This window comes from Streptomyces sp. NPDC041784 (assembly GCF_055591025.1).
The window spans coordinates 1-44,990 of the sequence record NZ_JBVJAB010000035.1 but is presented as its reverse complement, the minus strand read 5'-3'; the positions used below and the strand labels follow the sequence as shown (position 1 = coordinate 44,990).

At 71.1% G+C, this 44,990-nt stretch carries 35 protein-coding genes and 2 riboswitches; of the genes, 19 read left to right on the top strand and 16 right to left on the bottom strand.

Features of this window, described 5'->3' with window-relative positions:
• Window positions 1-164: 164 nt before the first annotated feature.
• The 5 genes from ACZ6D7_RS40835 to ACZ6D7_RS40815 all read right to left on the bottom strand — a co-directional run bounded on the left by ACZ6D7_RS40835 (window position 165) and on the right by ACZ6D7_RS40815 (window position 5,966).
• Entirely contained in the window at window positions 165-1,967 is a 1,803-nt protein-coding gene (locus ACZ6D7_RS40835; RefSeq protein WP_469502160.1) for an ABC transporter substrate-binding protein, read from the bottom strand.
• Window positions 1,968-2,047: 80 nt separating this feature from the next.
• Window positions 2,048-3,055, bottom strand: a complete 1,008-nt coding sequence (locus tag ACZ6D7_RS40830) for an ABC transporter permease (RefSeq protein ID WP_469502158.1) — start codon at window positions 3,053-3,055, stop codon at window positions 2,048-2,050.
• Window positions 3,056-3,410: 355 nt separating this feature from the next.
• Window positions 3,411-4,211: an enhanced serine sensitivity protein SseB C-terminal domain-containing protein gene (locus ACZ6D7_RS40825; protein ID WP_469502156.1), complete on the bottom strand. Its 801-nt coding sequence runs from the start codon at window positions 4,209-4,211 to the stop codon at window positions 3,411-3,413.
• Window positions 4,212-4,352: 141 nt separating this feature from the next.
• Window positions 4,353-5,141 (bottom strand): enhanced serine sensitivity protein SseB, encoded by a 789-nt coding sequence (locus tag ACZ6D7_RS40820; RefSeq protein WP_469502151.1) that lies wholly within the window; start codon window positions 5,139-5,141, stop codon window positions 4,353-4,355.
• Window positions 5,142-5,279: 138 nt separating this feature from the next.
• On the bottom strand, window positions 5,280-5,966 hold the full coding sequence (locus ACZ6D7_RS40815) for an AAA family ATPase (RefSeq protein ID WP_469502243.1): 687 nt from the start codon (window positions 5,964-5,966) through the stop codon (window positions 5,280-5,282).
• A 172-nt stretch (window positions 5,967-6,138) separates the two neighbouring features.
• Window positions 6,139-6,240, top strand: a riboswitch (glycine riboswitch).
• Window positions 6,241-6,363: riboswitch (glycine riboswitch) on the top strand.
• Between the two features lie 37 nt (window positions 6,364-6,400).
• Between ACZ6D7_RS40815 and gcvT the strand changes: the two genes are divergently transcribed.
• From gcvT to ACZ6D7_RS40795, 4 genes are all read left to right on the top strand, one after another.
• The gene (gene gcvT / locus ACZ6D7_RS40810) at window positions 6,401-7,522 is read left to right on the top strand and encodes a glycine cleavage system aminomethyltransferase GcvT (RefSeq protein WP_469502149.1); all 1,122 of its coding nucleotides are present in this window, start codon (window positions 6,401-6,403) and stop codon (window positions 7,520-7,522) included.
• 109 nt (window positions 7,523-7,631) lie between these two features.
• Complete coding sequence (gene gcvH / locus ACZ6D7_RS40805; protein WP_469502146.1) at window positions 7,632-8,009, top strand: glycine cleavage system protein GcvH; 378 nt, start codon at window positions 7,632-7,634, stop codon at window positions 8,007-8,009.
• 14 nt (window positions 8,010-8,023) lie between these two features.
• A complete protein-coding gene (gene glyA / locus ACZ6D7_RS40800) occupies window positions 8,024-9,304 on the top strand; it encodes a serine hydroxymethyltransferase (RefSeq protein WP_469502144.1) in 1,281 nt (426 codons plus the stop codon).
• A gap of 99 nt (window positions 9,305-9,403) precedes the next feature.
• Window positions 9,404-10,771 (top strand): L-serine ammonia-lyase, encoded by a 1,368-nt coding sequence (locus ACZ6D7_RS40795; protein WP_469502141.1) that lies wholly within the window; start codon window positions 9,404-9,406, stop codon window positions 10,769-10,771.
• 21 nt (window positions 10,772-10,792) lie between these two features.
• Here the strand turns inward: ACZ6D7_RS40795 and ACZ6D7_RS40790 are convergent, their stop codons facing one another.
• From ACZ6D7_RS40790 to ACZ6D7_RS40780, 3 genes are all read right to left on the bottom strand, one after another.
• Window positions 10,793-11,563, bottom strand: coding sequence for an SDR family oxidoreductase (locus tag ACZ6D7_RS40790; RefSeq protein ID WP_469502138.1), 771 nt, complete (start codon window positions 11,561-11,563; stop codon window positions 10,793-10,795).
• 85 nt (window positions 11,564-11,648) lie between these two features.
• The gene (locus ACZ6D7_RS40785; protein WP_469502240.1) at window positions 11,649-11,861 is read right to left on the bottom strand and encodes an EF-hand domain-containing protein; all 213 of its coding nucleotides are present in this window, start codon (window positions 11,859-11,861) and stop codon (window positions 11,649-11,651) included.
• A gap of 58 nt (window positions 11,862-11,919) precedes the next feature.
• Window positions 11,920-12,834: a helix-turn-helix domain-containing protein gene (locus ACZ6D7_RS40780; RefSeq protein WP_469502135.1), complete on the bottom strand. Its 915-nt coding sequence runs from the start codon at window positions 12,832-12,834 to the stop codon at window positions 11,920-11,922.
• A 58-nt stretch (window positions 12,835-12,892) separates the two neighbouring features.
• Between ACZ6D7_RS40780 and ACZ6D7_RS40775 the strand changes: the two genes are divergently transcribed.
• Entirely contained in the window at window positions 12,893-13,537 is a 645-nt protein-coding gene (locus tag ACZ6D7_RS40775) for a GNAT family N-acetyltransferase (RefSeq protein ID WP_469502132.1), read from the top strand.
• Here the strand turns inward: ACZ6D7_RS40775 and ACZ6D7_RS40770 are convergent.
• The 6 genes from ACZ6D7_RS40770 to ACZ6D7_RS40745 form a co-directional block, all read right to left on the bottom strand.
• Window positions 13,534-14,754 carry a YncE family protein gene (locus ACZ6D7_RS40770; RefSeq protein ID WP_469502129.1) on the bottom strand — a complete coding sequence of 407 codons (1,221 nt, stop codon included), beginning with the start codon at window positions 14,752-14,754 and terminating at the stop codon, window positions 13,534-13,536. The genes ACZ6D7_RS40775 and ACZ6D7_RS40770 overlap by 4 nt on opposite strands.
• Window positions 14,754-15,548 carry a polysaccharide deacetylase family protein gene (locus ACZ6D7_RS40765; RefSeq protein WP_469502127.1) on the bottom strand — a complete coding sequence of 265 codons (795 nt, stop codon included), beginning with the start codon at window positions 15,546-15,548 and terminating at the stop codon, window positions 14,754-14,756. The genes ACZ6D7_RS40770 and ACZ6D7_RS40765 overlap by 1 nt, the downstream gene beginning before the upstream one ends.
• Window positions 15,549-15,694: 146 nt before the next feature.
• A complete protein-coding gene (locus ACZ6D7_RS40760; protein WP_469502124.1) occupies window positions 15,695-16,198 on the bottom strand; it encodes an ATP-binding protein in 504 nt (167 codons plus the stop codon).
• A gap of 288 nt (window positions 16,199-16,486) precedes the next feature.
• Window positions 16,487-17,254 (bottom strand): enoyl-CoA hydratase/isomerase family protein, encoded by a 768-nt coding sequence (locus ACZ6D7_RS40755; protein WP_469502121.1) that lies wholly within the window; start codon window positions 17,252-17,254, stop codon window positions 16,487-16,489.
• 80 nt (window positions 17,255-17,334) lie between these two features.
• Entirely contained in the window at window positions 17,335-18,582 is a 1,248-nt protein-coding gene (locus ACZ6D7_RS40750; RefSeq protein ID WP_469502118.1) for a L,D-transpeptidase, read from the bottom strand.
• 167 nt (window positions 18,583-18,749) lie between these two features.
• Window positions 18,750-19,991: a L,D-transpeptidase gene (locus ACZ6D7_RS40745; protein ID WP_469502115.1), complete on the bottom strand. Its 1,242-nt coding sequence runs from the start codon at window positions 19,989-19,991 to the stop codon at window positions 18,750-18,752.
• A gap of 152 nt (window positions 19,992-20,143) precedes the next feature.
• Between ACZ6D7_RS40745 and glgX the strand changes: the two genes are divergently transcribed.
• From glgX to ACZ6D7_RS40700, 9 genes are all read left to right on the top strand, one after another.
• Window positions 20,144-22,378 (top strand): glycogen debranching protein GlgX, encoded by a 2,235-nt coding sequence (glgX, locus tag ACZ6D7_RS40740; protein ID WP_469502113.1) that lies wholly within the window; start codon window positions 20,144-20,146, stop codon window positions 22,376-22,378.
• Window positions 22,379-22,513: 135 nt separating this feature from the next.
• Complete coding sequence (locus tag ACZ6D7_RS40735; protein WP_469502111.1) at window positions 22,514-24,319, top strand: ABC transporter ATP-binding protein; 1,806 nt, start codon at window positions 22,514-22,516, stop codon at window positions 24,317-24,319.
• A complete protein-coding gene (locus ACZ6D7_RS40730; protein WP_469502108.1) occupies window positions 24,316-26,202 on the top strand; it encodes an ABC transporter ATP-binding protein in 1,887 nt (628 codons plus the stop codon). Before ACZ6D7_RS40735 ends, ACZ6D7_RS40730 begins: the two co-directional genes overlap by 4 nt.
• Window positions 26,203-26,379: 177 nt before the next feature.
• A complete protein-coding gene (locus ACZ6D7_RS40725; RefSeq protein ID WP_469502105.1) occupies window positions 26,380-27,237 on the top strand; it encodes an alpha/beta fold hydrolase in 858 nt (285 codons plus the stop codon).
• Window positions 27,238-27,419: 182 nt separating this feature from the next.
• The gene (locus ACZ6D7_RS40720; protein ID WP_469502103.1) at window positions 27,420-29,174 is read left to right on the top strand and encodes an ABC transporter transmembrane domain-containing protein; all 1,755 of its coding nucleotides are present in this window, start codon (window positions 27,420-27,422) and stop codon (window positions 29,172-29,174) included.
• Window positions 29,171-30,943 (top strand): ABC transporter ATP-binding protein, encoded by a 1,773-nt coding sequence (locus ACZ6D7_RS40715; protein ID WP_469502100.1) that lies wholly within the window; start codon window positions 29,171-29,173, stop codon window positions 30,941-30,943. Before ACZ6D7_RS40720 ends, ACZ6D7_RS40715 begins: the two co-directional genes overlap by 4 nt.
• Before the next feature lie 237 nt (window positions 30,944-31,180).
• The gene (locus tag ACZ6D7_RS40710) at window positions 31,181-33,229 is read left to right on the top strand and encodes a M4 family metallopeptidase (protein ID WP_469502097.1); all 2,049 of its coding nucleotides are present in this window, start codon (window positions 31,181-31,183) and stop codon (window positions 33,227-33,229) included.
• Window positions 33,230-33,513: 284 nt separating this feature from the next.
• Window positions 33,514-35,178, top strand: coding sequence for a M4 family metallopeptidase (locus ACZ6D7_RS40705; protein ID WP_469502094.1), 1,665 nt, complete (start codon window positions 33,514-33,516; stop codon window positions 35,176-35,178).
• Between the two features lie 71 nt (window positions 35,179-35,249).
• Window positions 35,250-35,756 carry a DUF1990 domain-containing protein gene (locus tag ACZ6D7_RS40700; RefSeq protein ID WP_469502091.1) on the top strand — a complete coding sequence of 169 codons (507 nt, stop codon included), beginning with the start codon at window positions 35,250-35,252 and terminating at the stop codon, window positions 35,754-35,756.
• Between the two features lie 10 nt (window positions 35,757-35,766).
• On the opposite strand, the gene ACZ6D7_RS40695 is transcribed toward ACZ6D7_RS40700, so the two are convergent.
• The gene (locus ACZ6D7_RS40695) at window positions 35,767-36,219 is read right to left on the bottom strand and encodes an ATP-binding protein (protein WP_469502088.1); all 453 of its coding nucleotides are present in this window, start codon (window positions 36,217-36,219) and stop codon (window positions 35,767-35,769) included.
• Between the two features lie 228 nt (window positions 36,220-36,447).
• Here ACZ6D7_RS40695 and ACZ6D7_RS40690 point away from each other — a divergent pair, with 228 nt between their 5' ends.
• Entirely contained in the window at window positions 36,448-37,299 is an 852-nt protein-coding gene (locus ACZ6D7_RS40690; RefSeq protein WP_469502086.1) for a helix-turn-helix domain-containing protein, read from the top strand.
• Between the two features lie 11 nt (window positions 37,300-37,310).
• The gene (locus ACZ6D7_RS40685) at window positions 37,311-37,502 is read left to right on the top strand and encodes a DUF397 domain-containing protein (protein ID WP_469502082.1); all 192 of its coding nucleotides are present in this window, start codon (window positions 37,311-37,313) and stop codon (window positions 37,500-37,502) included.
• 82 nt (window positions 37,503-37,584) lie between these two features.
• On the opposite strand, the gene ACZ6D7_RS40680 is transcribed toward ACZ6D7_RS40685, so the two are convergent.
• Complete coding sequence (locus tag ACZ6D7_RS40680) at window positions 37,585-40,209, bottom strand: glycosyltransferase family 1 protein (RefSeq protein ID WP_469502080.1); 2,625 nt, start codon at window positions 40,207-40,209, stop codon at window positions 37,585-37,587.
• 223 nt (window positions 40,210-40,432) lie between these two features.
• Between ACZ6D7_RS40680 and ACZ6D7_RS40675 the strand changes: the two genes are divergently transcribed.
• The 3 genes from ACZ6D7_RS40675 to ACZ6D7_RS40665 form a co-directional block, all read left to right on the top strand.
• A complete protein-coding gene (locus tag ACZ6D7_RS40675) occupies window positions 40,433-41,635 on the top strand; it encodes a S8 family peptidase (RefSeq protein WP_469502078.1) in 1,203 nt (400 codons plus the stop codon).
• A 187-nt stretch (window positions 41,636-41,822) separates the two neighbouring features.
• Entirely contained in the window at window positions 41,823-43,943 is a 2,121-nt protein-coding gene (locus ACZ6D7_RS40670; RefSeq protein WP_469502073.1) for an alpha-1,4-glucan--maltose-1-phosphate maltosyltransferase, read from the top strand.
• Window positions 43,940-44,990: alpha-amylase family glycosyl hydrolase (locus ACZ6D7_RS40665; protein ID WP_469502071.1), on the top strand; the 1,051-nt coding region annotated here is incomplete at its 3' end. The genes ACZ6D7_RS40670 and ACZ6D7_RS40665, both read left to right, overlap by 4 nt.

The following is a 44,990-nucleotide window of genomic DNA, read 5'->3' as shown; positions in this document are numbered from 1 at the left end:
AACCCTCACCGATGCAGCAGAGACAAAACCAGGAAGCGAACACCCCCCCCCCCCCCCCCCCCCCCCAACCCCCCTCCCCCCCCCCCCCCCCCCCCCCCCCCCCCCCCCCCACGCCGCGCCGGCCTTCACCTGCCTTTCGTGCCGTTCGGCGGGTGTGCCGGGGTTTACTTCTTCGGGTTCTTCAGACCGAGGTTGACGAAGTCGTACTGACCGCTGTAGCCGTCGGTCGTGTAGACGTTCGCCAGGTTGTCCGAGCGCCAGTTGATGAACCGCTCGAAGACGAAGGGCAGGTAGTACGCGCCCTCCATCACCTTGTGGTTGATCTCCGTGGAGATCTTGGTCTTGCCGGCGTCGTCCAGGGTGGTGACGTACTGGTCGAACAGACCGTCGATGGTCTTGTCCTTGATGAGCGCGTAGTTGTTGTTACCGCTCTCCGAGATGTACTTGCTGCTCCACAGCGGCAGACCGAAGCCCTGGACGGACGGGAAGTCCGGACCCCAGCCCATGATGATGATGCCGTAGCCCTTCTTCTTCACGTTCGAGGGGCTGCCGATGATGCCGGCGGTCTGCGAGCCGTCGTACTGGTCGATCTCGGCGGTGATGCCGACCTTCTTCAGCGACGCCTGGAGCGACTGGGCGGTGGCCACCTCGACCGGCTTGTTGTTGCGGACCGCGATGGTGGTCTTGAAGCCGTTCGGCTGACCGCAGGCCTTCAGGGCCTCCTTGGCCTTGGCCTCGTTGCCGCTCTTGTTGGCACCGGAGATCTCGTACGGGTCGTACTTCTGGCCCTCGGCGCCCGGGACGGACGGCGGCAGCATGTTGGTGCCGATGTCGCCACCGGCGACCGGGCCACCGCGCGCCGTCTGCAGCGAGACGTGGTCGGCGCCGTAGATCACGGCCTTGCGGCACTCGATGTTGTCGAACGGCGCGACGCTCTGCGGGAAGACCGCGTACCGGACGTAACCCGTGACCGGGTTGTCCAGGTTGCCCTTGTGCTCCTTCAGGGCGGTGGTGCGGCCCTGCGGCGACATACCGGTCTGGTTGAGGTCCAGGTCCAGGTCACCGTTGAGCAGACGCTGGTCGAGCTGGTTGGCGTCCGAGAAGAACTGGATCGTGATCTTGTCCGGGTAGGCCTTGCGGATCGGGTCCGAGGCCTGGTCCCACTTGTCGTTGCGGACCAGGGTGAGGTCCTTGCCCGGGGCGTAGGACTCGAACTTGTACGGGCCGGACGAGAACGGCTTCAGGCCGTACTTGGACTTGGTGTCCATGTCCTGGCGGACCGGGGAGGCCGAGACGAGCGCCAGCATCTCCTCGAAGTCCGAGTTGGCCTGCGGGAGCTTGAAGACGATGGTCTTCTCGTCCGGCGTCTCGATGGCCTTCAGACCGAGCTTGTCCTTGGAGGTGTCCTTGTACGGACCCTTGTACGCGCCCTTGGGGTCGAGCACGTCCTTCAGGTACGTCGGACCGCCGGCCAGCACGTCCTGCGCCCACACGCGCTCGATGCCGTACTTCACGTCCTGGGACGTGATCGGCTTGCCGTCCTCCCACGTGATGCCGTCACGCAGGGTGTACGTGTAGGTCTTGCCGTCGTCCGTGACCTTGGCGGTCGAGGTCGCGAGGTCCGGGGTGATCTCCGCACCGGCCGCGCCCGGCTCCGTCTTGTTCGTGACGAGCTGACGGCTGTAGTAGCGCGCGAAGTTCCACATCATGCCGTAGTAACCACGCGTGGTGTCCCACGAGTCGGCGTCCTGAGCGGCACCGAACTTCAGCGTGCCGCCCTTCTTGGCGAGGGACGCCTGGGCGACCTTGTTGTTCGCGGCGTCGAAGCCGGCGGCACCGGTGCTGGAACCCTTGCCGCTGTCGTCGTCGCTGCCGCCGCCGCACGCCGCCGTGGTCAGCAGCGCGGCGACCGCGGCGGCAGCGGCAAATGCCTGCTTCCGCCGCCCTGAGGTGCGTTCGGTAGTCACGATCTCGGATCCTCCGGATTTGATGAGAGCCCCCGTGTCAGTGCCACGGGACATTTGTGGGGCGGCCGCGGTGCGGCGGTTCAACGGGACGCCTTCGGGTCGAGCGCGTCCCGGACGCCGTCGCCGAAGAGGTTGAACGCCAGCACGGTGATGAAGATCGCCACGCCCGGGACCACCATGAACATGGGGTCGGACTCGTAGTAGTCGATGGCGCTCGAGAGCATCTGCCCCCACGAGGCGGTGGGCGGCTTGACGCCCACGCCCAGGAAGCTGAGTGCGGCCTCGGTGAGGATGTTGGTGGGGATCATCATCGTCGTGTACACGACGATCGGGGCGACCAGGTTGGGCAGCAGTTCCTTGAAGAGGATGTACAGCCGGCCCGCGCCCAGCGACCGGGCGGCCTCGACGTACTCGCGCTCACGCAGCGACAGCGTCTGGCCGCGCACCACGCGGCCGATGTAGGGCCAGCCGAAGAAGCCGATGACCACGATCATCAGGAAGACGCGCACGCTCGATCCGGTCAGGCCGAGCATGTTGTTCGGCATGACGGAGACCAGCGCGATGATGAACAGCAGCTGCGGGAAGGCGAGCAGACCGTCCATGATCCGGCTGATGAGCGAGTCGACCCAGCCGCCGAAGAAGCCGGCGAGGATGCCCAGGATCGTTCCGAGGATCACGGCGACGACGGCGGACAGGAAGCCGACCAGCAGCGAGATCCGGGCCCCGTAGAGGATGCGGGCGAGGATGTCGCGGCCGTTGACCGGCTCGACGCCCAGCAGGTGGTCGCCGCTCATGCCGCCCAGGGAACCCGTCGGGGTGCCGAACAGCGGGTCGATGAGGTTCTCGTGATACTCGTTCGGGTCCTGCCCGAGCAGGCCCGTGATGACCGGGGCGAACAGCGCGACCAGGACGAGGAAGAGCACGACGATGCCGCCCGTCAGGGCGAGCTTGTCCCGCTTGAGGCGCTCCCAGGCGATCCGGCCCAGGGAACGGCCCTGGACGGCCTTGGCGCCGCCGGTGGCGACCGCCGCTTCGTCGGCCGCGCTCGGGGCCGCTTCCGCGGTCGGCTCGTGCAATGGTGCCGTCATCTGGCAGGGACCCCTCTCAACCGGCGGTAGCCGGCCCGCACTTGCCGCTGTAGCGGCTGATCCGTCCGTCGTACACAGGGACGAAGTCCCCTGGAGCGGGAGTCTTCAACGCTTTGGCGATCTGTAGCCAGACTTGGCAGTGAATGGATGCGTAAACGTGATCCGGGTAGGTGGGTTCCGTTATCCGGACGGCGGGTAACGTCCGTCGGACGCCCACCAATTGGGGACAGATCATACGAGAATCGGACTAATGGGTCTCATCTACGCGCGCAGACCCCATGAGGAGCCTGTGCGCGGGTGGCATGAAGCGAAAAAACCGGGCCGGCCGCCCAAGGGCGCGCCGGGGTCCGGGAGGTCAGTAACGGCCGGTGGGCGGGTAGCCGTAGCCGCCCGCCGCGGGGGCCTGGGCCGGGGCGGCGGGGGCGTGCGCCTCACGGTCGTAGAACGGCCGGGCGCCGGCCCGCATCCACATCACCACGGGGTCGTACTCGTCGGTCATGGCGACCGTCGACACCGGCAGTCCGTCCGGCACCGCACCGATGGACTGCTGCATCATCGCCCGTACGGCGTCCACGGCCGGCGGCGAGGAGTCGTACACGTCGAGGCCGATGGCCAGGTAGGGCGCGCCCAGGGCCGGCTGCACCCAGGCGCGGCGCAGGGCGCGGACGGCCGGGGTACGGTGGGCGTTCTGCGCGAGCAGGGCGTAGAACTGCGGGATCTCGATGCCGGGTTCGGAGAGTCTCAGCGGTCCGGCGGGCTGGCGGTCCAGGCCGGTCGCGATACGGCGCAGATCCAGCCAGGGAATGCCGACGCCGCCGCCGGGAGCGTGCGGGTTGAGCCAGAGGCCGTAGTGGTCGGGGTAGAGCGTGCGGGCCACGTCGATTCCGTCGACCACCTCGTACGAGCGGTTCCAGCCGCTCGCCGAGAGCTCCTGGGCGGAGGTGACGCAGGGGGCGTAGCCGTGGCCGTCCACCTCCATGTTCCCGTACTGGGCGTCCGGGGAGCCCGACTGACCGTGCCACAGGAGCATCCAGACCTGGCCGGAGGCGGGGGTGGCGAGGGCGCGCAGGAGCGCCTCGTAGGCGTCGTAGCGCCCGGGCGTGACCTGGCGCAGCATGTGCTCGACCTGTCCGGCCGCGATGCCGCTGGCGCTCACCTGTACCGCCCCTTCTTTTTTGAGTTGCCCCGCGTATGAGAACAGCTTAAGCGCCCAGGAGCCCGGCACCTGTTGTGCGTGCGCGGGTGCCGGTGCGTCGTGGCTCGTCGGGCGGCCGCCCGCGCGCCTCGGGTGGTGCCCCTAGCGCTGGTAGAAGGGGCGGACCTGCTCCTTCATCCACTCCCCCACCGGGTCCTGCGCCACGTCCAGGAGGATCAGGTTGACGGGCCACCGGACCGGGGTGCGGCCCATGGCGCGCCCGAGGGCGTCCAGGGGGAGTTCGCGGACGTCGGCGTCCAGGTGGGAGAGCTCGACGCCGACGAACATCACCGGGTCGGCGGTCTCGATCGCGGCCAGGCAGCGGCGGGCCGTGCGGACCACGCCCGTGGCGTCGAACTCGGCCGAGGCCGCGGCGAGGAAGTCCACCGGGTCGTCCTGCCAGTCGGGCTCGAAGAGGCGGACGCGGCCGCCGCTCGCGGGGCCGTCCAGCGGGGTGCGGCCGGCCCGGCACAGCTCGGCGACGGCGGGCGGCGGCAGCGGGACGCCGACCACGCCCTCCGGGTTCACGAACATGCCGACCTGCGGGGGCAGCCCGCGCGCGAACTCCACGGCCGGGGCGATCGTGTACGACATGTGCGCGCCCGCGACCTGACGGAGCTGCTCCTCGGAGCTGAACACGGGCACGTAGGCCTGGCCCTCCAGCTCGATGGCGGGCAGGTCGAGCGGGACGCTGTCGGGCCCGCCGCCGGCGGGCAGCGGGACCCAGACGAAGCTGCGGCCGAGCACCTCCACGATGCGCCCGCCGGCACCGGGGACGCCGAGGGAGGCGGAGAGCACCTCCTCCAGTTCGTTGCCGGGCCATCCGCCGTGCGGGTGGGGGTGTGCCTGTGCCGGGAATGCCGTCGGGAAGTCCGCCGGTGGGAAGTCCATCTACCTACCGCCTGCTGGGAACCACTGGTCTGGCTGAAAGGCTAACGGGTACAAGGGGCACTTTCCCCGGCCCGACGAAAGCGGAGGGGAAGCCTCGGAGGCCCGCCGACGCCCCCGGGAGCCGCCCGGCCCCTCGGCTCAGCCGGTGAAGCCGATCCGGCGCAGGGTGTTCGCCGCGTCGCGGTCGAGGAGGATCGCCGCGCCGACGCCGGCGGGCAGCCGGCCGCGCTCCACCGAGCGCAGCAGCCGGGCGGCCGCCGTGCGGTGGCGCAGGAACGCGTACCGCGAGACACCGCGGCCGCGCTCGCGCTGGCCCTCCAGCGCCGCGCCCGGGGTGACGTCGAGGAGGAGCAGGTGCAGGGTGCCGCCGCGGCGGCGGGCCTCGCGGGCCAGCCAGTCGCGCACCCAGGCCTGCGTACCGCAGTCGTGGACGACGACGCCCTCGCCGGTGCGCAGGGCGCGGCGCAGTCCGGCGTAGTGGGCGAGACGGACCAGGGGGCGGTAGAGGGCGTAGGGCAGGAAGCGGGGCGCGCGGGCGTCCCAGCGGTCGCGGGTGTCCTGGGAGTCGATGCGCAGGCCGGTGACCGCGCGCTTCATGAGCGTGGACTTGCCACTGCCGGGCAGGCCGGTGACCACCACCAGGTCGTGGGGGCCGAACAGCAGGCCGTGCGGGCTGCGGCCGGAGCGGTCGCGCAGATCGCGGACGACGGGGGCGGGCCGCGCCCGGGACGCCACCCTGGCCGGGGCCGCCGGCTGCGCGGGCAGCGCGAGCGCCGAGGTGGTCGCGAATGCCCTGGTCCTCGCCGAGGTCCTGTTCACCGTGATCGTCCTTCCCCTGGGGTCAGGTAAGTCTTCTCCCCATCGAACGTAAAGAGAAGGTAATCCGTGATGTCTCGCGTTTTCGTGCGCGTACCGCCACAAGCCGGTTACAGATGCGGCCTGCCGCGACCGGGGGGTGCCGTGCAATGATGTCCGCGCCAACTGCATACCGGCCGTTTGAATCCGCGCGGGAGAGTTCCCAGCAGCAGCCTTTCGCTGGGGCGCCGAAGGAGCAAGTCCCTCCCTTGAATCTCTCAGGCACCGTTACCGCGCGGGCGAGGCACATCTGAAAAGCGGGCCACCGTCGCCGGTGGTCCCACCCAAGGTGCAAACCATGACCCGTTTCCGCGCGCAGCGGGCGGTCATGGCGAACCTCTCAGGTTCCGATGACAGATGGGGAGGAACGACCTCGCCTGTCATGCCTTGGGAGACGACCGACCGTGAGCAGTACGCAAGAACTCCGTCACACCGCGCTCGATGCCCTGCATCGCTCGCTCGGCGCGACGATGACCGACTTCGCCGGCTGGGACATGCCCCTGCGCTACGGCTCCGAACGCGACGAGCACACCGCCGTGCGCACGCGGGCCGGGCTCTTCGACCTGTCGCACATGGGCGAGATCACCGTCACCGGCCCGCAGGCCGCGGCCCTGCTCGACCACGCCCTGGTGGGCAACATCGGGGGCGTGCGGCCCGGCCGGGCCCGCTACACCATGATCTGCCGGGCCGACGGCGGCATCCTCGACGACCTGATCGTCTACCGGCTCGCCGAGACCGAGTACATGGTGGTCGCCAACGCCTCCAACGCCCAGACCGTGCTGGACGCGCTGGTGGAGCGGGCGGCCGGCTTCGACGCCGAGGTGCGCGACGACCGCGACGCGTACGCCCTGATCGCCGTCCAGGGGCCCGAGTCCCCGGGGATCGTCAAGGCCCTCACCGACGCCGATCTCGACGGTCTGAAGTACTACGCGGGCCTGCCGGGCACGGTCGCCGGCGTCCCCGCGCTGATCGCGCGCACCGGCTACACCGGCGAGGACGGCTTCGAGCTGTTCGTGAAGCCGGAGCACGCCGTGCGGCTGTGGGAGGCGCTGACCGAGGCCGGCGCGGGCGTCGGGCTGGTCCCGTGCGGTCTGTCCTGCCGGGACACCCTGCGCCTGGAGGCGGGCATGCCGCTGTACGGGCATGAGCTGTCGACCGCGCTGACCCCCTTCGACGCGGGCCTCGGGCGCGTGGTGAAGTTCGAGAAGGAGGGCGACTTCGTCGGCCGCGAGGCCCTCCTGGAGGCCGCCGAGCGGGCCGCCGCGAAGCCGCCGCGTGTCCTGGTCGGCCTGGTCGCCGAGGGCCGCCGGGTCCCGCGGGCCGGGTTCGCGGTCGTCGCGGGCGGCGAGGTGATCGGCGAGGTCACCTCCGGCGCGCCCTCCCCGACGCTGGGCAAGCCGATCGCCATGGCCTACGTCGACGCCGCGCACGCCGCGCCGGGCACCCCGGGCGTCGGCGTGGACATCCGGGGCAGCCACGAGCCGTACGAGGTCGTGGCGCTGCCCTTCTACCAGCGCCAGAAGTAGCCACCGCGCGCCGCGCGCAGGTGACACTGCGCACATTTACGCTGCTCACGCACGTTTCCAGCAGTCCCCCATTCACCAGCACTCCCCCGCGTACAGGAGAATTCAGGCCATGAGCAACCCCCAGCAGCTGCGCTACAGCAAGGAGCACGAGTGGCTGTCGGTCGCCGAGGACGGCGTCTCGACGGTCGGCATCACGGAACACGCGGCCAACGCGCTCGGCGACGTGGTCTTCGTCCAGCTCCCGGAGGTCGGTGCCTCGGTGACCGCGGGCGAGTCCTGCGGTGAGCTGGAGTCGACCAAGTCGGTCAGCGAGCTGTACTCGCCGGTCGACGGCGAGATCGTCGAGGTCAACCAGGACGTCGCCGACGACCCGTCGCTGGTGAACTCCGCCCCCTTCGAGGGCGGGTGGCTGTTCAAGGTACGCGCGACGGGCGAGCAGGAGGAACTGCTGTCCGCCGACGAGTACACCGCCTACACCGCCGGCTGAGGAGTCGTAGACGCATGTCCGTCCTGAACACGCCCCTGCACGAGCTCGACCCGGAGATCGCCGCCGCGGTCGACGCCGAGCTGAACCGCCAGCAGTCCACGCTCGAGATGATCGCGTCGGAGAACTTCGCTCCGCTCGCGGTCATGGAGGCGCAGGGCTCGGTCCTGACCAACAAGTACGCCGAGGGCTACCCGGGCCGCCGCTACTACGGCGGCTGCGAGCACGTCGACGTGGCCGAGCAGATCGCGATCGACCGGATCAAGGAGCTGTTCGGCGCCGAGTACGCCAACGTCCAGCCGCACTCGGGCGCCTCCGCCAACCAGGCCGCCCTGTTCGCGCTGGCCCAGCCCGGGGACACCATCCTGGGCCTGGACCTGGCGCACGGCGGCCACCTGACCCACGGGATGCGGCTGAACTTCTCTGGCAAGCAGTTCGACGTGGTGGCCTACCACGTGGACGCCGAGACCGGTCTGGTCGACATGGCCGAGCTGGAGCGGCTCGCCAAGGAGCACCGCCCGAAGGTGATCATCGCGGGCTGGTCGGCGTACCCGCGCGAGCTGGACTTCGCGGAGTTCCGCCGGATCGCCGACGAGGTCGAGGCGTACCTGTGGGTCGACATGGCGCACTTCGCGGGCCTGGTCGCGGCCGGTCTGCACGCCAACCCGGTGCCGTACGCGGACGTGGTCACCTCGACCACCCACAAGACGCTGGGCGGCCCGCGCGGCGGCATCATCCTGGCGAAGAAGGAGTTCGCGAAGAAGCTGAACTCCTCCGTCTTCCCGGGCTTCCAGGGCGGTCCGCTGGAGCACGTGATCGCGGCGAAGGCGGTCTCCTTCAAGGTCGCGGCCTCGGAGGACTTCAAGGAGCGCCAGCGCCGTACGGTCGACGGCGCGCGGATCCTCGCCGAGCGGCTGACGGCGGCGGACGCCCGTGAGGCCGGGATCAACGTCCTGTCCGGCGGCACGGACGTGCACCTGATCCTGGTCGACCTGCGCGACTCCGAGCTGGACGGCCAGCAGGCCGAGGACCGTCTCCACGAGGTCGGCATCACGGTCAACCGCAACGCGGTCCCGAACGACCCGCGCCCCCCGATGGTCACCTCGGGTCTGCGGATCGGCACGCCCGCCCTGGCCACCCGCGGCTTCACGGCCGAGGACTTCGCCGAGGTCGCGGACGTGATCGCCGAGGCGCTCAAGGCGCCCTCCCCCTTCACGGGGGCGGACGCGCAGGCCCTGAAGGCCCGGGTCGAGGCCCTGGCCGGCAAGCACCCGCTGTACCCCGGTCTGAACAAGTAGTTCCTTTTCGCCGGACGCCCCGCACACTCGGTAGAGGTACGGGTGGGCGGGGCACCCGGCGAGAACCCTTCTGCACCACCCCTGCCCTGAGGAGTACCCGTGGCCATCTCGGTCTTCGACCTGTTCTCGATCGGCATCGGCCCGTCCAGCTCCCACACGGTCGGCCCGATGCGCGCGGCGCGCCTGTTCGCCCTGCGGCTGCGCAACGAGGACCTGCTGCCCGCCGTCGCCTCGGTCCGCTCCGAGCTGTACGGCTCCCTGGGCGCCACCGGCCACGGCCACGGCACGCCGAAGGCGGTCCTGCTCGGTCTGGAGGGAGCCTCGCCGCGCACGGTGGACGTGGAGACCGCGGACGAGCGGGTGGAGCGGATCAAGGAGTCGGGCCGGCTGAACCTGCTCGGCGAGCGGGAGATCCCGTTCTCCTTCGACGACGACCTGGTCCTGCACCGCCGCAAGGCGCTCCCGTACCACGCGAACGGCATGACGCTGTGGGCGTACGACGCCTCCGGCGCGGAGCTGCTGTCGAAGACGTACTACTCGGTCGGCGGCGGATTCGTGGTCGACGAGGACGCCGTGGGCGCGGACCGCATCAAGCTCGACGACACGGTCCTGAAGTACCCCTTCCGCACGGGCGACGAGCTGCTGCGCCTGACGAAGGAGACGGGCCTGTCGATCTCCTCGCTCATGCTGGAGAACGAGCGCGCCTGGCGCACGGAGGAGGAGATCCGCGAGGGTCTGCTCGACATCTGGGGGGTGATGCGGGCCTGTGTCTCCCGGGGCATGTCCCGCGAGGGCATCCTGCCGGGCGGCCTGCGCGTGCGCCGCCGCGCGGCGATGACGGCCCGTCAGCTCCGCGCCGAGGGCGACCCGCTGGCGCACGCCATGGAGTGGATCACCCTCTACGCGATGGCGGTGAACGAGGAGAACGCGGCGGGCGGCCGGGTCGTCACCGCCCCCACGAACGGCGCGGCCGGCATCATCCCCGCCGTCCTCCACTACTACGTCAACTTCGTCCCCGGCGCGGACGAGGACGGCGTCGTCCGCTTCCTGCTCGCCGCCGGCGCGATCGGCATGCTCTTCAAGGAGAACGCCTCCATCTCCGGCGCCGAGGTCGGCTGTCAGGGCGAGGTCGGCTCCGCCTGCTCGATGGCGGCGGGAGCGCTGGCCGAGGTCCTGGGCGGCAGCCCGGAGCAGGTCGAGAACGCCGCCGAGATCGGCATGGAACACAACCTCGGCCTCACCTGCGACCCCGTCGGCGGCCTCGTCCAGATCCCCTGCATCGAACGCAACGGCATGGCCGCGGTCAAGGCCGTCACCGCCGCCCGCATGGCCATGCGCGGCGACGGCTCCCACAAGGTGTCCCTCGACAAGGTCATCAAGACCATGAAGGACACCGGCGCGGACATGAGCGTCAAGTACAAGGAGACGGCGCGGGGCGGGCTTGCGGTGAACATCATCGAGTGCTGAGGGAGTCCGCACACTCCTTGCTCAGGCGGGCTGTTCGAAGTGGATGGCGCGGATGAAGCAGTCCCGTGGCTGGGACACGGCGAACAGCACACAGTCGACGAGGGAGTGCGCGGTCAGCGGGTCGCCCGTCTCGCGCGGGGTGTTCTCCCAGTCGGGGGAGAGCGGGTCGGGGTTCTCGAAGTCCGGCGGGTACAGGGAGATGACCCGCACCCCTTCGGGGCGCAGCCGCTTGGAGAGGATGTCCGCGAATCCGGCCTGGGCGCTCTTGGCGGCGTAGAAGGCCGAGTGGGCGTCGGACCGATGGTGGCCCGGGACGCCGGCGGTGGAGATCATGTTGACCACGTCCGGCTGTCGCGAGGCACGCAGCAGCGGAAGGAAGTTCTTCACCATCAGGACCGTCCCGGCGGCGCCCGAGGCCAGGGTGTCCACCACCTCGTCGTCGGTGGCCGACAGCAGATCGGTGCCGGCCAGCCAGCGGGCTCCGTTGTTGACCAGGATGTCGACATGGCCGGTCACGGCCGCGACGTCCTTGGCGAAGGCCTGTACGGAAGCGGGGTCGGACAGGTCACAGGCGAACGTGCGCACCTGGTCGTGGCCCAGGGCACGGATCTCGTCGGCCACCTGCCGGGCGGCGTCCACCGACCGCGCGGAGAGGAAGACCTCGGCTCCGCACTGCGCGAAGCGGATGGCGAGGGTTCGCCCGAAGTCCCTGGACGCTCCGGTGATGAGTACTTTTCGGCCGTCGAGGCGGGGAAGGGGCCGGGGTGCGGGGCTGCTCTCTGCCTTGCTCATGGGTCGGGGCGCCTATCGGGTCGAAGGGGTCCAGAGAGAGGGGGCGCCCGGCGGAAGACCCGTCGGACGCCCCCTCCTCCTCGCACTACTTGTTCAGGTAGCCCCAGAACTCCTCGAACGAGAGGACCTTGTCCCCGTTCAGGTCGCGGGACTTGATGAGGGCCTCGGCGACCGACTCGGTCACGTTCCAGTCGCCCTCCTGCGCCAGGGCGGTCTTGAACTCGGCGGCGGTGATGAAGCCGTCCCCGTCCGTGTCGATGCGCTGGAACTGCTTGCGTGCTTCTTCGATGTCGGCCACCGATCCGCCCCTTTTTTCGTTGCTAGCCATGCTTGCCGTCGTACTGACGCAGGTCAGATTAACCGCCCGCGCGAGTCTCCAGCGCGGCGACCACCCAGGCGAACTCCTCCCGGTGGGCCGCCGCGGGCCCATGGCCGTTCACGATCACCAGCAACTCCCGGTAGCGGGCGACCTGGTTGTTCGTGTGGGAGGTGAGACGTTCGAGGACCGCGGCCGGATCGGCGTCCCCGAGCAGCTCCCGCAGCACCTCCCCCGCCTCCGGGGAGTCGGGGGCGATCCCCCGCTCGCGCGCCTGCGCCGCCAGCTGCACCATCCGCCGGGCGAACCACATCGACGCCCCGGCCGGCACGTCCGGCCCCCGGTCCGCCGCGTTGAACTCGGCCGCCTTGCGCATCTGCGCCCGGAACTCCGGGTCCTGGAGCAGCTCGGCCAGCTCCACCCAGGCGTCCACCTGCTCGGGCGTCGGATCGTCCGGCAGGTCCACGACGGTGGACCGCATCCGCTCCCGGATCACCGGGTCCGCCGTCTGAAGCCCGTGGAACATCTCGTCCACGAACTCCTCCAGGATCCGCCCCCGCTCGGCCGCCGACAGCCGGGCCAGCTTGTTCATCAAGGTCATCTCCTCCGCACTCGCACCGCGTCGCGCCACGGACGACAGCACCGCACGGGTCACCTTCAGCGACCGGATCTGCGCGTCCAGCGCGGACACGTGCGCCGCCGCGACCTCCGCCACCGACCGCTCCCCCGCCAGCACCCGGCGCACATCGGCCAGGCCGAGGCCCAGCTCGCGCAGGGTTCGGATCAGTTCCAGGCGGGCGGCCGATTCGGCGTCGTAGAGCCGGTAGCCCCCGGTGGAACGGGCCACCGGGGTCAGGACGCCCTCGTCGGACCAGTAGCGGATGGTGCGCACGGTCAGTCCGGTGGCGCGGGCCAGCTCGCCGATGGTGAGAAGTCCGGTGCCGTCGTCGATCATGTGTGTGAGTCTGGGCCTTCCAGTGGGTGGAGACTCAAGGGCGCGGAGGGGCTACGGGGTGGAGACCTTGCGGGACATTCTCGACGCGGCAGCAAGAGGTGTCCTCCCACCGGCGGACGGCCGGACGACGGTGGTGCCGCAGATGTCGCCCCGGGACGCCGGTGTCCTCGCCTTCACCGCACACTCGGTCGTCTTCACGGACGAGGATCCGGCGTGGGTGTACGAGGTGCTGGGCGGTGTCGACTGCGATCCGCTGTCCGCGACGATGAACCCGCGGTTCCTGGCCGAACTGCTGGAACGCACGGGGCGGACGGCCGAGACGATCGACGCGATGCTGGTGGCCGCCCCGCTGCCGGGCCGGCCGCCGGTGGCGCTGACGGAGATCGAGGACCACGGCCATCCCCGGATCCGCTACGCGCGCCGCCGACGCGACGACGTGCGGGCATGGTCGGCGGACGGCGGGGTGCTGGTGACGGGGCGCGGGATCGGCGGGCGGCTGGAGGTCTCGGTCGAGGTCGACGAGACGGTACGGCACCGGGGGCTCGGGCGGCTGCTGGTGGCCGCCGCGCGCCACCTCGCCACGGAGCCGGTATGGGCCCAGATCGCCCCGGGGAACGCCCGCAGCGTGCGGGCGTTCCAGGCGGCGGGGTACGTCCCCGTGGGGGCGGAGATCCTGCTGACGGCCGGCGCCGAACAGGTCTAGCGGAAGATGCCGGTGTGGCCGAGGGAGTAGCGGCCGGGCTGGGGGTAGACGGCGAGGCCGTGCGGGCCGCTGCCGACGGGGATGCGGGCGAGCTGCTGGCCGGTGCGGGTGTCGATGGCGTACACCTCGGCGTCGTAGCGCCCGGACAGCCACAGGACCTTGCCGTCCGCCGAGACGCCGCCCATGTCGGGGCTGCCGCCGTCGGGCAGGTGCCACTTCTTGGTGACCTTGTCCTCGGCGAAGTCGAAGATGGAGACGGAGCCCTCACCGCGGTTGGAGACGTACATCTCGCGGGAGTCGCGGCTGACGTACAGCCCGTGGCAGCCCTTGCCGGTGGGCAGCAGGGTCGGCTTGCCGAACGTGTCGCCGTCGATCACCCACATCCCGTCGGCCATCATGTCGGCGATGTAGAACCGCTTGCCGTCCGGCGAGACCTTCACGTCCTGCGGCATGGCACCCTCGAAGGGCAGTTTCTGCTGTCCGACGACCTTCATCCGCTCGGTGTCGACCTTCAGCAGCTCGCCGCTGAACTCGCAGGAGACGATGAAGTAGCGGCCGTCGCGGGAGAAGTCGGCGTGGTTGACCCCGTAGCAGGTGACGGGTTCGGTCTTGACGCGCTTCATGGTGTGCGGGTCGCGGAAGACGAGTTCGCGGTCCAGGGAGGCCATGACGATCGCGTACTTGCCGTTGGGCGTGAAGTAGAGGTTGTACGGGTCGTGCACCTCGACCTCCTTCCCCGCCCTGCCGGTCTTGGGGTCGACGGGGGTGAGGGTGTGCCCGCGGTTGTTGTTGACCCAGAGCGTCTTCAGGTCCCAGGAGGGCACGACGTGCTGCGGCTGGTGGCCCACGTGGAGCGTCTCGACGACCTTGTAGGTCTTCGGGTCGATGACGGAGACGGTGTCGGACTCGGTGTTGGGCACGTAGACCCGGGACGGGAAGTCCTTGACCACCGGGGAAAGCCGGTTCGGACGGTCGGCGGCGTAGACGTCCTTGGGGTCGAGGAGCGGCGGCATGCCGGGCAGCCCCTGGACGGCCGTCTTCTTCGGCTTGTGCGCCGGCGCGGGGGCGGCGGCCTTGGTGGGCTGGTGGGCGTCGTCGCCGGACTCGCTGCCGCAGGCGGCGAGGGCGGTGACGACGGTGAGGGCGGTCCCGGTGAGCAGGGCGCGCTCGAGGAGTGTGCGCTTGACGAGTGTGCGCTTCACGAGTGTGGGGTGCATCAGCTGAGCAGCTCCGTGGTGGTGACCGCGCGCAGTCCGCGGCGGTGCAGTTCGTCCAGGACGGCGGGGAGCGCGGCGACCGTGTCCGCGTACCCGAAGTGCAGGCTCACGACGGACCCCCCTCGGACCTCGCCGAGGACGGCGCGGGCGACGGCGGGCGCGCCGGGCGAGGTGAAGTCGAGGGAGTCGACGTCGTAGGAGAGGACGTGGGGATAGCCGGCCCGGCGAGCCAGGGTCTCGACGAGGGGGGAGGCGCGTGCGGCACGGGAGGGGCGGAACCAGGTGCCGACGGACCCGGTGAGCCGCTTCAGGCGGGCGGCGCACTCGTCGATCTCCCGGGCCGCCTCCGCCTCGGACATGGCGTTGATGTCGAGGTGGCGGTGGGTGTGGTTGCCGAGGTCGTGGCCGCCGTCGAGGATCCGACGGGCCATGTCCGGGTGTTCGTCGAGCCAGGTACCGACGGCGAGCACGGTGACCCGGGCCCCGTGCCGCTCGGCCTCGCCGAGCAGCGCGCGGGCGGTGGCCGGATCCCCGTGCCCGTGGAACGTGAGGGCGACCCGGGGGCGGGTGCGGGGGCCGTGGGTGAGCTGCACCGGCTGCCCGGGGAAGCGGCGGGGGGACGGGGCGGGACGGGGAGGTGGTGGTGAGGGCGGCGGGGTCGGGCGCGTGGCGTCGGGCGCGGGGTGTGCGACGGCGCCGGTGGTGGCGCACCCCGCGGCGAACGCGCCCGTGGCGGCGAGTCCGGCGGCCGTACGCAGGGCCGTCCGGCGGTCAGTCGTGGTCACCCGCACCATTTAAGGCGGGTTGTGGAGTAAATCGGGCGATTGGTCCGATCGGCGGCCGGTTGGCGTGCCCCGACGGACCGCAAACGGCGAACCGCGGACGGCGGACGGCGGACGGCAAGGCGAGCCCCGAACCTCGAACGGCGAACCCCGAACCGCTACCGGTCCGCCACCCGCATCTCGAACCACGTCGTCTTCCCGCGCGGCAGCAGGTCCACGCCCCAGCGGTCGGAGAGCTTGTCGACGAGGAAGAGGCCGCGGCCGCTGATGTCCATCTCCTGCACCGGCATCAGACAGGGCAGCCCGCGGGACGGATCGCGGACCTCGATGCGGATCCAGCCGCGCCTCCGGCGCATCCGGAGGCCGAACACCCGGGCCCCGGTGTGCCGTACGGCGTTGCCGACGAGTTCGGAGACGAGGAGCACCGCGTCCTCGGCCATCCGGGGGCTGAGGCCCCAGTGACGCAGGACGACGACCTGGGTGAGCCGGCGGGCCGTGGCGGCGGACTCGGGCCGGGACGGCAGCGGAACCTCGCCCTCCGTCGGATTGCCGAACAATTCCAGCGCCTTGAGTGCCCGTTCGTCCTCGACCGCAGGCGACCACCGCGCCGCGGCCACGCGCCCGTGCCCCCGCGGCTGTTCGACACCCTCCAGCCCCGCCATGCCCCCATCATGGCCGCCTGGCGCCTCCTCCGGGGCCGTTCCGGGGGAATACGCCCCCCGCACGCCCCCGTTCCACACGATCCGATCGGCATATGCCAGAGGCCGTTCGGAGCCGTACGGAACCCCACCGACCTGCGGTGAAGACTCGCCCGAGGACAGTCGACGGGATCCCTCGACAAGGCAGGCTTAAGGGCGCCTTAAGGTTCCCATAAACCGCCCCTTCGAGGGACCCGGATCAGACACCTTGTCAATTGCAAGTGATTCCGGCCGGATTCACAGAGACGTGCCTCACAGGAACTTGGCCTTGCCCGGGCCCTCCTCCACGAAGCTGCGCATGCCGATCTCCCGGTCGGCGGTCGCGAACAGACCCGCGAACCAGTTCCGTTCGACCGCGAGGCCGGTGTCGATGTCCGTCTCCAGACCCGTGTCGATCGACTCCTTCGCGGCCCGCAGCGCGAGCGCCGGGCCCTGGGCCAGCTTCGCGGCCCAGGCGTGCGCCTGCGTGTACACCTCGTCGGCGGGTACCACCCGGTCCACCAGGCCGAGGGTCAGCGCCTCGTCCGCCTTGACCATCCGGCCGGTGAAGATGAGGTCCTTCGCCTTGGAGGGGCCCACCAGCCGGGCCAGGCGCTGGGTGCCGCCCGCGCCGGGGATCAGGCCGAGCAGGATCTCCGGCTGGCCGAGCTTGGTGTTCTCGCCCGCGATCCGGAAGTCCGCGCACAGCGCCAGCTCGCAGCCGCCGCCCAGCGCGTACCCCGTCACGGCCGCGACGACCGGCTTGGGGATCCGGGCGACGGCCGTGAAGGCGTCCTGGAGGGCACGGGCGCGCAGGACCATCGCCGTGTGGTCCATGGCCTGCATCTCCTTGATGTCCGCGCCGGCCGCGAACACCTTCTCCCCGCCGTACACGACGACGGCCCGTACGTCGTCACGACGGGCCGCCTCCTCGGCCACTTCCTTCAGCCGGTCCTGGGTGGCGATGTCCAGGGCGTTCATCGGCGGGCGGTCGAGACGGATCGTGCCGACGCCCTCGGCGACTTCGAGATTCACGGTCATGGCAGCAGGTTAACCATGACTAACGACAACGGGCCCGGTGCCGTGGGTCACAGCACCGGGCCCGCCTCAGAGCGGCGGAACTACTTCGTCCACTCCGCCCACGACAGGTTCCAGCCGTTGAGGCCGTTGGCGGGGTCGACCACCGGGTCGGTGGAGTTCTTCACGACCACCACGTCACCGACCATCGACTGGTTGAAGAACCACGCGGCCGGCACGGAGCTGTCATAGCCGCCGCGCACGTCCCGCAGGCCGATGCAGCCGTGGCTGGCGTTGTAGTTGCCGAAGGCGCCGCCGCCCCAGTAGTTGCCGTGCACGAAGGTGCCGGAGTTGGTCAGGCGCATGGCGTGCGGGACGTCCTTGATGTCGTACTCGCCGTCGTAGCCGACGGTGTCGCCGTTCATCCGGGTCACCGTGAACTTCTCGCTGATGACCATCGCGCCGTTCCAGGTGGCGTAGCCGGGCTTGCCGGTGGTGACCGGGATGGTCTTGACGACCTTGCCCTCGCGCATGACCTTCATGGTTTGCTTCTTGGCGTCCACGACGGACACCTGGTCACGGCCGATGGTGAAGGAGACGGTCTTGGCCTGCTTGCCGTAGACGCCCTTGCGGCCCTCGACGCCGTCGAGGTTCAGCTTCACCGTGACCTTGGTACCGGCCTTCCAGTACTTCTCGGGCCGGAAGTCGAGGCGGTCGTTGCCGAACCAGTGACCCTGGACGTCGACGGCCGGCACGGTCGTGATCTTGATGGCCTTCTCGACGTCCTCCGGCTTGGTGATGCCGCGCGTGAAGCGGACCGAGAACGGCATGCCGACGCCGACGGTGGAGCCGTCCTCGGGCGTGAAGTTGCCGGTGAAGGTGTTCTGCGGGCTCAGGGTGGTGAAGGACGAGTCCTCGGCGGCCGTGCGGCCCTCGGAGTCCTTCGCCACCGCGTGCACCTGGTACTCGGTCGACGCGGCCAGGTGCGTGGCGGGCGTCCAGCCGCTGCCGTCGGCCGAGATCGTGCCGTCGATCTTCGTGCCGTCGTCGTCCTTGACGGTCACCTCGGTCAGCTTGCCCTTGTCGGCGCTGACCTTGAGGGTGCCGCTGGTGTTCACGTCCTTGGCGCCGGCCTTCGGCGCGATGGTCACGACCGCCACCGACTGCTTGCTCTCGGCAGCGGAGCTGCCCTTGCCGTCCTTGTCCTTCGCATCGGACCCGGAGTCCGAGCCCCCGCCTCCGCCGCAGGCCGTGACGGCCAGCAGCGCACCGCCGACGATCACCGCCCACCGCTTGTTGCGGCCGCGTGAGCGTCCACCCGCCGACGCCCCCGATATCGGTCGCACGTTCAAGTCCTTCTCCCCTCGCAAGGCCTGGTCAGGCCCCCACCCCAGCGCATCCCGCGCGATCACTGGCGCATATTAACCGCACGGTTTTGAGCTTCGTGTCAGGTCAATGTCACCGTTCCGTCGCAACTTGGACCATCGAGCGGTGGGATGGTTGCACCGGGGGGCGAAGGTCAGCCGATCGCGCTGCCCTCCGTCCACTCCTGCCAGCCCATGTTCCAGCCGCCGAGCCCGTTGTCGGGGGCGACTTCCTTGTCCTTGCTGCGGACGACCTCGATCACGTCCCCGACGAGCGAGCGGTCGAAGAACCAGCCCGCGGGCGTGTCCGAGCCGCCGCCCTTCACGTCCCTGAGCCCCACGCAGCCGTGACTGATGTTGACCCGCCCGAAGGCGCCGTCCGCCCAGTAGTTGCCGTGCAGGAAGGTGCCGGATTCGGTGAGCCGCATGGCGTGCGGCACGTCCGGGACGTCGTACTCGGCCTTGCCGTTCTTCTTCGTGAAGCCGACCGTGGCGCCGTTCATCCGGGTCAGCTCGAGCATCTCGGTGACAACCATCTTGCCGTTGTACGTCGTCGTCTTCGGGGCCCCGGCCGTGATGGGGACGGTGGCGATCAGCTCGCCGTCGCGCCGCACCTTCATCGTGTGCCGGGCCACGTCGACGACGGAGACCTGGCTGCGGCCGACGGTGAAGGTGAACGTCTTGTCCTGGAGGCCGTAGACGCCGGGCGCGGCCTCGACGTCGCGCAGCCGCAGCGCGACGGTGACCCGGGTGCCGGGCTTCCAGTAGCGCCGGGGGCGGAAGTCGAGACGGCCGGCGCCGAACCAGTGCGGCCGGACCTCGACGGCCGGGTCGGCGGTGACATGGATGGCGCGTTCCACGGCCGCCCGGTTCTCGATCTCCCGGTTGAACTCCAGGGAGACGATCATCCCGGTGCCGACGGTGGCGCGGTTCTCCGGGGCGACGTACCCGATGAAGCGCTCCTCGGGGACGTACGTGGTGAAGGTGGTGTGGCGGGCGGAGCGGTCTCCGTCGCCGTCGAGGGCCACGGCGTCGACGGTGTAGCGGGCGGCGAGGGCGAGCGTGTCGTCGTCGGGCCGCCAGGACAGTCCGTCGGCGGAGATCCGGCCGGGCACCCTCGTCTCCTGGGCGTCCTGGGAGCGGACGACCCGCACCGACTCCAGCCGCCCGTCCGGCACCCGGACCCGCAGCCCACTCCCCGGGCGGACGCCCTTCGCGCCGTCGTCCGGGGTGACCCGGATGACGTCCTCGGCGGCCGGAGCCTTGCCCAGCATCCGGTCGAGCCCGCCGCCGCCCTCCCCGGTGCAGCCGGACGCCCCGGCCAGCAGTCCTGCCCAAGTCACTACGGCGGCCACTGCGACCCTCGCGCGCCGTGCGCGCCCATGTACGTGCCTCACGGGGTGCCCAACGACCGGGCACGCTCCGGGGAAACGTGAGTGCGAGGCACGCTCTGGGCAGAACAGGGGGGAGGACGACGCGACGGGAGCAGTGGCCGGGACGCCGTATGCCCTTTGCCCACGTCGTTCCACGAGCCGCGGGAGGCTGAACGGTGTCCAGCGCAGCCGAGCAGGAGGCGGTGGCGAAGGGGCGCGTCGCGCCCGCCGCCGTCGTGAACGGTGCGTCGCACAGGACGCCCGGCGTGCCCGTGTGGCCGGGTGCGCCCATGCCGCTCGGCGCCCGGTTCCGGGCCGGTCCGGACGGGGTGGCGGGGACCAACTTCGCGCTGTGGGCGGGCGGGGCGGAGGCGGTCGAGCTGTGCCTGTTCGACGCGTCGGGGAAGGAGACCCGGGCCCGGCTCACCGAGCTGACCCACGAGATCTGGCACGGCTTCGTGCCGGGGGTCATGCCGGGCCAGCGCTACGGCTACCGGGTGCACGGCCGCTGGGACCCGTGGACCGGCGGCCGCTGGAACCCGGCGAAGCTGCTCCTCGACCCGTACGCCCGCGCGGTGGACGGCGAGTTCACGCTGCCGCCGGAGGTGTACGGGCATGTGCGCGACTGGCCCCAGCAGCAGGTCGCGGACACCGTGCGCGACGAACGCGACTCGGCGCCGTACGTCCCGAAGGGCGTCGTCGTCCATGATGACGACGACTGGGCCGACGACCGCCGGCCGAAGACGCCGTGGGCGGACTCGGTGATCTACGAGGTGCACGTCAAGGGCTTCACCCAACGCCACCCGGGGATCCCGGAGGAGCTGCGCGGCACCTACGCCGGACTGGCGCATCCGGCGGCGGTCGAGCACCTGGTGAAGCTGGGGGTGACGGCGGTGGAGCTGTTGCCGGTCCACCAGTTCGCGCACGAGGACCATCTGCTGCGCCGCGGCCTGCGGAACTACTGGGGCTACAACTCCATCGGCTATTTCGCCCCGCACGCCGGCTACGCCTCCGGCGGTACCCGGGGCGAGCAGGTCGGCGAGTTCAAGCGGATGGTGCGGGCGCTGCACGCGGCGGGCATCGAGGTCATCCTCGACGTGGTCTACAACCACACGGCGGAGGCGGGCGAGCTGGGGCCGACGCTGTCCCTGAAGGGCATCGACAACCGGGGCTACTACCGGCTCCAGTCGGACGCCCGGCGGTACGCGGACTACACGGGCTGCGGGAACACCCTGCACGTGGTGCAGCCGCACGTGCTGCGGCTGATCACGGACTCGCTGCGCTACTGGGTGACCGAGATGGGCGTGGACGGCTTCCGCTTCGACCTGGCCGCCGCCCTGGCCCGCTCCATGCACGACGTGGACATGCTGTCGCCGTTCCTCGCGGTGATCGCGCAGGATCCGGTGCTGCGGCGGGTGAAGCTGATCGCCGAGCCCTGGGACGTGGGCTCGGGCGGCTACCAGGTGGGTGCCTTCCCGCCCCTGTGGACGGAGTGGAACGACCGCTACCGCAACGCCGTGCGGGACTTCTGGCGGGGCGCGCTGCCGGACGTCCGGGAGATGGGCTACCGGCTGTCGGGCTCCAGCGACCTGTACGCCTGGGGCGGGCGGCGGCCGTACGCGTCGGTGAACTTCGTGACCGCGCACGACGGTTTCACCCTGCGCGACCTGGTGTCGTACGAGCGCAAGCACAACGAGGCGAACGGCGAGGGCAACCGGGACGGCACGGACGACAACCGCGCCTGGAACGGCGGGGCGGAGGGCGAGACGGACGACGAGCGGGTACGGGCCCTGCGGCGCCGGCAGCTGCGCAACCTGCTGACCACCCTGCTGCTGTCGACGGGCGTGCCGATGCTGGTCGCGGGCGACGAGATGGGCCGCACCCAAGGGGGCAACAACAACGCGTACTGCCAGGACAACGAGATCGGCTGGGTGGACTGGGAGCTGCTCGCGGATCCGGGCTGGCAGGCCCTGTTCGACCTCACGGCCCGGCTGATCGCGCTGCGCCACCGCCACCCGGTGCTGCGCCGGCGCGCGTTCTTCTCCGGCCGCGCGCACTCCGCGGACGGGCTGCGCGACCTGGCGTGGTTCACGGCACGGGGCACGGAGATGACGGAGGGGGACTGGTACGCGCCCGCCGCCACGCTCGGCATGTACCTCTCCGGCCGGGACATCCCGGGCCGGGACGAGCGGGGCGCGCCGATCACCGACGACAGCTTCCTCGCCGTCCTGCACGCCGGCGACCGCCCGGTGAGCTTCGTCCTGCCGGGCCCGCCGTGGGCGGAGCGCTACGAGGTGGTCGTGGACACCTCCCACGAGGACCAGGCGGCCCCGCCCGCGGTCCGGCACCGGGCGGGCTCGGCGGTGACGGTGCCGGCCCGGGCGGTGCTGCTGCTGCGGGTGGTGGAGTAGCTCCGGCTGAATCACCTGAAGGAGTGACGAGGGGGGACGACCGGTCGAACGCGCAGGTCGTAGGACCAAGGCCCGAGGGAGGCCCGGCCGAAACTCGGTGGGCGATGTCAGTGGCGATCCGTAGGCTCGCTGCTGATGTCCACGACTCCTGTAACCACCAAGGACCGGTCCGCGGTGCGGACGTTGCTGCGTCTGTGGCCGTATGTGCGGCCGGTGCGGGCGCGCCTGTTCACCGCCGCGTTCGTCGCGGTCGTCGCCTCATGTACGGGGCTGGTGATCCCGCTCGTCCTGAAGTGGATGGTGGACGGGCCGGTCGCCGACGGGGACACGGCGGGCGTCTGGCTCGGCGCGCTGTACCTGCTGCTGCTCGGGTTCGTGGAGGCGGGGCTGTTCGGGCTGCGGCGGTGGCTGGTGGCGCGGCCGCTGTCGCATGTCGAGGCGGAGATGCGGGCGGGACTGTACCGGCATCTCCAGCGGCTCCCGGTGGCCTTCCACGACCGCTGGGCCTCGGGGCAGCTGCTGTCCCGGGGGACGACGGATCTGATGCTGGTGCGCATGTTCCTCGCCTTTCCGCTGACGTTCCTGCTGGTCAACGGCGTCACGATCGTCGTCGGCGTGATCATCATGCTGCTCCAGGACTTCACGCTCGGCCTGGTGATCCTCGGGCCGGCCGTGCCGGTGATGGTGATGTGCGTGGTCTTCGAGCACCGGTACGCGGTCGTGGCCCGGCGCGCGCAGGACCAGGTCGGCGATCTGACGACGGTCGTCGAGGAGAGCGTGCTCGGGATCAGGATCATCAAGGGCTTCGGCCGGCACCGCAGCCAGGCCCGCGCCTTCCGCGAACTGTCGGCCACGCTGCGCGGCACCGAGCTGCGCAAGGCGCGGCTGCTCGCGACCATCTGGGCCGTGATCGTGACGCTGCCGGAGGTGGCGATCGGCGCGGCCCTGGTACTGGGCGCGGTGCAGGTGGCGGACGGCGAGCTGTCCGCGGGCACGCTGGTCGCGTTCCTGTCGACGGCCCTCGCGCTGCGCTGGCCGGTGGACTCGATCGGCTTCCTGCTCGCGATGAGCCAGGAGGCGGCCACGGCGACCGAGCGGTACTTCGAGGTGATGGACGAGCGGCCGGAGGAGGAGACGCCCGCGCCCTCGCTCGCGCCCTCGCCCTCGCCCACGGGCGCCGCGCGGGACGGCGACGGGCTCCGCTTCGACGGCGTCGTCTTCCGTTACCCGGACGCCGATCCCGGCTCCCCGCCCACCCTCGACCGCGTCGACCTGCACATCCGGCCCGGCGAGTCCATGGCCCTGGTCGGGGCCACCGGCAGCGGGAAGACCACGCTCACCGCGCTCGTGCCCCGGCTGCACGAGGCGACCGCCGGGCGGATCACGCTCGACGGCGAGGACATCACCGCGATGTCGCGCGCCGAGCTGCGGGCGAGAGTCGCCGTCGCCTTCGAGGAGCCGACCCTGTTCTCCGCGAGCGTCGGGGAGAACGTGCTGATGGGCGCGGACGACACGGCGGGCGCCGCCGAGCTGGAGCGGGCCCTCGAGGTCGCGCAGGCCGGCTTCGCGCACCAGCTGCCGCAGGGCACCTCGACGCAGGTCGGCGAACAGGGGCTCAGTCTCTCCGGCGGCCAGCGGCAGCGGCTCGCACTGGCCCGGGCGGTCGTCGGACGGCCGCCCTTCCTCGTGCTCGACGACCCGCTCTCCGCGCTGGACGTCCACACGGAGGCCGCCGTGGAGGCCGCGCTGCGCCAGGTCCTCGTCGGCACCACCGCGCTGATCGTCGCCCACCGCCCGTCGACCGTGCTGCTGGCGGACCGGGTCGCCCTGCTCTCCGGCGGCCGGATCACCGCCGTCGGCACTCATCAGGAACTGCTGCGCGGCAACACCGAGTACGCCCACCTCATGTCCGGAACCGGCCGCCAGGAGGACGACCGATGACCGCCCCCACCGCCTCCTCCCCCACCACCCCCACCACCCCCACCACCCCCACGACCGACGACGAGCCGGACGACCTGCGCCCGCGGGCCGCCGAGGACCCCTTCGACCACGACGTCCTGCCCACCCCGCCGGGTGCCACGGGCGCGCTGCTGCGCTCCCTGCTCGCCCCCATGAGGGCGCGGGTGGCGCTGACCACCCTTCTGCTGCTGCTCCAGCAGGCGGCCGTGCAGGCGGGCCCGCTGCTGGTGGCGTACGCGATCGACCGGGCCGTACCGGCGTTCCGCGCCGACGACCACGGGCCGCTGATCGCGGTGGGAGTCGGCTATCTGCTGTGCGCGCTGGTCTCCGGCGGCCTCCAGTACGCGTTCCTGCTCGCGGCCGCCCGCGTCAACCAGGACGTGCTGCTCGATCTGCGCGGCCGGATCTTCCGGCACGCGCAGGCGCTGAGCGTCGACTTCCACGAGCGCTACACCTCGGGCCGGCTCATCTCCCGCTCCACCACGGACGTGGAGTCCCTGCGCGAGCTGCTCAACGAGGGTCTCCAGGAGCTGGTGACCGTCGTCCTGTCGTTCCTCTACATCTCGGCGATGCTGCTCTGGCTGGACCTGGGCCTGGGCGCCGTCGCGGTGGCCTCCTTCGTGCCGCTGTACCTGCTGGTGCGGTCCTACCGGCGGCGCGCCGCGCGGGTGTTCACGGCGCGCTCCACGGCGATCGCGGCCGTGATCGTGAAGTTCGTGGAGACGATGAACGGCATCCGCCCGGTGCGCGCCTTCCGCCGGGAGGCCGTCAACGACGCCGACTTCGGGGTGCTGAACCGGCGGCACGAGCGCACCAACGGCGACGCGCTCCTGGAGATGGCCCGGTACGTGGTCGGCTCCCGGCTGGTCGCCAACACGGCGGTCGCGGCGATCGTGCTGTGGGGCGCCCACCGGGTCACGGACGGCACCCTGGAGCTGGGTGTGCTGGCGGCCGCCGTGCTGTACCTGCGGCGGCTGTACGACCCGATCGACCGGCTCGGCATGTTCCTCAACTCCTACCAGTCGGCGGCCGCCTCCCTGGAGAAGATCGCCGGGCTGCTCGCGCAGACGCCGTCCGTGCCGGAGCCGTCCGTGCCCAGGGAACTGCCCGCGCTGCCGGGCGAACTCCCCGGCCGCGAGGTCGTGTTCGACGGGGTCTCCTTCGGCTACCGCACCGGCGGCGAGGTGCTCCCCCGCTTCGACCTCACCCTGCCGGCCGGGCAGACCGTCGCCGTCGTCGGCTCGACCGGCGCGGGCAAGTCGACGCTGGCCAAGCTGCTCGCCCGGTTCTACGACCCGACGCGGGGCCGGGTGCTGCTCGACGGCGTCGACCTGCGCGAGCTGTCGGTGCCCGAGCTGCGGCGCGGGGTGGTGATGGTGACGCAGGAGGCGTTCCTGTTCTCCGGGACGGTCGCCGAGAACATCGCCATCGGGCGGCCGGAGGCCACCCGGGAGGAGATCGAGCGGGCGGCGAAGGCGATCGGCGCGCACGAGTTCATCAGCGCCCTGCCCGACGGCTACGACACGGACGTCCGCAAGCGCGGCGGCCGTATCTCCGCCGGGCAGCGGCAACTCGTCGCGTTCGCCCGGGCGTTGCTGGCCGATCCGGCGGTGCTGATCCTGGACGAGGCGACCAGCTCGCTGGACGTGCCCGGGGAGCGTGCCGTGCAGGCGGCGATGGCGACGGTGCTGAAGGGCCGTACGGCGGTGGTGATCGCGCACCGGCTGTCGACGGTGGAGATCGCCGACCGGGTGCTGGTCATGGAGCGGGGCCGGATCGTCGAGGACGGCCCTCCGGCCGACCTCATCGCCGGCACCGGCCGGTTCGCGGATCTGCACCGGGCCTGGCGGGACAGTCTGGCCTGACGATCCGGGGTGTAGGTTCCGCATTCTGATGGACACTGTCCATGCGACATGGACAGCGACGAGGCTGGACATCCTTGACGAAGCCACTCGTCTCCTCTCCCTCCTCGACGACCACAACACCCAGCACACCGGGGAAACCAGTTGCCCCGCCCAAACGCCGCTGACATGGTCTCGACCATGCCTACCTTCTCCGCGCACGACGGGACCAAGCTCGCCTACCACGTGTTCGGAGACGGCCCTCCGCTGGTCTGCCTGCCCGGAGGCCCGACGGATTCCGCATACCTCGGCGGCCTCGGCGGCCTCTCCGCCCACCGGCGGTTGATCAGGCTGGACCTCCGGGGCACCGGCCAGTCCGCGACACCACGGGACACCGCCTCCTACCGCTGTGACCGACTCGTCGACGACGTCGAGGCCCTGCGCAAGCACCTCGGCCTCGACCGGATGGACCTGCTCGCGCATTGCGCCGGCGCCAATCTGGCCGCGCTCTACGTGAGCCGCCACCCCGAAAAGGTCAGCATGCTCGCGCTGATCACGCCAAGCGTCAGGGCCGTGGGCCTCACGATCCCAGGAGAGCTCCGGCTGGAGACCGCACAACTCCGCCGGGACGAACCCTGGTTCCCGGAGGCGTTCGCGGCCCTGGAGGCGATCGTGGCAGGCAAGGCCACCGCCGACAGCTGGAACGCCGTCGCACCCTTCTCCTACGGCCGCTGGGACGAGACGGCCCAGGCGCATCAGGCCGCCGGGAACGAGCGGATGAACACGGAGATCGTCGCTGCCTTCGGCGCCGAAGGCGCTTTCGCCCCGGACACCACCCGCACCGCACTCGCCCGGTTCACCCCGCCCGTCCTCCTCCTGGCCGGTGAAGCCGACCTGGGAGCCCCTCCTCGCACCATGGCCGAGTTCGCGGACCTCTTCCCGAACGCCGAACTCGTCGTCCAGCCCAGCGCCGGACACTACCCGTGGCTCGACGACGCCGACCGGTTCGTGGCGACCACCACAGCGTTCCTGGGACACACCAGCGCCCCGTCGTCATAACCCCGGCTGTTGAAGTTCCCAGGACGAAACCCGGTGGCACAACGGAAAGCAACCGCCCTCGCCGACCACCAGGGACCGGATTGTTCACCATGAACCGAAACGGTCAGTGCCCACGACGCCCGGATTTCCGGGTTTCCACAGGGGCCAGTGCCAGCGATCACGCGAAACCTGCAGGGGGGCTTGTGGTCGACGCGTACGAGGATCCCGGGATGCCCGACCGGCGGGGCGGCTGGGCGTATCTGGCCTGGCTGGTGCGGTGCCAGCCGGGCCGGGCGGTGGCCGGGGCGGTGCTGGCCAGCACCTGGATGGTGCTGCTGGCGATGGCGCCGTATCTGCTGTCGCGGGCGGTGGACGACGGGCTGGAGCCCGGGGACCCGGCCGCGCTGGCCGGCTGGACGACCGCGCTGTTCGTGGTCGGGGCGGCCAACTCCTGGGTGAGCATCGTGCGCCACCGCACGATGACCCGGCTGCGCATGGACGCCTACTTCCGCACCGTCAAGGTGGTCGTCGGGCAGGCGGTGCGGCTGGGCGACGCGCTGCCGCGCCGGATCGGCACCGGGGAGGTCGTCACGATCGGGGTGGGCGACGTCCACACCATCGCGAACGCGCTGACGGTGATCGGGCCGGGCGTCGGCTCGGTCGTCGTGTACGTCTTCGTCGCCGGGCTGCTGCTGTCCGTCTCACCGCTGCTGACGGCGGTCGTGCTGCTGGGGATGCCGGTGATCGCCGTGCTCGTCGGGCCGCTGATGGCTCGGCTCCAGGGCGCGGAGAGCGAGTACCGGGAGCGGCAGGGGGTGCTCACCTCGCGGATCGGCGATCTCGCGGGCGGGCTGCGGGTGCTGGGCGGACTGGGCGGCAAGGACCTGTTCGCGGACGCGTTCCGGCGGGACTCGACGCGGCTGCGGGAGCAGGGCTACCGGGTGGGCGCGGTCACCAGCTGGATGCAGGCCCTCGGCATGGGCCTGCCGACGCTGTTCCTCGCCGTGGTGACCTGGCTGGCGGCCCGGCTGGCGGCCCAGGGGGACATGACGGTGGGGCAGCTGGTGTCGGTGTACGGCTATGTCGCCGTGCTGGTGGGCCCGGTGGCCTTCCTCGTCGACATGGGGTACGAGCTGAGCCGGGGTGTGGTCTCGGCCCGGCGGGTCGTGGGGCTGCTGCGGCTGGAGCCCGACCCTGACACCGGCACCGCCGACGCGCCCGCCGGACCGGCGGAGCTGTACGACCCCGCGTCCGGCGTGCGGGTGGCGCCGGGCCGGCTGACCGCGCTGGTCGGGGCGCGCCCGGCCGAGCCGGCCGCCGTCGTCGACCGGCTCGGCCGGTACGGTCCGACCGATGTCACCTGGGGCGGGACCCGGCTCGACGCGATCGCGCTGTCCCGGGTCAGGGCCTCGATCCTGGTCGCGGACAACGAGGCCGACCTGTTCGCGGGCAGCCTGCGCGAGGTGGTGTGCGGCCGGCGGGAGCACCCTGCGGCGCGGGTGCGGGCGGCGGTCCGGGCGGCTGCCGCCGAGGACGTGGTGCAGGGGCTGGCGGAGGGCCTCGACGCGCCGGTGGCCGCGCAGGGCCGCAGTCTCTCCGGGGGCCAGCGCCAGCGCGTCCGGCTGGTGCGGGCGCTGCTGGCCGACCCCGAGGTGCTGCTGGCCGTGGAACCGACGTCGGCGCTGGACGCCCATACGGAGGCGGTGGTGGCCGAGCGGCTGCGAGCGGCCCGGACCGGCCGGACCACGCTCGTCACGACCACCTCGCCGCTGGTCCTCGATCACGCGGACACCGTGCTCTACCTGGTCGGCGGGAAGGTCGCGGCGAGCGGCGGCCACCGTGCGCTGCTGGCCCGGGAACCGGGGTACCGGGCGCTGGTGGCACGGGACGCGGAAGAGGAAGGAGCGGAGAACGGCGAAGACGAAGAGGAAGGCGAAGAGGAAGAGGCTGTGGGATGACGCCGGAGGAGACCCCGTCGGGCCGGCTTCCCGTCGCCGGGGCCGCTCAGGTGCGGCGCGCGGCCGTACGGCTGGTGCGGGCCGACGGGCGGGCCTTCGCCTGGGTGCTGCTGCTCAACGTGCTCGCCGCCGGGGCGAGTCTCGCCGGGCCCTGGCTGCTGGGGCGGATCGTCGACGCGGTGCGGGCCGGGGACGGCGTGGGGGCCGTGGACCGGCTGGCGCCGGTGATCCTGGTGTGCGCGGTGGCACAGCTGCTGCTGGCCCGCTGGGCGCGGTACGCGGGACACCGGTTCGGGGAGCGGACGCTGGCGCGGGTGCGGGAGGAGTTCGTCGGGCGGGCGCTGGCGCTGCCGGCGTCGGTCGTGGAGCGGGCCGGCACCGGTGACCTGGCCACGCGCGGCACCGCCGACGTGGCGGCGGTCGGCACGACCCTGCGGGACGCCGGGCCCGAGCTGCTGGTCTCCTCGGTGCAGGCGCTGCTCGCGCTCGCGGCGGTGTTCGTGATCGACCCGCTGCTCGGCGCGGTGGGGGTGCTCGGGCTGACGCCGATCTGGTGCGTGCTGCGCTGGTATCTGCGCCGGGCCCGCTCCGGCTATCTCGCGCAGGGGGCGGCGGACTCGGACGTCGCCGAGGTCCTGGCCGCGACGGCGGCCGGGGCGCGGACGGTCGAGGCGTTCCGGCTCGAGGAGCGGCGGACGGCGGTGAGCCGGGAGTCGCTGGAGCGCGCGCGCCGGGCCCGCTTCCACACCCTGTATCTGCGCAGCGTGTTCTTCCCGGTGGTCGAGGTGTCGTACACGCTGCCGGTGGCGGGCGTGCTGCTGGTGGGCGGGGCGCTGCACGCGCGGGGTGTGACGAGTCTGGGGGCGGTGGTGGCGGCGGCGCTGTATCTGCGCCAGTTCGCCGATCCGCTGGACCAGATCCTGGTGCGGGTGGAGCAACTCCAGTCCAGCGGTGCCTCGTTCGCCCGGGTGGAGGGCCTGGCGGCGGCACCGCGCGCTCGCGGGCGGGAGGATGCCCCGGTTCCGGTGGACGACCGGATCGACGTCCGGGACGTGCGCTACGCCTACGCGCGGGGCGGCGAGGTGCTGCGCGGGGTCGATCTGACCGTACGGCCCGGGGAGCGGCTGGCGGTGGTCGGGCCGTCCGGCGCGGGCAAGACCACGCTGAGCCGGCTGATGGCGGGGGTGGACGCGCCGAGCGCGGGCACGGTGACGGTGGGCGGGGTGCCGGTCGCGGATCTGGCGCCGGAGACGCTGCGCCGGCAGGTCGTGCTGGTGACGCAGGAGCACCATGTGTTCCTGGGGACGGTCCGCGACAACCTGCTGATCGCCGAACCGGCCGCGTCCGACGACGAGCTGTGGGCGGCGCTGGGCGCGGTGGGTGCGGCGGGCTGGGTACGGGAGCTGCCCGGCGGCCTCGACGCCCCGCTGGGCGGTTCGGGGTGCCGTCCGGACGGTTCGCGGGCGCAGCAGCTCGCGCTGGCCCGGGTGGTGCTGGCCGACCCGCACACGCTGATCCTGGACGAGGCGACGGCGCTGCTGGATCCGACGACCGCCCGGCACACCGAGCGGGCCCTGGCGGCCGTGCTGAAGGGCCGTACCGTCATCGCCGTCGCGCACCGGCTGCACACCGCGCACGACGCGGACCGGGTGGCGGTGATGGAGGACGGGCGGGTCACCGAACTCGGCACGCACGAGGAACTGGTGGCGGCGGGCGGGGCGTACGCCGCGCTGTGGCGGACGTGGCACGGGGAGCCCGAGGGGGTCTGAGAAACACCCGTTGCTCCGCATATCGAACATGAATTACCGGACAACGGAGGGTTTCCGGCCAAGTTTCTGACGCGCTCCTGACAGATAGCGCAATCCCCTGCCACTCTTCCCTCTGCTACTTCACAGCAACCCCACAGCTTCACGTTCTGCGTACCGCCTTTGTCGTGCCCGGCCGGCCCACCCGCCGTCGGGTCTCCCCTGGCCGCGTGATCCGCGGCCGCGCAGAAGGAGTCAGTGTTGAGAAGCAGTTCCTCTCGCAGACGCACCTCCCACAGCCCCTCCCGCAAGGTCGCGGCCGTCGCCCTGGTCGGCGTCTCCGCGCTCATCGCCGCCGCCGTGCAGACCGGCGCCGCCACCGCGGCACCAAAGAAGGCACCGTCGGCCGCGGGTCAGGTCCTCCCGGGCGCCGAGTCGGTCAAGCTCACCCCCGCCCAGCGTGCCGAGCTGATCCGCGCGGCCGACGCCGGCAAGGCCCGGACCGCCAAGGAACTGGGCCTGGGCGCCAAGGAGAAGCTGGTCGTCCGGGACGTCCTCAAGGACGGCGACGGCACCGTGCACACCCGCTACGAGCGCACCTACGACGGGCTGCCGGTCCTCGGCGGCGACCTGGTCGTCGAGTCCACGAAGGCCGACGCGACCGAGGCCGTCGTGAAGGCCACCCGCGCGAAGATCGCGCCGGCCACCACCGCGGCCGCCGTGCCCGCCGCCAAGGCCGAGGCGCAGGCGCTGTCCGCCGCGAAGGCGGAGGACGCCAAGAGCCCCGACGTCAACCGGGCGCCGCGCAAGGTGATCTGGGCCGCGAGCGGCACGCCGACCGTGGCGTACGAGACGGTCGTCGGCGGGTTCCAGCACGACGGCACCCCGCAGGAACTGCACGTCGTCACGGACGCCACCACGGGCGCGAAGCTGTTCGAGTGGGAGGCGATCGAGACCGGCACCGGCAACACGGTGTACAGCGGCCAGGTCGCGCTCACCACCACGCAGTCCGGGTCGACGTACAACCTGACCGACGGCGCGCGCGGCGGTCACAAGACGTACAACCTCAACCGCGGCACCTCCGGCACCGGCACCCTCTTCTCCGGCGCCGACGACATCTGGGGCAACGGCACCCCGTCGAACCTGGAGTCGGCCGGCGCCGACGCCCACTACGGCGCGCAGCTGACCTGGGACTACTACAAGAACGTGCACGGCCGCTCCGGCATCCGCGGCGACGGCGTCGGCGCGTACTCGCGCGTCCACTACGGCAACAACTACGTCAACGCGTTCTGGTCCGACAGCTGCTTCTGCATGACGTACGGCGACGGCTCGGGCAACGCCAACCCGCTGACGTCGATCGACGTGGCCGCGCACGAGATGACCCACGGTCTCACCTCGAACACGGCCGGGCTCAACTACTCCGGCGAGTCGGGCGGCCTCAACGAGGCGACCTCGGACATCTTCGGCTCGACCGTCGAGTTCTACGCCAACAACCCCTCCGACGTCGGTGACTACCTCATCGGCGAGGAGATCAACATCAACGGCGACGGCACCCCGTTGCGTTACATGGACAAGCCGAGCAAGGACGGCTCGTCCAAGGACAGCTGGTACTCCGGCATCGGCTCGATCGACGTGCACTACTCCTCGGGCCCCGCGAACCACTTCTTCTACCTGCTGAGCGAGGGCAGCGGCACCAAGACCATCAACGGTGTCACGTACAACTCGTCCACCTCGGACGGCCTTCCGGTCACCGGCATCGGCCGCGACAAGGCGGAGAAGATCTGGTTCCGCGCGCTGACCACGAAGTTCACCTCGACCACCAACTACGCGGGCGCCCGCACCGGCACCCTCGCGGCGGCGGGTGAGCTGTACGGCACGACGAGCGCCGAGTACACGGCGGTGCAGCACGCCTGGGCGGCCATCGCGGTCGGCTCGCGCCCCGGCGGCGGGGGCGGCGGAGGCACCTCCTTCGAGAGCACCACCGACGTGTCGATTCCGGACAACGGTGCGGCGGTCACCTCGCCGATCACCGTCTCCGGGCGGACGGGCAACGCACCGTCGAACCTCGCGGTGGCGGTGGACATCGTCCACACCTACATCGGTGACCTCCAGGTGCAGCTGGTCGCCCCCGACGGCACGGCGTACACGCTGAAGGCGTACGGCACCGGCGGGAGCACGGACAACCTCAACACCACGTACACGGTGAACGCCTCCTCCGAGGTCGCCAACGGCGTCTGGCAGCTGAGGGTCCAGGACAACGCGGCCGTGGACACCGGCTACATCAACAGCTGGAAGCTGACCTTCCCGTAGGTCCGACGACTGCGCAGGGCGCCGCCCCGGAGGTCACTCCTCCGGGGCGGCGCCCTCTTTTTGCCAGCCGATTGCCTATGTCCTGTTGGCCCTTTACCCAGGTCAACTGGGTTTACATTCCAGCAATGTTCACCCGCTGGTCGATTTTCAGCCAACATCACATAGGGGTCCTGACATGTACGCGACCTTGATGCGAGGCTTCCCCACATCCGCCGCACAACTTCACAGCCGTCACGGCCGGCCACCCCACGCCGGCCGGGCACCCCCACATCCAAGGAGCTTGTGTGACCTCCCTCTACGCGCGTCACAAGCGCACCACCCTGACCATCGCCACCGCCGTCGCGGCCGGTGCGCTGGTCACCACCGGTCTGACCACCGGTACCGCCGCCGCCCAGACCCCGGCGGACTCCACCACCGCCAAGCCGCTCGCCGTCCCGACCGCGCTGGCCCCGGCCGCCCGCACCGCCCTGATCCAGGACAAGCAGGCCGACGCCACCGCGACCGCGCAGGAGATAGGCCTCGGCGCCAAGGAGAAGCTGGTCGTCCGGGACGTCGTCAAGGACGCGGACGGCACGCTCCACACGCGCTACGAGCGGACCTACGCGGGCCTGCCGGTCCTCGGCGGCGACCTCGTCGTCCACGAGTCGGCCGCGGGCGCGAACAAGGGCGTCACCAAGGCGACGAAGGCCACCATCAAGGTCGCCTCCGTCAAGCCGGTCATCGCCGCCGCCAAGGCCGAGAAGCAGGCCCTCACCCTCGCCAAGGACGCCGGCTCCGCCAAGACCGAGGCCGACGCCGCGCCCCGCAAGGTGATCTGGGCGGGCAACGGCAGCAAGCCGACCCTCGCCTACGAGACGGTCGTCGGCGGCCTCCAGGAGGACGGCACCCCGAACGAGCTGCACGTCATCACCGACGCGGCCACCGGCAAGAAGCTGTACGAGTACCAGGGCATCGAGACCGGCACCGGCAAGAGCCAGTACTCCGGCACGGTGACGCTCGGCACCTACCTCTCCGGCTCGACGTACCAGCTGTACGACACCACGCGCGGCGGCCACAAGACGTACAACAAGGCGCGCGCCACCAGCTCCTCGGCGGGCACGCTGTTCACCGACGCGGACGACACGTGGGGCACCGGCTCCACCACCAGCTCCTCCACCTCGCAGACCCCGGCCGTCGACGCCGCCTACGGCGCGCAGACCACCTGGGACTTCTACAAGAACACCTTCGGCCGCAACGGCATCAAGAACAACGGCGTCGCCGCCTACTCCCGCGTCCACTACGGCAACGCGTACGTCAACGCCTTCTGGGACGACAGCTGCTTCTGCATGACCTACGGCGACGGCACGAGCAACACCCACCCGCTGACCTCGCTGGACGTGGCCGGCCACGAGATGACCCACGGCGTCACCTCGAACACGGCGGGCCTCAACTACAGCGGTGAGTCCGGCGGCCTGAACGAGGCCACCTCCGACATCTTCGGCACGGCGGTCGAGTTCTACGCGGCGAACTCCTCCGACGTCGGTGACTACCTCATCGGCGAGAAGATCGACATCAACGGCGACGGCACCCCGCTGCGCTACATGGACCAGCCGAGCAAGGACGGCGCGTCGGCCAACTACTGGTCGTCGTCGCTGAAGAACCTGGACGTGCACTACTCGTCCGGTCCCGCGAACCACTTCTTCTTCCTCCTCTCCGAAGGCAGCGGCTCGAAGACGATCAACGGGGTGACCTACAACTCCCCCACCTACAACAGCTCCACCCTCACCGGCATCGGCCGCGCCAAGGCGGTCCAGATCTGGTACAAGGCGCTGACCGAGTACTTCACGTCCACCACCACGTACGCGGGCGCCCGCACCGGCACCCTGAGCGCGGCGGCGGCCCTGTACGGCTCCACCAGCACCGAGTACAAGGCGGTCGCGGCGGCCTGGACGGCGGTCAACGTCAGCTAGTCGCTCCGCGGGAGAACAGGGCGGCACCCGGGACGAAGGCATCCCCGGGTGCCGCCCTACTCTTGGCTCCCATGTCCTTCACCTACGACGATGTCGGCGCCACCCGCGAGCCCGGCTTCTGCCCGCCCGGCTTCCACCCCCTGCACGAGCGCACCCGCATCGGCGAGGGCCACGACGTCTTCCGCCGCGCCGCGGAGGCGGTGATGACCTGGGAGATGCACCGCGCCCTGGGCGTGGGCATAGCCGCGACCGCCGAGCGGGCGGCCCCCGACGTCGACGTCACGGTCACCCTGGCCGGCCTCATCAAGGCCCCCTGCCGCGTGGTCTGGACGGCCGAGGAGCCCCGCCGCGCCGGCTGGGCCTACGGCACCCTCCCCGGCCACCCCGAATGCGGCGAGGAGTCCTTCGTCGTCGACCGCACGGGCGACGGCACGGTCTGGCTCACGGTGTCGGCGTTCAGCCGCGGCGCGAAGTGGTACGCGCGGGCGGGCGGCCCGGCGACACGGGGGTTGCAGCAGGCGTATGCGCGGCGGTGCGGGGTGGTGCTGCGCCAGCTGAGCGAGAGCGACAAGGTGTAGGCGACCGCGCTCACCCGGTCCCGAGAACCCTCGGCCGACCACCGGTCTCGAACCACAGGAGCTTCCCGGCACCGCGCCCGAGCGGCAGGCCGCCCCACCGGTCCGCGTACTCCCGCACGAGGTGCAGCCCGCGCCCGTTCTCACCGTCGAGCGGGGCGACGCCCGGCCGGCCTCCGGGAGGCTCGGCAAAGGGTGCGGGGACGTAGGGGTGGCTGTCCCAGACCCCCACCCGAAGCCGCCCGTCACCCAGAGCGGTGAGTCGCAGCGAGGCGGGGCCCTTGGTGTGCCGGTAGGCGTTGGTGACCAGCTCGGACGTCAACAACTCGACAACATCGAGCACTTCCCCCATACCGTGCCCACCGAGCGCCGCCCGCACGGTCATACGTGCGACACGTGCGGCCCTGGGGTCATGCGGCAGACGGAGGGCGTACGTCCAGGTGTCGGGCGGGGCTACGGTGACCACGAAGACCTCCGGGAGGAAGGGAGACTGGGACAACTCGCTCACGACCGCGCCGGACGGTGGCAGTGCCTGGTCGGTGCGCTTCCGGCTTATGGGCGCGGGCTGTTGAGCGGCTTGCGTTGCACAACGTAGCGTCACCAGTGGAAGGTATTCCATTGGATCAGCGAAGATCTACCAATCACCATCCGTGTGGGTGATACGAAGGCCCATGCCGAGAGAGAAGCGACCGCCATGCCACCCGCCCTCAGCGCGACCCTGCGCCAGCAGCGCCTCGGAACCGAGCTGCGCAAGCTCCGTGAACGCGCCGGGCTCACCTCGACCGCGGCTGCCGCACTCCTCGGCGGACCGCAGGCCCGGATCAGCAACATCGAAGCGGGGCGGTACGCCGTAAGCGCCGATCGCGTCCGCACACTCGCGCGCAACTACAGCTGCGCCGACGATGCCTACGTCGATGCCCTGGCCGCGATGACGGGTGGTCGCAAACGGGGCTGGTGGGAGGAGTACCGGGACAACCTCCCGTCCGGTCTGCTCGATCTCGCGGAACTGGAACACCACGCGACGGCGTTGCGAGTGTCCGTGACGGTCCACATGCCAGGACTTCTACAAACGTCCGAACACGCCCGCGCCACGATGCGAGAGGCGGTCCCGCCCTTGCGTCCGTACGAAATCGAGCACCGCGTCTCGTACCGGGTGAAGCGCCAGGCCGTACTGTTCGAGGGCACCCCGACGTCGTACACGGCCATCGTTCACGAGGCAGCCCTGCGCATGGGCTTCGGCGGCCCGGACATCGCCCGCACCCAGCTCGACCACCTCTTGGAAATGGGCGAACATCCCACGATCACCGTCCTGGTGATCCCCTTCGGCCAGACCGGCTTCCCGGCCTCGGGCCAACCGATCACCTTCGCGACCGGACCTGTCTCCCAGCTCGACACCGTCGTCCTGGACACCGACCACGGTTGCGAATTCCTCGACGCGGAGGCCCAGTTGGACCGCTATCGCTCCGTACTGGACCGCATGGAATCCTGCGCCCTCCCGGAACCCAAGTCCCGAGACCTCATCCACCGCATCTCCAGCGACCTCTGAGGAGCCCCGCCATGCCCAACCTCACCTGGCAGAAGTCCACCTACAGCGCCGAGGCTGCCAACTGTGTGACCATCGCCGCCGGGCCCACGGGCACCCTCCACCTCCGCGAAAGCGACGAGCCGGACGTCATCCTCACCACGACACCGGCCCGCTTGCGGGCGCTGATACGCGGCCTGAAGGATCACCCGATGACCGCTCACTGACAGCGGCGGAAGCAGACCACGCACACAGCCCCACACCCGCCAGGGGCGTGGGGCTGTTTCCTGATCCAGGATCAGCGGAGCGCTACCGCATCAACACCCCCGCCACCTCCGCCAGTTCCTCCGAAGGCACCGCCACCACCCCCACCTCCGCCGTCGACGCCAGCAGGGCGTGGGCGGGGAGGATGCGGACCGTGTAGCCGAAGGGGCCTGTGCGGTCCAGTGACAGCGGGCCCTCATACATCCACCGCCCCTCCAGATCCGGGCCGCCCGCCGGTTTCAGGGGGACCGTCGTCGCGTCCGTGATGCGGTCCTCCTCGTCGACGCGGCCGGAGACGGCCTGCACCTCGACGTCCTCGGGGGCGAGGTCACCGAGGCCGACGCGGACCCGCAGCGCGAGTGTCGTGCCCAGTTCGGCGGTGGTCGTGACGACCGAGGTCTCCACGTGGTCGACCGTCACCGCGTGCCAGGCGGACCGCACCCTCCCCTTCCAGGCGGCCAGGTCGCGCGCGGTGTCCGGGTCCATCGCCCGGTGGGCCTGCGCGGCCGGGGTGTAGAGGCGTTCCACGTACTCGCGGACCATCCGGCCGGCCAGCACCTTGGGGCCGAGCAGCGACAGCGTCTGGCGGACCATCTCGATCCAGCGGTCGGGCAGCCCCGCCCGGCCCCGCTCGTAGAAGCGGGGGGTGATGCGTTGCTCCAGGAGGTCGTAGAGGGCCGCCGCCTCGATGTCGTCCCGGTGGTCGGGGTCCGTGCCGAAGCCGTCCGCCGTGGGGATCGCCCAGCCGAAGTCGGGCTGGAACCACTCGTCCCACCAGCCGTCCAGGACGGAGAGGTTGAGGCAGCCGTTGAGCGCCGCCTTCATGCCGGACGTGCCGCACGCCTCCAGGGGACGCAGCGGGTTGTTCAGCCAGATGTCGCAGCCGGGGTACAGCTTCTGCGCCATCCCCATGCCGTAGTCGGGCAGGAAGACGATCCGGTGGCGCACGCGCGGGTCGTCGGCGAACCGGACCAGCTCCTGCACCAGCCGCTTGCCGCCGTCGTCCGCCGGATGCGCCTTGCCCGCCACCACGATCTGGATCGGCCGCTCCGGGTGCAGCAGCAGCTCCATCAGCCGGTCACGGTCCCGGAGCATCAGCGTCAGCCGCTTGTACGAGGGGACCCGGCGCGCGAACCCGATGGTGAGGACGTCGGGGTCCAGCACGCCGTCGATCCAGCCCAGCTCCGCCGTCCCCGCGCCCCGCTGCCGCCAGGACGCCGTCAGCCGCCGGCGCACCTCGACCACCAGCTGTTCGCGCAGCAGCCGCCGCAGCTCCCAGACGTCCTGGTCGGCGATGCCCGCGACCGCGTCCCAGCGTTCGTTGTCGCCGACGGTCAGCGCGTCCTCGGCGCGCTGGGCGCCGACCTGGCGGGCGCCGAGCCGCAGTACCTCGGGGGCGACCCAGGTCGGCGCGTGGACCCCGTTGGTGACGGAGGTGATCGGCACCTCCTCCGCGTCGAACCCCGGCCACAGGCCGGCGAACATCCCCCGGCTGACCTGGCCGTGCAGCAGCGACACGCCGTTGGCGCGCTGGGCCAGGCGCAGGCCCATCACCGCCATGTTGAAGAGGTTCGGCTCGCCTCCCGGGTAGGTCTCCATGCCCAGCCGCAGGACGCGGTCGACGTCGATGCGCGGGAGTTCGGCGTCGGGGCCGAAGTGCCGGGCGACCAGCTCGCGGTCGAAGCGGTCGATGCCCGCCGGGACGGGCGTGTGGGTGGTGAACACCGTGCCCGCTCGGACCGCCTCCAGCGCCGAGTCGAAGTCCAGCCCGTCGTCGCAGAGTTCCGCGATCCGCTCCAGGCCCAGGAATCCGGCGTGGCCCTCGTTGGTGTGGAACACCTCCGGCAGGGCGTGCCCGGTGAGCCGGCAGTACGTCCGTACCGCCCGGACACCTCCTATGCCGAGCAGCATCTCCTGGAGCAGCCGGTGCTCGCTGCCGCCGCCGTAGAGCCGGTCGGTCACCCCGCGTTCGCCGAGGTCGTTCTCCTCGACGTCGGAGTCGAGCATGAGGAGGGGGACCCGGCCGACCTGGGCCAGCCAGATCCGGGCGTGCAGCTGCTTGCCGGCGGGCAGCGCGAGGGAGACCCGGGCGGGGGTGCCGTCGTCCTCCCGCAGCGGGGTGAGCGGCAGCTCGTTGGGGTCGAGGACGGGGTAGTGCTCCTGCTGCCAGCCGTCGCGGGAGAGGGTCTGGCGGAAGTAGCCGTGCCGGTAGAGCAGCCCCACGCCGATCAGCGGGACGCCCAGGTCGCTGGCGGCCTTCAGATGGTCGCCGGCGAGGATGCCCAGGCCGCCGGAGTACTGGGGCAGGGCGGCCGTGATGCCGAACTCCGGGGAGAAGTAGGCGACGGCGGCCGGGAGTTCGGTGGTGCGGGCCTGCGTCTGGTACCAGCGTTCGCCGGTCATGTAGTCGTGCAGGTCGTCGGTGGCCGCGGTCAGCCGGCGCAGGAAGCGGCGGTCCTCGGCCAGCTCGGCGAGCCGCTCGGGGAGCACCCCGCCGAGCAGCCGCACCGGGTCGCCGTCCGAGACGGCCCAGCGTTCGGGGTCGACGGCCTGGAAGAGTTCACGGGTGTCCGCGTGCCAGGACCAGCGCAGATTGCGGGCCAGGTCACTGAGCGGCCGGAGGGGTTCGGGGAGAAGGGGTCGGACGGTGAATCGACGGATCGCCTTCACATTCCACCTCGGCGTTGCGCGTTCGCTGGATGGACGCACGGCTCTGTACGTCCGGTGACTCAGAACCGTACCGGTGTTGCCCCGACACCTGGGGGAGGCTTTCCCCGATGGGTCAGAATCACGCATTCCAGCGATATGGCTGATTCCACTCACACAGGCCACCTTGTGGCACTTCACCCCGCACGAGAGGCTGCCTCTTGAGTCGAGGAGGGGAACTCGAACCATGGCACGGACGCGTACCCGGCGTCTGCGCGGGGCGGGGGGCCTGACCGCGGTCGTCACGACCGTGGTCCTGTCGGCCGTCACCCTGCCCGCGCACGCCGTACCGGAGGGGAAGATACTCGGCGCCGGTCGGCCCGGCTCCGTCGGCGGAAGCTATCTGGTGACGCTGAAGGGGGGCACACAGGCGTCCTCCGCGGCCGGACGGGGCCTGGTCGGGGCGTACGGAGCGAGAATCAGCCACACCTACGACACGGTCCTCAACGGCTTCGCGGTCGAGGCCGACGAGAGACAGGCCCGGCGGCTGGCGGCCGACCCGCTCGTCGCCTCGGTCGTCCAGGACACCCGGGTCACCGTGGACGGCGCGGTGCGCAACCCGCCGTCCTGGGGCCTGGACCGGGTGGACCAGCCCGGCCGGCCGCTGGACGGCGGCTACTCCTGGCCGAAGTCGGCGGGCGCCGGGGTGACGGTGTACGTCATCGACACCGGCATCCGGGTGACGCACAAGGAGTTCGGCGGCCGGGCGAGCCACGGCTGGGACTTCGTCGGCGGCGATCGCACCGCCGCCGACGGCAACGGCCACGGCACCCATGTCGCCGCCACCGTCGCGGGCACCTCGTTCGGCGTGGCCAAGAGGGCGAAGGTGGTCTCCGTCCGCGTGCTCGACGACGCCGGCGCGGGCACCACCGCGCAGGCCATCGCGGGCATCGACTGGGTCACCCGGAACGCCCGCAAGCCCGCGGTCGCCAACCTCAGCCTGGGCGGCGGCTACAACGCACAGCTCGACGCGGCCGTCCGCACCTCCATCCGATCCGGTGTCACCTACACGGTGGCGGCCGGCAACGAGGGCCGGCCGGCGGCCCTCCAGTCCCCCGCCGACGTCAAGGAGGCCGTCACCGTCGGCGCCACCGACCGCACGGACACCCGGGCGGCCTCCTCCAACTACGGCTCCGCCCTCGACCTGTTCGCGCCGGGCGTGTCGATCACCTCCGCCTCGCACCGGAGCGACACCGCACGCGCCACCTACTCGGGTACGTCGATGGCGGCGCCGCACGCGGCGGGCGCGGCCGCGCTCTATCTGGCCGACCACCCGAAGGCCACGCCGGCCCAGGTCTCCCGGGCACTCGTCGCGGGGGCGGCGAACGGCAAGGTTTTTGGTCGGGGCGATGGTTCACCGAACAAAATCCTGCAAGTGCCGCCGTTCTAGGGAGTCCTGGCGGCGGCCCCCCGTGACCGGCCCCGTTTGTCCTGAACGGGGCCGGTCTTGTGCGTAGACATACGCGCGAGTAGTTAACAAAGTGCCGGAATGCTCACCCGTTCAGGGTGGGAAGGCTCCCTCGGTACTCGACCCCACATCCCTCCGCCCACCCCCGTTGAAGCGGACAGGAGCGGTCATGCCCGCCACGCACCACTCGTCAGCACCCCCGACATCCCGCACCAAAGCAACCGAAACGACCGACACGCGCCCCGTGCGTCCCACCGACACCGGCCCGCCCGCCGCGGAGCGATCCTCCACCGGCGCGGCCGCCACCGCCGTCGGACGCATTCCGGTCCTCGACGTCCGTCCCGTCGTCCAGCAGGGACGCCGGCCCGCCAAGGCGGTCACCGGTGAGACGTTCGAGGTCTCGGCGACCGTGTTCCGCGAAGGACACGACGCCGTCGCCGCCAACGTCGTCCTCAAGGATCCGCACGGCCGCCCCGGCCCCTGGACCCCGATGCGCGAACTCGCCCCCGGCACCGACCGCTGGGGCGCCGACGTCACCCCGGACGCGCCGGGGCACTGGACGTACACGGTCGAGGCCTGGAGCGATCCGGTCGGCACCTGGCGGCATCACGCCAAGATCAAGATCCCGGCCGGGATGGACACGGAGCTGGTCCTGGAGGAGGGCGCCCGCCTCCACGAGCGGGCGGCGGCCGGCACCCCCGAGCGCGAGGGGGACCGGGCCGTCCTCCTCGCCGCGGCCGACGCCCTGCGCGACGAGACCCGTCCGCCCGCCGCCCGGCTCGCGGCGGCGTTGACGCCGGAGGTGGACGCGGTCCTGGCCCGCCATCCGCTGCGGGACCTGGTCACCGCCTCCGACCCGCTGCCCCTGCTCGTCGAACGCGAACGCGCCCTGTACGGCGCCTGGTACGAGTTCTTCCCGCGCTCCGAAGGGACCGCGCAGCAGCCGCACGGCACGTTCCGGACCGCCGCCCGCCGGCTGCCCGCCATCGCCGCGATGGGCTTCGACGTCGTCTACCTCCCGCCGGTCCACCCCATCGGCACGACCTTCCGCAAGGGCCGCAACAACACGCTCCACGCCACCCCCGACGACGTGGGCGTGCCGTGGGCGATCGGCTCCCCCGAGGGCGGCCACGACGCCGTCCACCCAGCCCTGGGGACGATCGAGGACTTCGCCTGGTTCGTGACGGAGGCCGCACGGCACGGCCTGGAGATCGCCCTGGACTTCGCCCTCCAGTGCTCCCCCGACCACCCCTGGGTCGACAAACACCCCGAGTGGTTCCACCACCGGCCCGACGGCACCATCGCCTACGCCGAGAACCCGCCGAAGAAGTACCAGGACATCTACCCCGTCGCCTTCGACGCCGACCTGGACGGCCTCGTCGCCGAGACCCTGCGCGTCCTGCGGCACTGGATGTCGTACGGCGTGCGGATCTTCCGCGTCGACAACCCGCACACCAAGCCGGTCGTCTTCTGGGAGCGGGTCATCGCGGACATCGGCCGCACCGACCCGGACGTCATCTTCCTCGCCGAGGCCTTCACCCGCCCCGCGATGATGCGCACCCTCGCCCAGATCGGCTTCCAGCAGTCCTACACCTACTTCACCTGGCGGAACACCAAACAGGAACTGACGGAGTACCTCACCGAACTTTCCGGTGAGACGGCCTCCTACATGCGGCCCAACCTCTTCGCCAACACCCCCGACATCCTGCACGAGTACCTCCAGGACGGCGGCCCGCCCGCCTTCGCGATCCGCGCCGTCCTCGCCGCCACCCTCTCCCCCACCTGGGGCCTCTACAGCGGCTACGAACTGTACGAGAACACCCCGCTGCGGCCCGGCGGCGAGGAGTACCTCGACTCGGAGAAGTACCAGCTCAAAGCCCGCGACTGGGCCGCGGCCGAACGCGAGGGCCGCACCCTCGCCCCGCTGATCACACGGCTCAACGCCGTCCGGCGGGGCAACCCCGCGCTGCACCGGCTGCGCAATCTGCACTTCCATCACGCCGACCAGGAAGCGGTGATCGTCTACTCGAAGCGGAGCGGGTCGAACACGGTTCTGGTGGTCGTCAACCTCGACCCCCACCACACCCAGGAAGCGACGGTCTCGTTGGACATGCCGCAACTCGGCCTGGACTGGCACGAGTCGGTACCGGTGCGCGACCAGCTCACCGGCGAGACCTATCACTGGGGCAGGGCCAACTACGTGCGCCTCGAACCGGGCACCCGGCCCGCGCACGTCCTCACCGTCCTGCGACCGTCCAACCCGCAGATCGGAGGGTCACCCACACGATGATCGTCAACGAACCCGTTCCGGACACCTTCGAGGACACCCCCGCAGGGGACCGCGACCCCGAGTGGTTCAAGCGCGCCGTGTTCTACGAAGTCCTCGTCCGTTCCTTCCAGGACAGCAACGGCGACGGCGTAGGCGACCTCAAGGGCATCACCGCCAAACTCGACTATCTCCAGTGGCTGGGCGTCGACTGCCTCTGGCTTCCCCCGTTCTTCAAATCACCGCTCCGCGACGGCGGATACGACGTCTCCGACTACACCTCCGTGCTCCCCGAATTCGGTGACCTGGCCGACTTCGTGGAATTCGTCGACGCCGCCCACCAGCGCGGCATGCGCGTGATCATCGACTTCGTGATGAACCACACCAGCGACCAGCACCCGTGGTTCCAGGAGTCACGCAAGGACCCCGACGGGCCCTACGGCGACTACTACATGTGGGCCGACGACGACAAACAGTACGGCGACGCCCGGATCATCTTCGTCGACACCGAGGTCTCCAACTGGACCTTCGACCCGGTCCGCAAGCAGTACTTCTTCCACCGGTTCTTCGCCCACCAGCCCGACCTCAACTACGAGAACCCGGCCGTGCAGGAGGAGATGATCTCCGCGCTGCGGTTCTGGCTGGACCTGGGCATCGACGGGTTCCGGCTGGACGCGGTGCCGTACCTGTACGCGCAGGAGGGCACCAACTGCGAAAACCTTCCGGCAACCCATGAGTTCCTCAAACGGGTCCGCAAGGAGATCGACTCGCACTACCCGGACACGGTGATCCTGGCGGAGGCCAACCAGTGGCCCGAGGACGTGGTCGACTACTTCGGCGACTACGCCTCCGGCGGCGACGAATGCCACATGGCCTTCCACTTCCCCGTCATGCCCCGCATCTTCATGGCCGTCCGCCGCGAGTCCCGCTACCCGGTGTCGGAAATCCTCGCCAAGACCCCCGCCATCCCCGCCAAGTGCCAATGGGGCATCTTCCTCCGCAACCACGACGAACTCACCCTCGAAATGGTCACGGACGAAGAACGCGACTACATGTACGCGGAATACGCGA

Excerpts from the sequence above, each read along its gene's own strand:
- ACZ6D7_RS40820 (WP_469502151.1), bottom strand. The coding sequence starts at position 5,141 with ATGGACTTCCCACCGGCGGACTTCCCGACGGCATTCCCGGCACAGGCA.
- gcvH (WP_469502146.1), top strand. The coding sequence starts at position 7,632 with ATGAGCAACCCCCAGCAGCTGCGCTACAGCAAGGAGCACGAGTGGCTG.
- ACZ6D7_RS40670 (WP_469502073.1), top strand. The coding sequence starts at position 41,823 with ATGCCCGCCACGCACCACTCGTCAGCACCCCCGACATCCCGCACCAAA.
- ACZ6D7_RS40675 (WP_469502078.1), top strand. The coding sequence starts at position 40,433 with ATGGCACGGACGCGTACCCGGCGTCTGCGCGGGGCGGGGGGCCTGACC.
- ACZ6D7_RS40735 (WP_469502111.1), top strand. The coding sequence starts at position 22,514 with ATGTCCACGACTCCTGTAACCACCAAGGACCGGTCCGCGGTGCGGACG.
- ACZ6D7_RS40700 (WP_469502091.1), top strand. The coding sequence starts at position 35,250 with ATGTCCTTCACCTACGACGATGTCGGCGCCACCCGCGAGCCCGGCTTC.
- ACZ6D7_RS40725 (WP_469502105.1), top strand. The coding sequence starts at position 26,380 with ATGCCTACCTTCTCCGCGCACGACGGGACCAAGCTCGCCTACCACGTG.
- ACZ6D7_RS40690 (WP_469502086.1), top strand. The coding sequence starts at position 36,448 with ATGCCACCCGCCCTCAGCGCGACCCTGCGCCAGCAGCGCCTCGGAACC.
- glyA (WP_469502144.1), top strand. The coding sequence starts at position 8,024 with ATGTCCGTCCTGAACACGCCCCTGCACGAGCTCGACCCGGAGATCGCC.
- ACZ6D7_RS40715 (WP_469502100.1), top strand. The coding sequence starts at position 29,171 with ATGACGCCGGAGGAGACCCCGTCGGGCCGGCTTCCCGTCGCCGGGGCC.
- ACZ6D7_RS40730 (WP_469502108.1), top strand. The coding sequence starts at position 24,316 with ATGACCGCCCCCACCGCCTCCTCCCCCACCACCCCCACCACCCCCACC.
- ACZ6D7_RS40770 (WP_469502129.1), bottom strand. The coding sequence starts at position 14,754 with ATGCACCCCACACTCGTGAAGCGCACACTCGTCAAGCGCACACTCCTC.
- ACZ6D7_RS40760 (WP_469502124.1), bottom strand. The coding sequence starts at position 16,198 with ATGGCGGGGCTGGAGGGTGTCGAACAGCCGCGGGGGCACGGGCGCGTG.
- ACZ6D7_RS40685 (WP_469502082.1), top strand. The coding sequence starts at position 37,311 with ATGCCCAACCTCACCTGGCAGAAGTCCACCTACAGCGCCGAGGCTGCC.
- ACZ6D7_RS40755 (WP_469502121.1), bottom strand. The coding sequence starts at position 17,254 with ATGACCGTGAATCTCGAAGTCGCCGAGGGCGTCGGCACGATCCGTCTC.
- ACZ6D7_RS40780 (WP_469502135.1), bottom strand. The coding sequence starts at position 12,834 with ATGATCGACGACGGCACCGGACTTCTCACCATCGGCGAGCTGGCCCGC.
- ACZ6D7_RS40790 (WP_469502138.1), bottom strand. The coding sequence starts at position 11,563 with ATGAGCAAGGCAGAGAGCAGCCCCGCACCCCGGCCCCTTCCCCGCCTC.
- ACZ6D7_RS40765 (WP_469502127.1), bottom strand. The coding sequence starts at position 15,548 with ATGGTGCGGGTGACCACGACTGACCGCCGGACGGCCCTGCGTACGGCC.
- ACZ6D7_RS40830 (WP_469502158.1), bottom strand. The coding sequence starts at position 3,055 with ATGACGGCACCATTGCACGAGCCGACCGCGGAAGCGGCCCCGAGCGCG.